General features: G+C 48.0%; 26 protein-coding genes and 1 tRNA gene. 14 read left to right on the forward strand and 13 right to left on the reverse strand.

Going from position 1 to position 43,934, the window contains the following annotated elements:
- Positions 1-787: 787 nt before the first annotated feature.
- From EOO49_RS18100 to bglX, 9 genes are all read left to right on the forward strand, one after another.
- Complete coding sequence (locus tag EOO49_RS18100) at positions 788-4,882, forward strand: T9SS type B sorting domain-containing protein (RefSeq protein WP_290848292.1); 4,095 nt, start codon at positions 788-790, stop codon at positions 4,880-4,882.
- Between the two features lie 296 nt (positions 4,883-5,178).
- Positions 5,179-6,762 (forward strand): T9SS type A sorting domain-containing protein, encoded by a 1,584-nt coding sequence (locus EOO49_RS18105; RefSeq protein ID WP_290848294.1) that lies wholly within the window; start codon positions 5,179-5,181, stop codon positions 6,760-6,762.
- Between the two features lie 208 nt (positions 6,763-6,970).
- The gene (locus EOO49_RS18110; protein ID WP_290848296.1) at positions 6,971-11,707 is read left to right on the forward strand and encodes a MopE-related protein; all 4,737 of its coding nucleotides are present in this window, start codon (positions 6,971-6,973) and stop codon (positions 11,705-11,707) included.
- A 72-nt stretch (positions 11,708-11,779) separates the two neighbouring features.
- Positions 11,780-13,849, forward strand: a complete 2,070-nt coding sequence (locus EOO49_RS18115) for a hypothetical protein (protein ID WP_290848298.1) — start codon at positions 11,780-11,782, stop codon at positions 13,847-13,849.
- A 225-nt stretch (positions 13,850-14,074) separates the two neighbouring features.
- Positions 14,075-16,882, forward strand: a complete 2,808-nt coding sequence (locus EOO49_RS18120; protein WP_290848300.1) for a triple tyrosine motif-containing protein — start codon at positions 14,075-14,077, stop codon at positions 16,880-16,882.
- 331 nt (positions 16,883-17,213) lie between these two features.
- Positions 17,214-20,339, forward strand: coding sequence for a glycosidase (locus tag EOO49_RS18125; RefSeq protein ID WP_290848302.1), 3,126 nt, complete (start codon positions 17,214-17,216; stop codon positions 20,337-20,339).
- A 15-nt stretch (positions 20,340-20,354) separates the two neighbouring features.
- Entirely contained in the window at positions 20,355-22,229 is a 1,875-nt protein-coding gene (locus EOO49_RS18130) for a glycosyl hydrolase family 16 (RefSeq protein WP_290848303.1), read from the forward strand.
- A 26-nt stretch (positions 22,230-22,255) separates the two neighbouring features.
- A complete protein-coding gene (locus EOO49_RS18135) occupies positions 22,256-23,086 on the forward strand; it encodes a glycoside hydrolase family 16 protein (RefSeq protein WP_290848305.1) in 831 nt (276 codons plus the stop codon).
- Positions 23,087-23,159: 73 nt separating this feature from the next.
- Complete coding sequence (gene bglX / locus EOO49_RS18140; RefSeq protein WP_290848307.1) at positions 23,160-25,385, forward strand: beta-glucosidase BglX; 2,226 nt, start codon at positions 23,160-23,162, stop codon at positions 25,383-25,385.
- A 67-nt stretch (positions 25,386-25,452) separates the two neighbouring features.
- Here the strand turns inward: bglX and EOO49_RS18145 are convergent, their stop codons facing one another.
- Positions 25,453-26,121, reverse strand: a complete 669-nt coding sequence (locus EOO49_RS18145; RefSeq protein WP_290848308.1) for a hypothetical protein — start codon at positions 26,119-26,121, stop codon at positions 25,453-25,455.
- A gap of 1 nt (position 26,122) precedes the next feature.
- On the reverse strand, positions 26,123-26,404 hold the full coding sequence (locus EOO49_RS18150; protein ID WP_290848310.1) for a hypothetical protein: 282 nt from the start codon (positions 26,402-26,404) through the stop codon (positions 26,123-26,125).
- Between the two features lie 171 nt (positions 26,405-26,575).
- Between EOO49_RS18150 and EOO49_RS18155 the strand changes: the two genes are divergently transcribed.
- A complete protein-coding gene (locus EOO49_RS18155) occupies positions 26,576-29,365 on the forward strand; it encodes a PAS domain-containing protein (RefSeq protein WP_290848312.1) in 2,790 nt (929 codons plus the stop codon).
- A 15-nt stretch (positions 29,366-29,380) separates the two neighbouring features.
- Here EOO49_RS18155 and EOO49_RS18160 read toward each other — a convergent pair whose 3' ends face one another.
- The 7 genes from EOO49_RS18160 to EOO49_RS18190 all read right to left on the reverse strand — a co-directional run bounded on the left by EOO49_RS18160 (position 29,381) and on the right by EOO49_RS18190 (position 36,318).
- Complete coding sequence (locus tag EOO49_RS18160) at positions 29,381-29,965, reverse strand: hypothetical protein (protein ID WP_290848314.1); 585 nt, start codon at positions 29,963-29,965, stop codon at positions 29,381-29,383.
- Positions 29,966-29,998: 33 nt separating this feature from the next.
- Positions 29,999-30,400: a response regulator gene (locus EOO49_RS18165; RefSeq protein WP_290848316.1), complete on the reverse strand. Its 402-nt coding sequence runs from the start codon at positions 30,398-30,400 to the stop codon at positions 29,999-30,001.
- A complete protein-coding gene (locus tag EOO49_RS18170; RefSeq protein ID WP_290848318.1) occupies positions 30,397-31,647 on the reverse strand; it encodes an ATP-binding protein in 1,251 nt (416 codons plus the stop codon). Before EOO49_RS18170 ends, EOO49_RS18165 begins: the two co-directional genes overlap by 4 nt.
- Positions 31,647-31,892: a circadian clock KaiB family protein gene (locus EOO49_RS18175; protein ID WP_290848320.1), complete on the reverse strand. Its 246-nt coding sequence runs from the start codon at positions 31,890-31,892 to the stop codon at positions 31,647-31,649. The genes EOO49_RS18170 and EOO49_RS18175 overlap by 1 nt, the downstream gene beginning before the upstream one ends.
- Positions 31,893-31,951: 59 nt before the next feature.
- Positions 31,952-32,242 (reverse strand): circadian clock KaiB family protein, encoded by a 291-nt coding sequence (locus tag EOO49_RS18180; RefSeq protein ID WP_290848322.1) that lies wholly within the window; start codon positions 32,240-32,242, stop codon positions 31,952-31,954.
- Positions 32,239-33,912 (reverse strand): circadian clock protein KaiC, encoded by a 1,674-nt coding sequence (gene kaiC / locus EOO49_RS18185; RefSeq protein ID WP_290848324.1) that lies wholly within the window; start codon positions 33,910-33,912, stop codon positions 32,239-32,241. The genes EOO49_RS18180 and kaiC overlap by 4 nt, the downstream gene beginning before the upstream one ends.
- Before the next feature lie 1,386 nt (positions 33,913-35,298).
- Entirely contained in the window at positions 35,299-36,318 is a 1,020-nt protein-coding gene (locus EOO49_RS18190; protein ID WP_290848326.1) for an LLM class flavin-dependent oxidoreductase, read from the reverse strand.
- Between the two features lie 182 nt (positions 36,319-36,500).
- Between EOO49_RS18190 and EOO49_RS18195 the strand changes: the two genes are divergently transcribed.
- On the forward strand, positions 36,501-37,349 hold the full coding sequence (locus EOO49_RS18195) for a hypothetical protein (RefSeq protein WP_290848328.1): 849 nt from the start codon (positions 36,501-36,503) through the stop codon (positions 37,347-37,349).
- Between the two features lie 365 nt (positions 37,350-37,714).
- Here the strand turns inward: EOO49_RS18195 and EOO49_RS18200 are convergent.
- The 4 genes from EOO49_RS18200 to EOO49_RS18215 all read right to left on the reverse strand — a co-directional run bounded on the left by EOO49_RS18200 (position 37,715) and on the right by EOO49_RS18215 (position 40,842).
- Positions 37,715-37,801: transfer RNA gene (locus EOO49_RS18200), tRNA-Ser, on the reverse strand.
- A 57-nt stretch (positions 37,802-37,858) separates the two neighbouring features.
- Positions 37,859-38,887 carry an asparaginase gene (locus EOO49_RS18205; protein WP_290848330.1) on the reverse strand — a complete coding sequence of 343 codons (1,029 nt, stop codon included), beginning with the start codon at positions 38,885-38,887 and terminating at the stop codon, positions 37,859-37,861.
- Positions 38,877-40,013, reverse strand: a complete 1,137-nt coding sequence (locus tag EOO49_RS18210) for a 1-acyl-sn-glycerol-3-phosphate acyltransferase (protein WP_290848332.1) — start codon at positions 40,011-40,013, stop codon at positions 38,877-38,879. The genes EOO49_RS18205 and EOO49_RS18210 overlap by 11 nt, the downstream gene beginning before the upstream one ends.
- A gap of 58 nt (positions 40,014-40,071) precedes the next feature.
- Positions 40,072-40,842 (reverse strand): TatD family hydrolase, encoded by a 771-nt coding sequence (locus EOO49_RS18215; RefSeq protein ID WP_290848334.1) that lies wholly within the window; start codon positions 40,840-40,842, stop codon positions 40,072-40,074.
- Between the two features lie 153 nt (positions 40,843-40,995).
- Between EOO49_RS18215 and EOO49_RS18220 the strand changes: the two genes are divergently transcribed.
- The 3 genes from EOO49_RS18220 (at position 40,996) to EOO49_RS18230 (ending at position 43,222) form a co-directional block, all read left to right on the forward strand.
- Positions 40,996-41,448: a retropepsin-like aspartic protease gene (locus EOO49_RS18220; protein WP_290848336.1), complete on the forward strand. Its 453-nt coding sequence runs from the start codon at positions 40,996-40,998 to the stop codon at positions 41,446-41,448.
- A gap of 156 nt (positions 41,449-41,604) precedes the next feature.
- Complete coding sequence (locus tag EOO49_RS18225) at positions 41,605-42,126, forward strand: STM3941 family protein (RefSeq protein ID WP_290848338.1); 522 nt, start codon at positions 41,605-41,607, stop codon at positions 42,124-42,126.
- A 253-nt stretch (positions 42,127-42,379) separates the two neighbouring features.
- Positions 42,380-43,222, forward strand: coding sequence for a DUF4476 domain-containing protein (locus EOO49_RS18230; protein WP_290848340.1), 843 nt, complete (start codon positions 42,380-42,382; stop codon positions 43,220-43,222).
- Positions 43,223-43,934 lie beyond the last annotated feature (712 nt).

Below are 43,934 nucleotides of genomic sequence, written 5' to 3' on the forward strand. Positions count from 1 at the left end.
TTCGGCAGCTGCGCTGCCGCAGGCTTTGATTTTGATTCGTCGCCTGCCAGCGGGGCTTACTTTTGCCTCGCCGCAAAAGTAACAAAAAGGCTCGCGGCACGACCGATTTTGGCGACCTGACAGCCTTGCAAATTCCGCAAATGAAAGAACTCGCCGGAACCTTTTCTCGAAACGACTTTCTTTTTGGGTGGCTCAAACAACTTCCATTTGCGGGAATTTCCAAGACGTCAGGTGCCCGCCAAAACGCTCAAATGCCGGACTAATCGGAAAGTGTTTATTGACATTTTTCCTCCGCTTCGCTTTGGAAAAATGTGTCTCCGAAACACCTTTTTTGTTTAGTCGCCAGAATCGTTTCCATAACGTCGTCACCGGAAACTTTTGGCTTCGAAAATTCTTGCTTCGTAACTTTTTATCTTATCGTCTGAAAAAGAAGCGATGATTGCTTTTGATCGCGATGTGACGCTTTTTACCAAATTGTTTGCCATTACAACGTTTTCGGAAACATTACAACACCACATCAAACAGCGTTTTCGCACTACTTTGACTTTGCGGAAACTCTCGTGATTGCTAGGGAGACGGCTGTAACACTACAATACTCGAAAATTGCGGATTGTATGGTTTTTATATCAGTAAATCTCGAAAACGGTATTGCTTTACGACTATTTTTATCAGGAATGGAATTGTTGTGAACGACGCCATTTCCCTGATTCCAAAAACGCCTTTATCGTTTGCGTACGCAATCTTCAGAATTTGCGTGTTTGGGTCGGACAAAATACCACTTGATTTAATGAACCTGACCAAATCGCTTTTCGCCCTTCTACTTTTTTCGCTTTCGACGAATGCATTTTCCCAACTGGGATTTTGTCCCGGAAGCAAAGGCGAACCTATTTTCTTCGAGAATTTCGGAAACGGAACGACTTACGGACCGGCCTTGCCTACCGGAACGACGACTTATCCGTTCGTGACAGGCGCGCCAAACGACGGGCAATACACGTTGTTTTACCATTCAAGCATGTACACGACATGGCATTATTCGCTTGATCACACGCCAGATGTGACGAACGGCCCGAACGGGAAAATGCTGTTAATGAACGCCAACGCCACGACGTCAGGTGATTTTTATAGAAAAGTCGTCACCGGATTGTGCATCAACACGACTTTTGAGTTCTCGGCCTGGCTGATGAACGTCTACAACCCGAATACCAACTACTGCGGAGCCGGACAAATTCCCATAAATGTGAGATTTGAGATTTGGAATGCAACCGAGACCGTGCTTTTGGGCTCGGGAAATACGGGAAACATTATGGGAACTCCCGCTCCAATCTGGCAACAATTCGCTTTGGTTTTCACTACGGCGAGCGAGACTTCGGTGGTTTTGAAAATGAAGAACAACGGTTTGGGCGGCTGCGGAAATGACCTTGCCATAGACGACATTTCGTTTAGCGCTTGCGGCGATCTGACCACGGTTTCGAGTCCATCGGTTGTGGGAAGTGCGTATTCCACTTGCAGCAATCCTGCATCTTTGCAACTCAATGCTTCGACGGCGAGCGCGATTCCGTATTTCTACCAATGGCAATCGAGTCTTGACAACACAATCTGGACAGATATTCCGGGAGCAACTAACGCGACTTACACCACGCCAAACCTGACTTCGCAGACTTTTTACCGCGTTCGGGCGGCTCAGGATGCAGCGAATTTGTCGAGTAGTTTCTGCGCCAGCGTCTCCAATGTTTTTACGATTTCGTTTTTGCCGACTCCGACTGCGGCGACGAGCGATGGCGATCAGACGATTTGTAGCGGAGACGCAATTCCCACTTTGTCGGTTACGGCAAATGCTGGCGCGAATGTGAATTGGTACAGCGCGGCTTCGGGTGGCACTTTGCTGCAATCGAACAGCGCGACTTATACGCCAACGGCCGCCGGAACTTTTTATGCCGAAACCTACGATTCGACCTCGAACTGCATCGCAAGTCCCAGAACGCCAGTTTCGCTTACGATAGTGACGTTGCCCGATGTGACGATTTCCGGAAACGCCTCGATCTGTAGCGGAAATTCGGCTACGATAAATTTCACAGGAACTCCGAACGCTGTGGTGACTTATACTGTAAACAGCGGACCGAACCAGACGATTACCTTGAATGCATCCGGAATTGCCAGCATTACTGCATCGGCTTTGACCGCAAATACGATCTACACATTAGTAAGCGTCGCAACGGCGAACTCAAGCACTTGCATCCGAACCAAAAACGACTTTGTCACAATTACCGTAAATCCCGTCGCGACAGCTTCGATTTCGAGCGTTTCGAGTGTTTGCGCGGGAGGCGCGGTTACCATAAATTTCTCGGGAACGGCCAATGCCACCGTGACTTACAACGTGAATTCGGGTGCGAACCAGACGATTGTGCTGACAAGTTCCGGAAATGCGGCAATCACGATTCCGAGTTTTACTGCCGATGCTACTTATAACCTTGTAAGCGTCAGTCTTGCAGGAAGTTGTCCGCAAACGCTTTCACAAGCTATCACGATTACAGCCGTTCCGATGCCGACTGCTTCGATAAGCGCGACTCCGGCGACAATCTGTTCCAACCAAACCAGCACAATTGCGTTTACCGGAACGCCGAATGCCGTGGTGACTTATACTTTGAATGCGGGCGCGAACCAGACGATTACGTTGAACGCTTCGGGTTCGGCCACGCTTACGACCGCCGCGAATTTGAACTCTAACCAGACTTACCAGCTTGTAAGCATTGTTTCTCCCGTTTTGAATTCTTGCGTTACGACTTTGTCCGCTTCGGCGACCGTGACCGTGAATCAGGTTGCGACCGCTTCAATTTCGTCGGTTTCTGCCGTTTGTTCGGGAAGTTCCGCAACCGTGAATTTTGTCGGAACGGCCAATGCTGTCGTGACTTATTCGGTGAATTCGGGCGCGAATCAGAATATTACCTTGAATGCATCGGGCAACGCCAGTATCTCGATTCCGAATATCACATCGGCCACGACCGTAAATCTTGTGCAAGCCACACTGAACGGCGTTTGTGCGCAAAGCCTTTCGCAATCCATTACGATCAATTCTGTTCCTATGCCGACTGCTTCGATCAACGCGAATCCTTTGACGATTTGTGCCAACCAGAACAGCACGATCAATTTTGTGGGAACGCCGAATGCCGTGATTACTTACAAAGTTGGCAGCGGCGCGAACCAAACCATTGCGCTGAATGCGTCCGGAACGGCTAGTTTTACGACTTCCGGCCTGACTTCGAATACAACTTACTCGCTTGTCAGCGTCGCCTCGCCGACTTTGACTACTTGCGTGACCAATTTGAATGGCGCCGTGACCGTTGCGGTAAATAGTTTGCCTACCGCTTCGGTTTCGGTCCTTTCTCCTGTTTGTTACGGCAGCGCGGCAACCGTGAATTTCACCGGAACTGCCAATGCAACAATCACTTACACTATAAACGCGGGTGCAAATCAAACGGTTGCGCTGAATGCTACGGGCAATGCTTCGGTTGTGGTCCCGAATGTTACGTCCGCGTTGATTTTTACGCTTACGAATGTTGTTTCGGCTGGCGCCAATCCTTGTAGCAATGCGCTTTCGCAGTCGGTTACTGTTTCGACTTATCCGATGTTGCAAGCTGCGATCAGTGCGAATCCTACGGCGATTTGTTCGGGACAAACCAGTACGGTTTCTTTTGTCGGGACACCAAATTCGGTTGTGACTTATACCGTAAATGGCGGAAGTAATCAGACTATCAACCTCAACGCATCCGGAAGTGCTTCGTTGGTTACGAGCGGTTTGTCGGCGAACGCCACTTACCAATTGGTTGACGTCGCTTTGGCCGGAACGAGCTGCAATCTCGCGGTTTCAGGTTCGGCATCGATAACCATTACTCCTACGCCGATCGCGACTTTCACCGGAAATTTGAGTTACTGCGATGGCGATTCGGTTGCGATCAATTTATCGTCTACTGTTGCGGGAACGATTTTTAGTTGGACGGCGAGCCAAAACGGGACTTCGGGCGCGAATTCGGGCACCGGAAATACGATTACAGATACGTTGACTTTGACCGGAACCTCAGTTGGGACTGCGACCTACACGGTGATTCCGGTTTACAACGGTTGTGCTGGAAGTCCCGTGAATATTGTCGTTACGGTGAATCCTTTGCCGATTCCCGCGATTGCCGATGGCGTGATTTGTACCACGAGTGCCGCTCCGCCGGCGAGCCAGTTTTATACTTTGGACACGAACTTGAGCGCCGCGACTCATACTTTCCAGTGGTTTTTTGGAAGCAATCCTATTCCGGGCGCTTTTGGAAGTACTTACAATGCGACGCAAATCGGTACCTATTCTGTAATTGCCACGAATAGCGCGGGTTGCGTTTCGAATTTGGTGAGTGCGAACGTGAGCGAAATGTCTCAGGGCGAGAGTTTGGTTTTGCAGCAATCGGCGGCTTTTAGCGACAATCCTTCGGTGACCGTTACGGTTGTTGGCGGAACGGGTCCGTTTTTGTATCAGCTTGACAACCAAAATTTCCAATCTTCAAATACATTCAATGACATTCCGGCGGGCACGCACACGATTACTGTCATCGATGAAACTTGTACGAATCTTACGACGACTTTCTCGATCATCGATTATCCGAAATATTTCACGCCGAATGGCGACGGCTACAACGACACCTGGAATATCAAAGGTTTGAGTTCGGATGTGTTCATTTATGACCGATACGGAAAACTTGTCAAACAGATCAGCACGAACGGAACAGGTTGGGACGGAACCTACAACGGAAGCCAATTGCCATCGACCGATTACTGGTTTACCATCGATTATTCGGAGCTTGGAAAAACCAAAACATTCAGAGCGCATTTCACGTTGAAACGCTGATTTGCGCCACCACATCATATTGCCGCTTTTTCGAGGTTCTCAGCGGCCTTGAAACACGTTCTGAAATCGTTATAGTTCGTAAATCAGATACAAAAACCTATACAACAACCATACAACATTGTTATCGCTTGATTCGGAAGCTTTCGTTAACCTCTTGTTTTTAGCCGTTTGTCGGTGAAATATGCGAATTCGGCATTTTTTGGCTGTATAGTTTTATTATCCTACAATTACAGATTGTTTAAATATGTTATTCTCTATTTTAGCATCCGACAAATTAATTCCTAAAAATGTGTGATATGAAGAAAATTACTTTTCTACTATTATTAACTGTGTTCGGTTTTGGGTTCGCTTATGCACAACCTACAACCGGCGCTCCTACCCCTACAAATGCAGCTGTTGATGTGATTTCGATTTATGGGGATACTTTCACGAGTGTGGCCACGAATTACGATCCGAATTGGGGACAAACAGGTTTTGGCCAAGTGAATCCGGCATTCGCTGTAACTGGCGGAACCGTACTTGCCTATCCAAACTTCAACTATCAAGGAACTTTATTGACGACGCAAAATGCATCCGGAATGGAGTATTTGCACATAGACGTTTGGACTTCCACTGCAACGAATCTTAGAGTTTCTCCAATCAACAACGGCACAGGCGCATCTGAAGTCTTGGTAGAAGTGCCCTTGGTACAAGGCGGCTGGAGCAGCGTCAACCTTCCGAAAAGCGCTTTCACGGGAATGACCTGGGATGCGGTTTTCCAAATCAAGTTCGACGGAGCCGCTGGTGTAACGCCATCTACGATCTACCTCGACAACGTCTATTTCTGGAAAACGGCGACTCCTACGGGTTCTGACGCTTCATTGGCCGATTTGAAAATCGACGGCACGACAATTCCGGGATTTGTTTCTTCGGTGAACACTTACACTTACGAACTTGTCGTCGGTACGACTGCAGTTCCGCAAATCACTTCGGCGACGACTACAGATGCTGGCGCGACAGTTACGACTACGACCCAAGCTTCCGGCATTCCGGGATCGGCTACGGTTTTGGCGACTTCTCAAAACGGAAGCGTGACGAAGACTTACACGGTGAATTTCGTAGCGACTTTCCCTAACCAATCGCCTACGAATGTAACGCCGAATACAGAAGTTCTGAACATTTACAGCGACACTCCGGGTTACACGAACAATTGGGTTCCTGAATATGACTTCGGATCTTTCTCTTCGAAACCAGACTTGGATCCGACAGCTGGCGTGAACGAAGCGATCAAGATGAATTTCGCCGTTGCCGGATATGGCCAAGGCAGACAGACCGTAACCGATATTTCTGCTTACCAGTGGGTGCACTTCGATTATTTCGCCGACCAGAATTCGAACGAGATCAGATTCATCCTTATCGGAAACAACAACGGTGCGGTAAACGAATATGTTTACGAATTGACAACGGCCGGAAGCAACGGAACGCTTGTGAAAGGTTCTTGGCAAAGTGTGAGCCTTCCGCTTTCCTTCTTTACCGGAATCGGGTTCAACAAGGCCAATTTCTTCCAGTATAAACTGGGAACGACTTCAAACCTCGTGTCTCAAATCGTTTATTTCGACAACATTTATTTCTCTGTGAATCAACCTGTTCTTAAGACTGGCGATTTTGCAAAGGCGACTTTCTTGGTTTATCCGAACCCGACCAACAACCAGTGGAACGTTACGTCAACGCAGACTATCACTGCTGTAAGTGTGTTCGACGTTACCGGAAAACAGATCAAAGCCGTAAAGGCGAATGACCTTAGTGTCGCTATCGATGCATCGGATTTGTCTAACGGAATTTACTTCGCGAACGTGTTGACCGAAAACGGCAGCAAAACCGTGAAACTCGTCAAGAACTAATATTTAATTTCTAAACCCGACTGTCCTTTTTTTTAGGCCGTCGGGTTTCTTTTTCCTTTTCCTCGAAAACGATTTAGTTTTTAGGAGAACACCACCTTCTTTGCCGCTTTTGCCCCTTGGCAGCATTGGAAATCAGTTACGAAAATACCAAATCACGACGGGAAACCTACGCCCGCAGATTTAACTGAACAAACCAATTTTAACCCTTATGAAAACAATCAAGAACCTAATGTTCCTGCTGCTACTCGTGGCCGCAAACATTACCGGATTTGCCCAGAACACGCAATGCGCGGGCACATCCACAGAGCTTGCCCAAGGCGGCGGACTGCCGGAATACCGGTATTTGTTCACGACTTCTGGCACAGACGTCATCGTGGAGTTCGAGGTCTTGAGTCCGCTTACCGGACTTGTGGCTTATGCTCACACGGAAAATCCGAATTTTGTAGAGACGCAAATGCAGCAAGTTGGCGGCTCTCAAGTATTCCGACGCACCTTCACCGGACAGGCGAACGGCGCGACTTTCAAAGTATCGGCTAAATTCGCATGGGCAGCCGGCGGATTCGCGATCACGAAACAATTCACATACACGGTAGGAAACGCGTGCAGCGGCGGACTTCCAGCACCGACTTTGGGTACTTTTACGGTTCCTGCAAAACAACTTGGAGATGCACCTTTCGCGTTGACCGCTCCAACTTCAAACAGCGCCGGCGCTTTCACTTACACGAGCAGCAATACTGCCGTGGCAACGATCAGCGGAAACATGGTAACTGTCGTAGGCGGCGGAACTTCGACTATCACGGCTACACAAGCCGCGACTTCAAGCTATTCTTCGGCAACTGCGAACGCTTCTTTGGTCGTGACTGTTGCCGCGACGACTCCAACGGCCGGACCTGCGACTCCGCCTGCGAGAAATCCTTGGGATGTTTTGTCACAATACGGATCGGCTTATACCAATCAGGCTGGCGTCGGATTCTTTGATTTCGGCGGAAGCACGATCGTGGGCGATGTGACTTTGGCAGACAATTCCATCGTAAAAAAATACACGAACCACAGTTATTCCGGAATTTCCACGAATGGCGCGCAAAACCTGAATGTTTCGGCAATGACGCATTTGCACATCGATGTTTGGTCGCCTGATTTCGCTTCTTTCAAGATCAAATTGGAAGCCGCAAACGGAAGCGCCGTAGAATTGGAAGTTCCGGGCAACAAAGCTCAGGGAACTTGGAACTCTTACAACATTCCGCTTAGCAACTACGCGGGCGTTGATTTGGCGAATCTGAAATATATTGTTCCGGTGACTTTCAATCCGAACAACACGACTTTGTATATTACGAACGTCTATTTCTACAGACCTGCAACTTCAAATCCTCCAACTTTGGGAACTTTTAGCGTTCCCGCGAAAAACCTTGGAGACGCCGCTTTTGCGTTGACGCCACCAACTTCCAACAGCACGGGAGCGTTCACTTACACAAGCAGCAACACGAACGTGGCGACGATTTCGGGAAATATGGTGACGATCACCGGAGCCGGAAATTCGACAATCACTGCGACACAAGCAGCTGCCGGAGGTTTTGGTTCGGGAACGGCCAGTGCGACTTTTGTCGTGAATGTTCCGCCGCCGCCTGCCGCTCCTACGCAACCTGCGAGAAACGCCAATGACGTGATCTCTATTTTTGCGGGCGCTTACGCAGATATCGCCGGAACCGATTTCAACCCGAATTGGGGACAAGCCGGAAATCATCCAGCCAACATGACCACGCCTTCTTACGGTGGCGACGCTGTGAAACAGTATCAGAATTCGGCTGCTTACCAAGGCACGAGAATCGGTCAGGACATCAATGTGAGTGTCATCAACAAACTTCACGTTGACATTTATTCTCCGTCTATGACCTCGATGCAATTGTTCCTGATCAAGACCACCGGCGGTACTTTCGAGACATCGGTTACGATTCCGCTTACGCCAGGACAATGGACAAGCGTGAACCTTGACGTGAATGGGACAACTTTCCCAGGGTTGGATCTTACGCAAATCAGGGAAATCAAATACGCAGAATTCAAGATCGGAAACGCGGTCGTGACCAACCAGATTTTCGCCATTGACAACTTCTACTTCTACAAAGACACAGCCACGCCTCCAACTTTGGGCACTTTCACGGTTGCCGCACACGTTTTGGGCGACGCGCCTTTCGCTTTGACAGCGCCAACGTCCAACAGCGCCGGAGCTTTCACTTACACAAGCAGCAATACTTCGGTGGCGACAATTTCGGGCAACACGGTTACGATCGTGGGCGCCGGAACTTCTACCATCACGGCGACTCAGGCAGCAAACGGAATTTATTCTTCCGCAAGCGCTACGGCAACTTTGACGGTGACTGTTCCGCCGTTGACTACGCCCGCTCCAACGCCTCCGGCCAGAAACGAATGGGACGTGATTTCTTTGTACAGCAACGCTTATGCGACTTCATCTGCTCCGGTTTGGCAAAATCAGGCATCGACCACAGACGAGCAATTGCAAGGAAACGACACTAAGAAAATGAGCAATTTCCTTATCGAGATCGTGACTTTCGCTCCGACGAATTTGACGAACATGACGATGTTGCACCTCGATGTTTATTCGGAAGATTGTACAGGAATGAACATTTGGTTGCTAAACAACGGCGACAGAAATGCCCAGTTCACGCTGCTTCCTAACCAATGGAACAGCATCAACATTCCGATGTCGACTTACCTCAACGCCGGATTGAACCTGAACGGCGTGAGCCTTTTGAAGTTGGAAAGCTTGAACGGTGGCGGGAAAACGGTTTTTGTGGACAACATCTATTTCTATCGTCCGGCGACTGCTTTGCCTCCAACTTTGGCTGATTTCACTATTCCGGCGAAGAATTTCGGTGATCCGGATTTCACTTTGACAGCTCCAACCTCAAACAGCAACGGCGCTTTCACTTACACAAGCAGCAACACGAACGTCGCGACGATTTCAGGAAACACGGTTCATATCGTAGCGCCTGGAACTTCAACGATCACGGCTACGCAAGCGGCTTCGGGAAGTTATGGAACGGCTAGCATCACGGCTACTTTAAACGTGGCTTATCCGGCTCCGACCGCATCTCCAATTCCTGCCGCAAGGACGGCTGACAGAGTCGTTTCTATGTACACGGGAACGCCTTCAGTATATGCGAACGCCATTACGGCCGTGCGTTCGGCTTGGACTGGCGCGACCACAATGACAGAAATCGCGAACGGAACCAACACAGCTTTGCGTTTGGACAACTTCGGATTCCTTGGTTTGGTCGATCAGAACGAAACATTTTTCAGTGTTGAAGGAATGAGTCATTTGAACGTGGACGTTTACCTCAATGCGCCACTTGGCGGAAGTTTGGCTTCGTCCCACATGTTCATCTATTTGTTGTCGAACGGCGATCATCAGTTTGACGCTACGAATCTGCATGCAGGTTGGAATACGATCCGCATTCCTTTGACGAATTTCCCTGGAGCGAATTTGGGCAGCATTTACGGCCTGAAGTTCGAGCAAAACGCGACTTCTCCTACGCAAATCTATCTTGACAACATCTATTTCAGCAACGATTGTTATACGTATTACGCTGACGCGGATGCTGACGGATTCGGTAATCCTGAAGTCTCAACGACGCTTTGCGAACCAACGCCGGGCTACGTTTTGGACAACACAGATTGTAACGATGCTTTGGCCGCCGTTCACCCTGGCGCTGCCGAAGTTCCATACAACGGAATCGACGACGATTGCGACGGAACAATCGACGAAGGAAGCCAGATCTACTCTCAGGTTTTGGCCAACCAATGCGGAACGACTCTGGCCTCGATCAACTCGCTTGTTGGCGCGGTGAGCTTCAGTGCTCCGGTCAACGGATATCGCTTTGAGGTTACGAATGTCGCCACAAACGCTGTTCAGACCATCGACAGAAACGTACCGAACTTTGCCCTTACGATGTTGCCGGTTTACGACTACGCCTCGACTTATTCGGTTCGCGTGATGCTTCGCCGCAACGGTTCCTGGTTGAATTACTACGGAACGGCTTGTCTGGTTTCGACTCCGGCCGTACTTGCCCAAGGCGGCGCGGTTGCGGTTTCTCCATCACAATGCGGAATCGTGCTTCCGGCAATCAGTACTTTGATCGCTACTACAAGTATGCCGAATGTGACGCAATATCGCTTCCGGGTAACGAACCTTACCGAAGGCGGAGATTACGTACAACAAGTTCTGGAGCGTCCGATCAACTGGTTCGCCCTTACGATGTTGACGCGTTTCAACTACGGAACACAATACCAGGTAGAAGTTGCCATCAAGACTTCAAACGGAGCTTGGTCAGGTTACGGAGCGCCTTGCAACGTGAGTTCGCCGGCAATTCCAATGCTGACAAACTGCGGCGGAACAGTCGCTACCAGCGGAACTTATGTTTCCACGACAAGTTTGAACCGCGCGACGGCTTACCGTTTCGAGATCACCAACATGTCGACTTTCGCGCAATCGAATCTGGATCGCACACAAAACTGGTTTACGTTCGCCCAGGTGCCGAATTTCACGCCTGGCGCAACTTACGCGGTTCGCGTTTCGGTACAAACTGCCGGATATTGGTCGCCATTCAGTGAAAACTGCATGATCACAGGTCCGGGCGCATCGAGAACGATCGAAAAAGGCGAAGAATCGACAAACCCTATCGCAGATTTCCGCGCCGTGGTTTATCCGAACCCTTACAATGAAAGTTTTGCATTCGATATGACGACTTCATCAGAAGAAAAAGTCCAGATCAAGGTTTATGACATGATTGGAAAATTGGTTGAAAACCGTGAGTTCGCAGTCGACGCAATCGAGAACGAGCAGTTCGGGGAACGCTATCCTTCGGGAGTTTACAACATCATTTTGGCACAAGGCACATCGGTGAAAACGATGCGTGTCATCAAGAGATAAATTTTGGGTTATCACTAAAAAACACCTCTCTTAATCGAGGGGTGTTTTTACTTTTCTCTAAAAATCAAGACAATGACGACCTCAAAAAAAATAATGACGACAATGGGTTTGCTTTTCTCGCTCGCGGGATTCGCCCAAGTTGGCGTCGGAACGACGGCACCGGCGGCAACGCTTGATGTCACTGCCACAAATTTGACGGGAACGACCGTCGACGGACTTCTGGTTCCGAGAGTTTCCAGATCGCGCGCCCAGACCATGACGGGAACGCCAACATCAACGGTTTTGTACGTGAACGACATTTCGACGGGAACGGCAACCGGAACAACAATAAACGTAACAGCTGTCGGATTCTACTTTTTCAACGGAACGGTTTGGGAAAGATTGGGAGCGGCAAGCACGACAGGTTGGGCAATCACGGGAAATTCGGGATTGTCAGGCACGACGAATTTTGTCGGGACGACCGATAACGTCGATTTGGCTTTTCGCCGAAACAACGCCGCCGCCGGAAAAATCGGGGCGACAAGCACAGGTTTCGGTGTAAACGCTCTAACCAACGGCGTCGCCACAAACAATGCAGCCTTTGGAACAAACGCTTTGGCCTTGAGTACGGGCACAGACAACGTGGCTTTCGGAAACCAGGTTTTGTCGGCCAACACGACCGGAATCCAAAATACCGCTGTCGGAAATTCTGCCTTGGCCGTGAATACGGGAAGCGCTTCGACTGCCGTCGGATTTCAGGCTTTGAACCTCAACACGAGCGGAAGCAACGGAACTGCCGTAGGTTTTCAGGCTTTGGCGAGAAATACGACCTCGAGCAACAACACTGCCGTCGGATTCCAATCGCTTACAAATTCAAACGGAACGGCGAATACGTCGGTCGGATTCCAATCTGGACAGACTTTGACTTCCGGAAGCCGCAACACATCTGTCGGAAACCAAGCTTTGCAACTCAACGGAACCGGAAACGAGAATGTCGCCATCGGTAATTATGCGTTGGGACGAAATACGGGTTCTGGAAATACCGCGATCGGCAACGAAGCGGAATTCGGAACTGGCGGAAGTTTCAGCAATACGACCGCGATTGGTTGGCACGCTTTATTCTTCAACTCAGGTTCGGGAAACACTGCTGTCGGCTTTAACGCGCTTCAGGGAAATCTTACGGCGACGGGAAATACCGCTGTCGGAGCTTCGGCTATGAACAATACGACTGGAGCCAACAACACCGCGTTCGGAAACAGCGCAGGATTTGAACTTGCAGGCGGAATCAACAACACGTATGTTGGTTTTGAAGCCGGACGTTTCAACGTTGGCGCTGCGAGCAACAACGTTTTCATGGGTTTTCAGGCCGGACTTTACTCACAAGGTTCGGGCAACGTCGTCATCGGATCGAATACTTTGAAAGGCAATTTCGCGACCTCGAACAACGTCATTATCGGAAACGGTGCGATGACAAACACGCAAGGCAGCGGAAACGTGGCCATAGGAAGTAACGCGGGCGCGGCCGAAACAGGCTCGAACAAACTCTATATCGACAACTCGAATGCGGGTGCGAGCGCGGCTTTGGTTTACGGCGAATTCGACAACGACATTTTGCGCGTGAACGGCACTTTACAAGTGAACAATCCGGCGAATGCGAACGGTTATGCGCTTCCAAACGTGAGAGGAACTGCCGGACAAATCTTGCAGACGAACGGCGCTGGCGCGACGAGTTGGGTCACGAATCCGGCGACTTCGCTTTCTTTGGTGCGCGCGAATTTATCGGCTAACCAAAACCTCACGAACACGGGTTGGCAAAAAGTCAATTTCAACACCGAGGCGTTCGATACGGCAAACGAATTCGATACGGCCACGGGAAGATTTACGGCGACAAAAGCTGGTTTTTACAGGATTGAAGCTACTTACCATACGTTTCCGCTTACAAACAACAACCTGTTTTCGATCGCTGTTAGCGTGAACGGAACGTATTACCAAATGAATTCGACCGACCACCAAGCTTACGGAAACGTGGAGCGTTCGGTAAGTTGCATCGTGCAATTGGCCGTGGGCGGATACGTGGAAATCTTTGCCGAAAACTACGTCACCGGAGCAGCACTCGACAGTTACACTGGAAAAACGAGGTTCGAGATTCAACAAATCCGATAAGGAAAACGATAAACACCAAGCCATTTTTACCTTCAAACCTTCTGTTTTTCAAAGACCGAAGGTTTGTTTTTATCGGCCAATTCACAACAATCGAAAAACCGACGGCGATTCCCGTGCGAATAATTGTACGAAATCGATTTCTTGGATATATTGCGCCTCCAAACAATCGGTCGCTTTTTGGCCGAACCCGTATCTCAAAAAACTGAACAACAACTTATTGGCAAAATGAAAATCAAATTCGCCCACATTTGGTTCTTGCTTTTTCCTGTTTTCCTTTTCGGACAGGAATTGGCGCCCATCGTGAAATACAATTCGGCCACTTACAACGCCGGAAACCAAAACTGGATGATCTCGCAAGATTCCCAGCGGTTTATGTTTTTTGCCAACAACGACGGGCTTCTCGAGTTCAACGGATCGGCTTGGACGCTTTATCCTTCGCCAAACGAAACCATCATAAGGTCGGTCAAAGTCGTGGGCGATCGAATTTACACAGGTTGTTATATGGAATTCGGATATTGGACGAGAGAACCGAACAACCATCTGAAATACACATCATTAAGCCAAAAAATCAAAAAGCGGATCGTTGACGACGAGCAATTCTGGAACATTTTCGCTTATGAGCAATGGATCATTTTCCAGTCGCTCGACCAGATTCACATTTACGATACGAAATCTGGGAAATTTTCGGTAATCAGTCCGAAGAACAGCATTCTTAAATCTTTTCAGGCCAACAATTCGATATATTACCAAGTCGCCAACGAAGGCTTGTATGAGATCGAGAACGGAAAAGGCAAACTCGTCTCTAACAATTCGGTGGCCATGAACAACAAAATCGTGGCGATTTTTTCGGCCGATGACGGTTTGTTGCTGCAAACGGCCAACAACGGGATTTTTACTTTGATCAACGGGAATTTCGCGCCTTTCCTTTCGGATATCGACAGCGAGATGACAATGAGCAGCGTTTACAGTTGCCAGCAATTGTCAGACAAAGGATTCGCGATCGGAACGATTTCCAACGGCGTTTTTATTTTGTCGGCGAACGGAAAACTGCGCTATCACATCACTCAGGACAAAGGTTTGAGCAACAACACGATCTTGTCGGTTTTTGAGGATGTGGACGAAAATCTGTGGATCGGACTCGACAACGGCATCAACTGCATCAACCTGCAATCGCCCATTCGCAGTTATTCTGACAAGACCGGATTTCTCGGGACGGTTTACGCTTCGTTGTTGCAAAACGGAAAACTTTACATCGGAACAAACCAAGGACTTTTCTACAAAACCTACAATTCGAACGAGCCGTTCCAGTTCGTAAAAAACACCAAAGGCCAGGTTTGGTCGCTTTTCGAATACCAAGGCACGATTTTTTGCGGACACGATTCCGGGACCTTTATCGTTTCTGACGGATACGCTTCCCCCATTTTCTCGGCTTCCGGAACTTGGGGATTCGTCAAAATTCCGGGCCAACCGAATTTGCTTTTACAGGGAAATTACTACGGGATCTCGGTTCTCGAAAATTTCAACGGACAATGGAAATTCCGAAACAAGATCTCCAAGTTCGATTATTCGGCCAAACACTTTGAGATTTCAAGCGCAAGGGACGTTTACATCAGCCACGAATACAAAGGCGTTTTCAGATTTCACCTCGATGCCGATTACACGACTTGCTCGAATTTGACGACGTTGACCATTCCGAAGAAAGGCAAAAACGCAAGTCTTATCAAATTCGACAAAACGATTTATTACGCTAGCAAAGAAGGGATTTTCGTTTTGGACGACGCCAGTAAAACCTTCAGGCACGACAAGCTTTTGAGTTCGGTTTTCGAAAAGGACGAATACACTTCGGGTAAACTGATCGCCGACAGTTCAAACAAATTGTGGTTGTTTTCGAAGAATTACATCCATTATTTCACGCTGAGCAAGATTGGGAACGAACTCAAGAAGAACACGATCCCGATTCCGCTTTCGCTTACAGGTTCGATGCTTGGTTATGAGAACGTGACGCGTTTGTCGAACTCGATTTTCCTTATCGGAACAACCGACGGTTACTACACGATCAACCTTAACGACTTGAGATTCAAGAGCAATGTCGTTTCGATCACAAATGTCACGATCAACAAACTCGACGAGAAACTCATCAGTTGCCCGGTCAAGGATGGAGGCGAATTTTCTTACGACGAAAACAACATCATCCTGAATTACACGGTTCCCGAATACAACAAATACATCTACACCGAATACCAGTATTTGCTTGAAGGACAAACCGAGGAATGGAGCAACTGGAGCGCGAAAACCTCGGCGACTTTCAAGAATTTGCCGCCAGGCGATTACGTTTTCAAAGTTCGGGCGAAGATCGCCAATTCGAATCCGAAGAACATGGCGAGCTATAGTTTTACGATCTGCAAGCCTTGGTACGCAACTGGAATCGCTTTGATGATTTATCTGGTTCTGGCGATTCTGGCCGCGGTTTACATCCACAAAGCGTACAAGGAATACTACCGAAAACAAGAACAAAAACTCATCGAGGAAAACAATTTACTGCTAGAAATCAAGGAACTCGAGAACGAACAGCAACTCATGAAACTCAAGAACGAGCAGTTGTCGATAGACGTCGACAGCAAAAATCGCGAGCTCGCGGCCTCGACGATGAGCCTGATGAAAAAGAACGAACTGCTTGCCTTGATCAAGGACGACTTGAAACGCACGAATTCCGATCAGGAAGACAAGAGCATAAAATCTGTAATTAACACAATCAACAAAAGTATTTCTGACGACGATTCGTGGACGATCTTCAAAGAAGCTTTCAACAGCGCCGACAACGATTTCCTCAAGAAGATCAAACTGCTTCATCCGTCGCTCACACCAAACGATTTGCGACTTTGCGCTTACTTGAGATTGAACCTTTCCTCGAAGGAAATCGCACCGCTTTTGAACATTTCGGTGCGAAGTGTCGAGGTCAAGAGATATCGTTTGCGTAAAAAAATGGATTTGCCTCACGAAAAGGGCGTTGTCGAATATATTCTGTCGATTTGACGCGCTATAAGCGATTTGCATTCGCCTATACATCAACCATACAAAACCACTTTTAGAACGCCTAAAATCAAGTGTTGACCGCCACAACAGACGTTGTTAAAACGTTGTTAAATGACACGTCCTGAGCAAATCTGTGTTAAAACTGATTCTGTATGGTTTCTTTAATCGGCCGATTCGATTTGGGTGTTGCAAAAAATGTAGTTTTAGCCAATCAGAAATTTTTTATAGCGTTTTTTATCAATCTCAAAAAAATCAAGCCAAATAATCGCTAATGAGCAGTAATTCTCGTCGGCAAAAAATCACAAGCCTAACCAACCAAAGAACATTTAAAATGAGAAAACTAATTTTATTAGTGTTGATCGCGATGATTTCGCCTTCGGTTTTCGCCCAGAGCAACAGCGTTGTTGTGGCAAACGGAAGCCAGGGAACGAAATTGGTCGTCGACGGAAAAGATTTTATCATCAATGGAATGAACTGGGATTATTATCCAATTGGCACGAACTATTCGTACAGCCTTTGGATCCAACCCGATGATTTCATCAAACAAGCGCTCGACAGCGAAATGGCGTTGCTAAAAAATATGGGCGTGAACACGATTCGCGTCTATGCCGGAATGCCGAAAAAATGGATCGAGTACGTTTACACGAACTACGGAATCTACACAATGTTGAACCATTCGTTTGGGCGTTACGGCGTCGATTTGAACGGCGCTTATATTCCGAATACCGAATATTCAGATCCGCAAGTGCGAAAATTCCTTTTGGGCGAAGTCAACAAACTCGCTACAGAATACAAGGACACCAAAGGATTGCTTTTGTTTTTGCTTGGAAACGAGAACAACTACGGCCTTTTTTGGGACGGAGCCGAAACACAGAACATTCCGGTAGAGCAGAGAACGTCTACGAAAAGAGCCGTTGCGATGTACAAATTGTTCAACGAGGCCGCGGTTTCGATGAAACAGATCGACAATTCTCATCCAATCGCATTCTGTAACGGCGACTTGATGTTCATGGACATCATCAACAAAGAATGTCAGTCTTTCGACATTTTCGCGACTAACGTTTACCGCGGAATGTCTTTTGGAGATTTGTTCGAAAAAGTGAAAAGAGAATACGGAAAACCGGTTTTGTTCGCAGAATTCGGGGCCGATGCGTTCAATGCGATCACGAATCAGGAAGACCAGACTTCGCAAGCTTATTATCTGCTGAACAACTGGAAAGAGATTTACCAGAACGCGGCCGGACAAGGAAAAGCCCAAAACGCTCTTGGCGGATTCACGTTCCAGTTCAGCGACGGTTGGTGGAAATACGGACAAACTGCAGATCTTGACTCTCACGACACGAATGCGTCATGGGCAAACGGCGGCTACGTTCGCGATTACGAGCAAGGCCAGAACAACATGAACGAGGAATGGTTCGGGATTTGTGCGAAAGGCCCGACGAACGAGAAAGGTTTGTACGAACTGTTTCCGCGTGCGGCTTATTATGTGTTGAAAGATGCGCATAAATTCAACCCTTACACGTCATCTGAAAGTGCCGAAAATTACTTTGCAAACATTCAGGTCATGGATGCGACGCTGCGTGCAAGAGGCGACAAAGCGGCTTTGGAAAGCAAATCTGGCGGATTGATCAGATTGAGCAAACTCAGAGCCGAATTCACGACGTTCAACACCGGCGGATCGCTTATCACGACTCCGGACGAACCGAATCCGAACATTACCGAATATCCGAACCAACTCGGTTTCGACCACATGCAGTCTTTTTACGTAGGTGTAGAAGGAAATCCATCGGCCAACATGAAAGCCAACGTCGAATTCAACATTTTGGGCAATGTCGCGTTGAATCCTATCGACCAGATTTTCTATGAAAACCGCGGACGTCCCGTGACTGTCGAGCGCAACAATCAGGAAACGCGCCTTGACTCGAACAACAGAGTGCAGGTTTACAGCGCCAGCTATCAGTGGAACCACAATTATTTCAACCTCAACGGATTTTACAGAACCGGACATTACCACTGGGGTTATGAAGGTGATTTCTTCGGACTTTATCCGGAAGCCAATTACGGCCCGCAAATCGACATTTACAACGGTATTGCGCCACTTGGTTTCGAGGTCGAAGGAAAAAAACAGCTCAGCGGACTCAAAATGGCCTTCGGACCGCAACTTTGGTGGGGCGCGAACCCAGCGATCTTGCTGAAATACTCCAAAATGTTCAAGAAATTCACGTTTACCGGCGTTTTTCATGAAGATTTGGAACAACACACGAATACCGAAAGTTCGTTCGCGATTCCACAGCCAAAAACACGACGTTTCACAATGGCCGTCAGCAGAAAATTCGGAAAGTTCGGAATGGACTTGGGCGGAATCTGGGCAGGTTCGCCGCTTATCGGAAGAAACTACCAAGTCGTTAGAGGTTCGGGCGTGAACGAACAAGTTTTTGACGCAGAAATCTCGGCAAAAGACACTTGGGGCGGAAAAGCCAAAATCACGTACACAGGCGGAAAATTCAACTGGTACGGACAAGGCGCAGCAATGGGATTGGTCGCAAACGGCGGAACAGACTACACCCAAACCTTCACGGGATGGCGTTTGAAAGACAGCGGAAGCGGCAACCAATACAACTTCCTGACTGGAGCAACTTACAACATCGGAAAATTCCAGATCGCACCTAACTTCTTGTACCAAAAACCACTCGAAGGCCCAATCGACGCCAATGTCGCGGCTCCGGGACGACCTAGAAACATCCTCGACGATCCATTTGTCGTAAGAGCCAACAGAGAACAAGTCGCGGGAGAACTTTTGCTGACCTTCGACCCAACTCCGGGAACCTGGATGTACAACTGGGAAAACGACCGCACGGAAGACGCCAAATTCGCGGTCAGCGCAGGAGTTGTTTTCAGACACTTGCCAACGACACAGGACGCCGCCATCGGGATCTTGCCTGACGGAAGAACGACATTCGCCTTCGACGGAGCGGCTCCGGCTAAAGACCTATACGAAGTCAACACGAGAATCGTCTCGAAATGGGGCAAGGATTTCGGCTTCATCGCCAACCTTTACGCAGGTGATGCGCAGGCAAACGGAAGCGACGCAAGAATGATCCACCGTTACGGAATGGACTTGCGCGTGATCTACAAACAGATCAAATTGGCATCTTTCGTGAAAATCAACGATTGGGGTCCATACGATTACCACCGCGATTATAACCTTACTTTCCCGCTTCAATTGATGGCCGATCTTTCTACCGAAATCGGAAAACCAGATTGGTTCATCCTGCCTGGCACGAGAATCGGCGTACGCGGCACCTGGAGAGCGCTTGACCAATATTCGCCTCGTTACAACCCGACACAAGTGCTCGACGCTTCGGGACAATGGGTTCCAGACCCGACAGCCATCGGATTCAAGAACGGAAACGAGTGGGAAATCAGGACTTACATTCACATCAACATCGGCAATTAAAAAAATTGAACTACTATGAAATCAAATTTTAAATCACAACTCGCCTACCAATTGTCCTTTTGGATGATTGTGCTTGCGGTCTTCGGCTGTGAGAACGATCCGGACGACTTGAAAGAAGCTTCTTTCTCGAGAAATCCAGAGGTTTTTATTGACACTTTCAGCGCAGGATTGAACTTTTCGTCTTACGGCGGCGCTGTCGTGGACGCGTTCCAGGTCGACAACGACGTGGCCTACAACAACTCGGCGGCTTCGATGCGTTTCGACGTTCCCAACGTGAACGATCCGGCGGGCGCTTATGTGGGCGGTTCTTTCTACACAAGCGTCGGACGCAATCTCTCGGGTTATGACGCGTTGACTTTTTGGGCGAAAAGCTCGATTTCGGCTACTATCGATGTGGTCGGATTCGGAAACGACTTCGGGGAAAACAAATACCAGGCTTCGATTTCCGGACTCCAGATTTCGACCGTCTGGAAAAAATACATCATCCCAATTCCTGACGCGGCAAAACTGACAGCCGAGAAAGGCATGTTCTTTATTTCGGAAGGTCCGGAAAATGGCGCAGGTTACAGCTTCTGGATCGATGAAGTAAGATTCGAGAAACTCGGAACGATCAATCCGCAGCAACCCAAGATCTTCAACGGCGAAAATCTCGTCCAGACTTCTTACGCGGGCGTCACCACGACAATCGACGGACTTGTTTGTGCGTTCAACATGCCAAACGGAATCAACCAAGGCGTGAACGTTACGCCGGCTTATTTCACTTTCGCGTCTTCGAACGAAGCTGTTGCAACGGTGAACGAGCAAGGAATCGTAACGACTGTTGGCGCTGGAACCGCTGTAATTACGGCCAAAGTTGGAGGCGTCGACGCTTTGGGATCGCTTACGATCAATTCTTCGGGAGCTTTCGTGCACGCGCCAACTCCTACGGCGAATCCGGCAAACGTCATTTCGATTTTTTCGGATACTTACCAAAATGTTCCCGTGAATTATTACAACGGCTATTGGGCGCCTTACCAAACGACGCAATCGGCGGACTTTACTGTCGAAAACGACAACGTTTTGAATTATACGAACTTCAATTTCGTCGGGATCGAGTTTTCGAGCCCAACTGTCGATGCGTCGGGAATGTCGCATTTGCGTATGGATGTCTATATTCCGAATGCGCTTCCGGCAGGCGCGAACTTCAAGGTCGGATTGCTTGACCTTGGTGCCGATGCCGCTTTTGGAGGCGGAAACGACACGAACTTCACGCTCACTTTCACGGCTCCGACTTTGGTTGCACAAGGTTGGGTCAGCCTGAACATTCCGCTTGCGAACTTTACCGGATTGGCCAGTCGCGCCCACCTTGCACAAATCATCCTCGAAGGTGCGAACATCACCAACTTCTACGCCGACAACATTTATTTCGTGAACGACGGAAGCGTGATTTCTCCGGTTCCGACATCGGCCGCGCCAACACCGAATTATCCGGCGGCAAACGTGACTTCGGTTTTTAGCGACGCTTACACGAACATTGCGGGTTCTGATCTGAATCCGAATTGGGGACAAAACACACAGACAACGCAAGTGGCAATCGCAGGAAACAACACCTTGAGATACGGCGGACTGAACTACCAAGGTTTGCAATTGGGAACTCCAACAGATGTTTCCGGACGTACTTTCCTTCACCTCGACTACTATTCGGCGAACTCGACCGCATTGAACATTTACCTGATCAGTCCTGGTCCGGTCGAGAAATTGGTTCCGCTTACCGTTCCGACTACTGCCGGATGGAACAGCATCGATATTCCGTTAACTTCGTTCGCTCCGGTGAATCTCGCCAACGTGATCCAGATCAAATTTGACGGGAACGGCGACATCTATCTCGACAATATCTTGTTCCGAAACTAATCGGCTAAAAACTAAAAACACGTAAAATGAACTATTTTTCAAAAGTATATATCGGAAACAAACGCTTGGCCTTGAGCTTTGCGGCAATCGTTTCCCTTTCGCTTTCGGGTTGCAACCAAGACGACAAACAAGACGTCGGCGGACGCAAATGGAACCTGGTTTGGAGCGACGAATTCGAAGGAAATTCGGGCACGTTACCCGACGCTTCAAAATGGACGTATGACCTTGGCAACAACAACGGCTGGGGCAATCAGGAACTCGAAACGTATACCAACAATCCTGAAAACGTCTCTTTGGACGGAAACGGGAATCTGGTAATCACGGCAATCAAGAACGGTAATTCAATCACGTCCGGACGTCTGAAAACACAAAACTTGTTCACCCAGACTTACGGCCGCTTCGAAGCGCGCCTCAAAACGCCTTATGGACCCGGAATCTGGCCTGCATTTTGGATGCTCGGAGCCAACGTAGGCGAAGTCGGATGGCCGCAATGTGGCGAAATCGACATCATGGAAATGCGCGGCCAACAACCGAATGTGATCCACGGAACGATCCACGGTCCGGGTTACAACGCCGGAAACGCGATCACTTCGTCTTATGGTCTGCAAAACAGCCGATTCGACCTCGATTACCACGTTTTTGCAGTCGAATGGTCCGAATCGAAAATCGATTTCTATTGTGACGATTATCTGTACAAAAGAATCACCAAAGCAGACGTTCCCGGAGAATGGGTTTACGACCATGATTTTTACTTGTTGCTGAACGTCGCCGTGGGCGGAACTTTCGCAGGTTTCCCGACAGACCAGACGCCTTTCCCGCAAAAGATGATCGTAGACTACGTGAAAGTCTACCAATAAGAATCTGTAAATCAGAAAAGTGCCCGAACGCAATTGCGCTTGTGTTCGGGCATTGAATTAATTGAACCGCACAATGAAACATCCCATTTCGCTGCTCCTTCTTATGGTTGCCTTTTCTGGCATCTCGCAGCAAAAAACCATTGACCAGAAAGTAAACGAGCTTTTGGGCAAAATGACGCTTGAGGAAAAAATCGGGCAGTTGAACCAATATACGGGCGATCATGCCGTGACCGGTCCGCTGACGATGAATCCGAACAAGAAAGAGGAAATCAAAGCCGGAAAGATCGGGTCGATGCTCAATGTGTTGGGTTCGGAATACACTCGCGGTTATCAGGAATTGGCCATGCAATCGCGCCTCAAGATTCCATTGCTTTTTGGTTTGGACGTTGTACACGGCTACAAAACCACTTTCCCGATTCCGTTGGCAGAAGCTGCTTCGTGGGATTTGGCAGCCATCGAACTTTCGGCCCGCGTTTCCGCACGTGAAGCTGCGGCAAGCGGAATTCACTGGACATTCGCGCCAATGGTCGACATAGGACGCGATCCTCGTTGGGGACGCGTGATGGAAGGCGCCGGAGAAGACACTTACCTGGGATCGAAAATCGCATACGCCAGAGTCAAAGGTTTCCAAGGCAATAAGTTGGGCGACGTTACTTCTGTAATGGCTTGCGCGAAACACTTTTTGGGTTACGGAGCGGCTATCGGCGGACGCGATTACAACTCGGTCGACATGAGCCAAAGAGCGATGTGGGAAACTTATCTGCCACCATTCAAAGCGGCGCTCGACGCGGGCGCGGCCACGTTCATGAACTCGTTCAACGACTTGAATGGCGTTCCCGCAACAGGCAACAAATTCCTGCAACGCGACATTCTAAAAGGAAAATGGAACTTTCAGGGTTTTGTAGTTTCCGATTGGGGATCGATTGGCGAAATGGTCAACCACGGTTTCAGCAAAGAAAAGAAAGAAGCGGCTTTGCAAGCGATCACGGCTGGAAGCGATATGGATATGGAAAGCAATTCCTATAGATACAACCTGGCTGAATTGGTCAAGGAAGGAAAAGTGTCCGAAAGCCTGATCGACGACGCCGTAAAACGCATCCTTCGCAAGAAATACGAACTCGGGCTTTTCGACGATCCTTACCGTTACAGCGACAAAAAGCGTCAGCAAAAAGAACTCAACAATCCCGAAAATACAAAAGCGGCCCGCGAAGTCGCTGCAAAAAGTATCGTCCTTCTCAAGAACGACAAGAACATTTTGCCGTTGTCCAAAGAAACCAAAACCATCGCTTTTATCGGGCCGATGGTCAAGCCGAAACGCATCAACCACGGTTTTTGGTCGGTTGATCTCAAAGACGTCGACTCGACTTATATCGTTTCCCAATGGGAAGGTTTGCAAAACAAAGTTGGAAAAAAAACCAAGTTGCTTTATGCAAAAGGTTGTGGCGTAACAAGCCCGGACAAATCAGGTTTCAAAGAAGCGGTTGACGTCGCCAATCAAGCCGATGTGGTGATTTTAAGCGTTGGAGAAAGACACGACATGAGCGGTGAAGCCAAAAGCCGAAGCACGATCAATTTGCCAGGCGTTCAGGAAGATCTCATCAAGGAATTGCAAAAAACGGGCAAGCCGATCGTGGTTTTGATCAACGCCGGCCGTCCGTTGGTTTTCAATTGGACTGCCGACAACATGCCGACGATCGTCTACACTTGGTGGCTTGGCTCGGAAGCCGGAAACGCAATTGCCGACGTTTTGTTCGGAGATTACAATCCGTCAGGAAAATTGCCGATGACGTTCCCAAGAACCGAAGGCCAGATCCCGATTTATTACAATCACATGAGCACAGGCCGTCCGGCGAAGAACGAAGACGACAAAATGTACGTTTCGGCTTACATCGATCTTCAGAATTCACCAAAATTTGCCTTCGGACACGGTTTGAGTTACACGACTTTCAAGTATTCCGACCTGAAATTGTCCAAAGCAAAAATTGCAAAGTCAGACAAATTAGAAGTTTCGGTCACGATCCAAAATACAGGAAAAGTTGCCGGCGAAGAAGTCGTGCAATTGTATCTGAAAGACAGGGTTGCCTCGATCGTGCGTCCTGTGAAAGAGCTCAAGGATTTCCAGAAAATCAAGCTGAACGCCGGAGAAAGCAAGACAATTACGTTCACGATCGACGATGAAAAACTGTCGTTTTATCACGACGATTTGAGTTTTGGATCAGAAGCCGGCGAGTTCGATTTGATTATTGGTTCGTCGTCTGAAGACATTCGTTTGAAAGGCGAATTCGAATTGCAGCCATAATTCCAATTTCATATTTCCCCAAAAAGTGCAGGCTTCGGTTTGCACTTTTTTTATGCCCAAACCCGAATTATTGCGCGGAATATTTCCCCAATCCCGATTGTAAACTTTGTGAAAGCCGAAGCTCGCCGTTCTCGACTTTAAGGATTTGCGTGTCGATCGCGTTGCAAGTACCGTTGTGGAATAATCTCGCGAATTTGAACTCGTACACGCCGTCGCCTTCGAGATCGATTTTTTGGATTTCGGGCGTTTTGATTCCGAATTGGGTTTTCAGATTCGAAGGCTGCAATTTCCCGTTTTTAAGATCGTCGTACAACGCATAAATCTTAAAGTCGATCGGATTGCCCAAAAACTGCTCCGAGTCATTGTCGTAGACCAGGATTTTGCAGATCAGTTCGCTTACGGGAAATCCTTTGAGCATTAAAACGTAGAGCGTCTGTTTTTTGTCAGACAACCGAATTGTCGCGAGATGGGATTTTTCTATCGGAAACATTTCGTGCATTTCGGAATCGCCTTCGGAATTGTAGAAATCGCGAACCGTTTTCGAAATTTCGGCGTTTATTCCGTCGGAAACTGCCACTGTTTTTTTCGGATTCCCAAAGTCGATCGCGTCGAGAAACAACGGGAAATCGGCGTCGATGATTTTGGGTTCCGATTTATTTTCGATAGAATTCACTTTCTCGTTCGGACTTCCGCATCCGATAAAAAACAATCCCAAAACCGCCGACCAAATTCTCATTTCAACTCAATTTATCGGTTTGAAATCGTCTTCGAAGCAAACCGACAATCAGCAAAACGATCGCGTAAACCAGAAAGAACGCAAATATAGGCACGCCAAATATCCGAATCAATGAAAAAGTCAAGGTCGCGAAAATCAGAAAAACCGCCACATCGAACAGGATTTGCCGTCTCGTAATTTTAACGAACTGCCGAATCGCGAACACCGAGACCAACGGCACGAACACGACCGACAATAACGCGCAAGCGATCAAAGTCCCGATTCCGAAATCTATTCCCGTCATGGCTTATGTGTGAAGTTTTTACGAAGCTACTCAAATGCGCACAATGTTTCGGCAGCCATTTCGCCAATTTGGAATTCCCGCCGCGACAGTTTTTTGGCTTTCGCCGACACATTGCCTACTTTAGGTATTATTTTCGATAAATTTACAGCCTTAGCCTCCAAGACAAACGCATTGAACAACGCTACCCATACATCGGAAATTTCGGCTCACGAACAACTGTTGAATTCGTTCGAGAACGCGCCTGTGGGAATCGCCTGGATTTCCGGACCCGAATTCACGTTTTCGAAAGTCAATGCGTTCTATGCAACGTTGACCGGAAGATCTGCCGATGCTCTTGTGGGAAAACCGTTGCTGCAAGCCATTCCCGAACTCGAAGGACAAGGTTTTGAGTCGATTCTGTCAGATGTTTTGACTACCGGAAAACCATTTATCGGTCACGAATTGCCAGTCAATATTTTTCGGGACGGCAAACTCGATTCGCTTTACGTCGACCACACTTATCAGCCGCAACTTGACGCTCAAGGCAATGTTTACGGGATTTTGGCCATTGTCACCGATGTGACGCACCGCAAAAATGCCGGACTCAAAGTAGAAGACAGCGAGCAGAAATTGCGCGGCATCATCGCCTCGGCTCCGGCCGGAATCGGGCTTTTCGTGGGGCGCGACCTCATCATCGAAAGTCCGAACCAGACTTTTATCGACATCGTGGGAAAAGGCCCGAACATCGTCGGACTTCCGCTAAGGGAAGCGATGCCCGAATTGGTCACCGAAGGCCAAGCCTATCTCAAGATTCTCGACGACGTTTTCACCACCGGCGTGCCGTTCATTTCTCCGGCTTCACTGGTCAAGATCACGCAAAACGGCGTTCTGAACGACAACTATTACAATATTTCGTATACGCCGCTTTACGATTCAAACGGCGAGATTTATGCGATTCTCGACATTGCGATAGATGTGACGGCTCAAGTCGCTGCCCAAAAAGCACTTGCCGACAGCGAGGCACATCTGCAAATTTTGCGCGATACGGTTCCGGCGATGATCTTCTATCTCGATGCCGAAAGACGCTACCTGACTTACAATGTCGTTTTCAGGGAATGGTTCGGGATTGGGGAAACCGAAGCTTTGGGTCGAAAGGTCGAGGATTTCATAGGTGATGCGGCTTATGCGAAAGTCCGTCCACATCTCGATATCGCTTATGCCGGAAGTTCCGAACAATACGAAATGTATTCGCCGACACGAATGGGTGTACCGCGTTGGCTCAGCATCGTTTACACGCCACACAAAGCCGACGATGGTTCGGTAAAAGGCGTAATCGTTCACGCCACCGATATCACGCAAAGCAAGTTGGCCGAATTTGCATTGATCGAAAGCCAGAGCCGTTTCCAGAATTTGCTTCGCGATGCGACTGTAGGCATGGTTGTGCTTTTGGGCGAGGAAATGCGCGTTGCCATCGTGAACGAAGCTTATTGCAAGATCATCGGACACAGCGTCGCGGACACTTTGCACAAACCGTTGTTCGAAGTCATTCCCGGAGCCGAAGAATATTTCCTTCCAATATTGCTCAAAGTGTTGTCGACAGGAGAAGATTTCGCGCTGAACGAAAGTCCTTACAAGATCGTGAGCGAATCGGGACAACCGCTCGAAGGTTTCGTGAATTTCACTTACAAGCCGTATCGCGAATCTGACGGGAAAATATCGGGCGTAATGGCGGTTGTGACAGATGTTACCGAACAAGTCGTGGCGCGCCAACTCGTCGAACAAAAGGAGAACGAACTTCGGAACGCCATCGAAATCGCCGAATTGGGCACGTGGACAATCGACATCGCAAGCGGAAAAACCTCGTTGTCACAAAGACACGCGGATATGTTCGGACTCGACAAAACCTTGCTCAGCACGGCCGAAGCTTTCAACGTCATCGCAGACGAAGACCGGATTCGCGTGGAAAGAGCTTTCGTGAAAGCGCAACAACAAGGCGGTTATTACGAAGCCGAATATCGCATCGTAAACCAAATCACGGGCAAGACGCAAATCATACACGCGATCGGGCAAACCCAATTCGACATTCACGGCAATCCCGTGAGAATTTCCGGCACCGCGCGAGACATCACGATACAAAAAGAGTTGCAGACCGCGCTTGAGAACGAGGTCGAAAAACGCACGATTGCGCTCGGGAACGCTTTGGACGAGCTCAAATCGGTGAACGGCGAACTCGGGAAATCGAACGAATTGCTCACGCGCTCGAACGAAGAATTGGCGCGATACGCTTATGTCGCAAGCCACGATCTTCAGGAACCGCTGCGAAAAATCAGGATGTTCACCAGCCGATTGCAAAACTCCGACGCCGGCCTCAAAGACTTGCAACCTACGATCGATCGCATCAGCAGCTCGGCCGAGCGCATGAGCCAATTGATAAACGATTTGCTTGCGTTCTCGCGTCTGTTGGAATCGGAAATAGCCGTGAACATTGTAAATCTCGACGAAATAATCAACAACGTCTGGGTTGATTTCGAACTCGCCGTCGAGGAAAAATCGGCGGTTTTGGAACTGGGAAAATTGCCGCAAGTCCAAGCCGTAAAATTGCAGATGAACCAGCTTTTCTACAACCTCATCAGCAACTCGCTTAAGTTTACGGCCGTCGGTGTGGCACCTCGCATCAGCATCATTTCTGAATTGGCTTCAGCCGAACAGGTGCGCCAATATGTAGATTTTCCGTTGGATGCGATCTCGTACCATCACATTGTTTTCCGAGACAACGGAATCGGCTTCGAAACCGAATATTCAGACCAGATTTTCGAAATATTCAAACGTCTTCACGGAAAGGAAATTTATCCTGGATCTGGAATCGGGTTGGCGCTTTGCAAGAAAATCGTGTCCAATCACCACGGGCGTCTTTTTGCGGAATCGGAAATCGGGAAAGGTTCAACATTCCATATTTTCCTGCCGGAAAGCCAAAATCCGTAGTGTTTTAGCGACAATTCAGAGTGTCGGAAAAGGCTCGTCAAGAATTTCCATCACGACATTTTCCGCGTTTATGTCATATCCAATTTTGGCCAAATCTTCCAAAGTGATCCCGCGTTTTACCGCGACCGCGATTTTTCGCAATTCGGCTTTGGTTAAGGCTTTCCCATTTGTTTTTTCGAGCATTTTCGCCCTGTAGACTTTCTCGAAACAGTCGGAATAAGATGAGTTGCGCTCGTCAAAATGCGCGTAAATGAATTTTGGTCCGTTGCCTAAAATCTCGAATTGCTGCGTTCCGACTTCGCGCGCATTCAAAGTGATTTTGAGTTCGTATTTCGCATCGGCCGATTCAAAAACCAAATGTCTGCCGAAGCGACTTTCGTTGCGAAGCACGACAGACGAATCGTTTCGCCAAAGTTCAATCTGCAAGAGTTGCTCGCGCAAATCGTTCCCCAAATGGATCTCGCTTTCGCGGATAACTTTTTTAGCCGTGAAAAACGAAGCGTTCACAACCGAAACGATCAAAATAAAAAGCACGGCGATCGCGACCCAAAAAAAGGTTTTCGGACGCTTTCTGATTGGTTTTATGCTGTCGGATTTCACGGTTTGAAAGTTGTTTTGGAAGCTATCGGTCGTTTAGGATTCGCTGATCTTGCTGAAAATCTGGATTGGGATCAGGTCGAAATCCTCGATTTTCATCGGTTTGACCAAATAGCCTTTCGTGCCCAAATTCTCGCACTTGATCTGATAAGCCGGATTGATCGCGGTCGAATAAAAAAACGTTGGAATGGCTTGCAAGCGCTCGTCCTCGCACATTTTTTCGATAGCCGAAATCCCGTCGAGAACCGGCATGTTGATATCGGTCAGGATCACATCTGGAAGTTCGTCGGATTCTTGCAAAAAATCGAGCATTTCCTGTCCGTTTCTCACAAGATTGACTTTGGAAAAATTCGGATTATTCAAAAAACTTCGCTCGATGATGAACATATCGTCCTCGTCGTCTTCGGCGATAAGTATGCTCAGGTTTTGTGAAATCATTCTACGATAAGGTGCTTCGGAAAATAAAGGCTGAACGAACTTCCCAATCCCAATTCGCTGCTCGCTTCGATCCTGCCGCTGTGGTTGTCCATGATTTTTTTGCAGATCGCCAACCCGATTCCGTTTCCGGAATATTCGTTCTTGTGGTGCAATCGCTTGAAAACCGTGAATATCTGCGAGATGTTTTCGCTTCTCATGCCAATCCCGTTATCTATTATCGTTATCGAAAAGTACGGTTTTGCGAGGTCGGAATCGTCGAGTTCGATCGCAACTTTGGGCGTTTCCTGCTTTCGGTATTTCATCGCGTTCGAGAAAATGTTGGCAAACAGTTGCCGCATTTGTACGTATGAACTTTTTATGGTCGGCAATTGCGGAAAATTGACGGTAAAACTATTTTCGGCTACCGAAACCTCGAGATCTTCCAAAACTTCCTGAACGACGAGATTCAAATCGACCGAATCAGGAGTTGTATGCTCGTTCACGAAAGCGAATTTCACGACGTCGTCCAAAAGCGAATTCAGGCGAAAAGCCGATGCATTTACGATGTTGAGCCAATTGGTTTCCTTTTCGGACAAGCCGCCGTTTCCGTGGTTGTTGAGTTGGGAAATATACGTGAGGATTTTGCGCAGCGGTTCTTTGAGATCGTGCGAAATCACGTGGATGACTTGCTCGAGATTCGAGTTCGTCGTGTAAAGTTCGGCGATATTGTCCTTGAGTTGTTGCTGGTAATTCAACAGTTCGCGTTCCTGGAATTTTTCCTGGGTCAAGTCTGTGATCACGACGCCGATTGCAGGAACCGTAGGATGCAGATCCGTCAAACCGACGTTTACCGAAATAGTTCGCTCCTCGGTTTGCAGCAACGATTCGCGCTTGGCTTGTCCGTCTTTGGATTCGGTGAGCAAATTGTCCAAATCGGATGCATCCTTGAAATAATCGTGCAGGTTCGTTCCCGGAATCTCGGTTTGGTTTTTTCCGACAAGTGCCGCAAAATAACTGTTGGCGTACAGAATCAGTCCGTTTTTGGCGATGCTGAGTGCGCCTTCGGTAAATTTTTCGATCAGGATTCTATAAGTGTAATCGGCACTTTCTATGGCGAAAACCTGTGGTCTTCCTTCTGGATCGGTCACAACCAAAGCATCGACCGCGCCGCTTCTGATGGAATCGACGATAGCTGTACTTTCGGACAGTTTCTCGCGAAGTTCCTCGTTTTCCCGCTCTAACTTCCTTATGATTTCGTCCTTCTCCATCAGCTTTCGATCCCTAGATAATTCAGTACTTTTTGAACGTCAGACAAATCACCTACGATCGTTTTGGATGGCATGGGATGCGTCCGGATCAACGTCGGAATCGCCACGATCTGAAATTCTATGGCTTTTTCGCGCTCGACTCCTACGTCCACGATCTTCAACTCGTAATTTCCCTTGAGGTATTTTTCGCCTATCGCGTGGAAATTCTCTATCGCAGCCACAGATTTCACCGACATTCCCGACACGAAAAGCGCAAACTCTTGCTTGGAAAAATCGTTTTCGTGGTCGATATTGGAATCAGAAACTAAGATAACGGCTTGATGTTTAGTCCTACTAAGACGCGTTCTTCGTTAGACAAATCGCCGATGATCTTGCGGATCGGCTCCGGAAATTTGCGTACCAAAGTTGGCACAGCGACGATCTGGTCACCTTCGGCAAGTTGTGGCGTAATCAGCAAATCGATGATCTCGATGCTGTAAATGCCCGCCAAATGTTCTTCGGCGTATTTTTTTATGTTGCTCAAAGCCTTGATCGACTTCGGCGTTTGTCCGGCGATGTATAACAGCAACTGCCATTCCTTTACCTGCTTTTTCATTTCTTCGATTTGGATTTTTGTTGCTTCTCAGGTTGCGCCGGCGCGGATAAGTTGTCTTCTATAGAGGCGAATTCGCTTCTCAAAGTCGTGATTGCGGCCTCGAGAATCTGTCGTTTGCGTTCGAGTTCGCGCACGTTCTTCTCCTGGGATTTTCTTTGTTCGTCGCTCATAGCTTCTCGCTGCGCACGGTGATTTTGACGCGCCGCTCCGAGCAGCAAGCCTTCCGGCCCGATTTCGACATCGAGCAATTCGATGCCGTTACCGTTGATGACAAACTCGCGGACTTGGTTGGAATGACCCATTCCGCGCGACTTTATGATGTAGATGCCGCGGTTTCTCTCTCCTATTCCTTCCATGTCGCGAACTGTGATCCAAGTATCGACAAGCGATGAAACCGATTCCTCGGCAAGATCAGGTCGCATGTGTTCGGTCGGTTTGCTCAACGAGGTGAAAAGAACCGTGATGTTGCGCAATTTGAGCATGTCGATGAGACGCACGAGCATCGAACGAACTTCGTGTTCGCTTCCGACGCTTATCAAATTACTTATCGGATCGATCACAACGGTCGTCGGTTCAAATTCCTTGATCAACTTTTGGAGCGTCAGCAAATGTAGTTCCAAACCATTTAGCGTCGGTCGTGACGAATGGATTTCAAGCAAGCCTTTCCTGACGTATTTTTCGAGGTCGATTCCGATGGAACTCATATTTCGGATCAACTGTTGTGGCGATTCCTCGAACGCAAAAAACAAAACGCGTTCGCCTTTCGAGCATTGTGCCGCGGCGAAATAAGATGCGATCGTGGTTTTCGCGGTCCCGGCCGTTCCCGATACCAAGGTGTTGCTTCCTTTGTAGAATCCGCCAAGTTCAAACATTTCGTCGAGTCCCGGAACGCCCGTGGAAACGACTTCAGATGAAACGCTGTTGCTGAGTTGCAACGACGTGATCGGCAACACCGAAATCCCGTCTTCGTCTATCAGGAACGGGTATTCGTTCGTGCCGTGAGTCGATCCGCGGTATTTGACGATCCTTAATCGGCGCGTCGAAACCTGTTCGATAACGCGATGGTCGAGAATGATGACGCAATCGGATACGTACTCTTCGAGGCCTTGGCGCGTCAACGTCGCTTCTCCTCTTTCTCCCGTGATGATTGCCGTGACGCCTTTGTTTTTTAGCCAATGGAACAATCTTCTCAATTCGGCGCGCAAGATTGCTTGGTTGCTGAAACCTGAAAACAGCGATTCGAGCGTGTCGAGCACAACTCTTTTCGCCCCGACCGTATCGATCGCGTGACCTAACCTGATGAAAAGTCCGTCAAGGTCGTAATCGCCGGCTTCCTCAATTTCCGAGCGCTCCACGCGAACGTGATCTACGACAAGTTTCTTTTGTTTCTTGAGATCCTCGAGGTCGAAACCCATTGAGCGGACGTTGAGCGACAAGTCGTTGCTTGGTTCTTCAAACGACATGAACACGCCATTTTCGCCGTGTTCCGTAATTCCTTTGATGATAAATTGCATCCCAAATAACGTTTTTCCGCATCCGGCGCCGCCACATACCAATGTAGGACGGCCTTTTGGCAAACCGCCGTTCGTTATCTCATCGAGTCCGTCGATCCCGCTTAACGCCTTTGGAAGCGTCTGGTTTTCTTCTTGCTTTTTGCTTTTTTGAGCCACGTTTTTCTGTAAATGTTCGTCGTAGCAAGGTAATTCTTTTTTTTGCCTTTCAGGCTGAGGATGTTTATCACATTCACATGTAATTTTATATGGGCTTTTTGTTTTTTTTTGAGCTTTTTCCGGCTAACCTGGCACTAGCTTTCTTTAAAAAACCGGTTTTTCTAGAGGTTGCAACGAGCTTCCTGCGGTCGCTGTTTCGAGCCAAGAAAAGTTCGGTTGTTTCTGCGAAAGGCTAGTTGCGTTATCCGGGCTATGGATTGTCGTAAGACGATCCTTTTTTTTAATTTTCCTTTTTTGTGTTTATGGAAATTACCTCGCTCTCGAAGCGTAAAATAAAAAAGCTGCGCTTTTTTTGGCCTTTGCGGCAGCTGCGCTGCCGTATGTTGTAGTTCGTCGCCTTCCGCGGGACTACTTTTGCCTGGCCGCAAAAGTAGCAAAAAGGCCTTGCGGCTCGAACCAAAAACGCGACCTGACAGCCTTGAAATTTGGAAAAGAGGCGGCTTTGATGGATAATCTTTGGTCTTTACGTTGGCGTGAAACAATCATTAGGATCAAAAACCTTAACATTTTCTACAGGAAATCTGTAATCGACTCCCGATTTTTTCCACGAACTTCGGCCAGACCTAACAAATCTTCGAGATTTGTTAGGTCTTAGAAAACTGCGGCTTCCCATGGATTTCGACATTTCGAAGCACGGGTTTTAAAGATAAAACTTCCGGTTGTCTCTGTCGCGAAAAACAGCTATGTCTTTGATGAAAATAATCGGTTGGCTTTGATTGACAATCTTGGTTTTTACGTTTTGTCCTAAGCAACCATTCGGATCAAAAACCTTAACATTTTCTACAGAAAATCTGTAATCGAATCCCGGTTTTTCCCCCGAACTTCGGCCAGACCTAACAAATCTTCGAGATTTGTTAGGTCTTAGAAAAATAAGGCTTCCCACAGATTTTTGACATATTTTTGGACGTTTCGGAGCACGAGTTTTCAACGCCATAAGTTTCCGGCGGCGACGTTATGGAAACGATTTTGGCGATTGAGGAATTTTGGTGTTCGGAGACACATTTTTCCAGAGCGATAGCGGAGGGAAAATGTCAATAAACACTTTCCATTAGTCGCGGCATTAGCGTTTTGGCGGGCACCTGACGTCTTGAAAATTCGCAGAAATGAAAAACTGTGTGAGCGACCCAAAGAGGTTTTCGCACCCAAAAAGGCTCCGCGAGTTTTTTACAATCCATAGCCCGGATGCGGGCAACTAGCCTTTTGCAGAAAAAACCGAATTTTTCTAAGTTTAAAACAGCGACCGCAGGAAGCTCGTTTTAAACCCTAGAAAAACCGGTTTTTACAAAAAAGCTAGTGCCAGTCAGCCGGAAAAAGCTCCAAAAAAAATTAACGCCAGTTCAGTCCCGGAGCAACATGCTCTAAAATAGAAGAAAGCACATGCACATTATACTCCACACCCAAAGTATTCGGAATCGTCAAAAGCAACGTATCAGCTTCCCGAATCGCCTCGTCCTGCGCCAATTGCTTGATAAGTTCATCAGGTTCCGCGGCGTAGCTCTTGCCGAAAATGGCGTTTTTGCCCGGCTCGATCATCCCGATGGAATGGCTGCTCTTGGATTGTCCGAAGTATAGGCGATCCTGGTCGTTCATGATCGCGAAAATCGATCGGCTTACCGAAACCCTTGGCTCGCGAGTGTGTCCGGCTTTTTTCCAGGTTTCCTTATAAAGCCTGATCTGCTCGGCTTGCTGTATGTGGAACGGCTTTCCGTTTTCGTCGTATTTGAGCGTTGAACTCTGTAAATGCATTCCGTTCTCGGCGGCCCAAATTGCCGTGGCGTTCGAGGCCGCGCCCCACCAGATGCGTTCGCGCAGTCCTTGGGAATGCGGTTCCAGACGCAGCAATCCCGGCGGATTCGGGAACATCGGATAAGGATTGGGTTCGGCAAAGCCCACACCATTTAGTTTGTCGAGAAATTCGAGTGCTTTACGGCGTCCCATTTCGGCATCGTCCTCGCCTTGTTTTGGCTCGTGTCCGAAATAGCGCCATCCGTCGATTACTTGTTCGGGCGAACCCCGGCTTATTCCGAGTTGTAATCTTCCTCCTGAAATCAGATCGGCAGCTCCGGCGTCTTCTACCATGTACATCGGGTTTTCGTACCGCATGTCGATCACGCCCGTGCCGATTTCGATTTTCGATGTCTTGGCGCCGATGGCCGACAAAAGTGGAAAGGGCGAGGCGAGTTGTGCCGCGAAATGGTGTACTCTGAAATAGGCGCCGTCCAGGCCGAGTTCTTCGGCTGCTACGGCCAGATCTATCGATTGGAGTAGCGTGTCTGATGCGGTCCGGGCTTTGTAGGCGGGATGATTTGCCCAATGTCCGAACGATAAAAATCCTATGCTTTTCATAGTCTAAAATTACGGCTTTTTTTGGGTGTTTCGGGTAGTGGCTTTCTTTGGGGATAGCTTGGTTTGGTTTTTCGGATATCTTACGAATAAATGTGGATCTGAAGTGACCGACATCGACAAAAACCGATGCCAAAATCTGTTTTATTCGTTACATTCGCCAACCTAAAAACCCAAATTCGCACTTGAAACTATCTTACTTTTTGCTTTTGTTGTTCGTCTCCTGCAGTTCGTCTTCCCAAAAGATGTGCGTGCAGATCAAGGCGCAGTTTGAGAACGATAAGGCTTCTACAGCCGAAAAAGAACTTACGGTGGAACGGTTGCGGCTGCGACTTGAGGGTGCGCACGTCAAAAATGAAGTGACGCTTTCCCAAGATGTGATTACCGTTAAGTTGGCGTGCGATCCGTCCCAATCTTTTCGCAAGGCTTTTCGTTCTGAGGTTTTTGCGATGTATGAGACTTATGATGCGGAAGACGCTTGGCGGTATTTGGATGCGCTCAAGGAGCAAGCTGTTTTGGGTGTGATCGATCGGCAGACAAACGTTTTGGCCTGCATCGGAACTTGTGCTGCAGCGAATAGCAATGGCGTTCTGAACTATCTGAATTCCGAAGAAACAAAGAAAAAACTGCCGAAGGACTTGGCTTTTTATTGTGGAAAACCTGATCCTGACAATTTCTCCGTTTCCATTTATGCCTTGCGGAAAGCCGAAAAACCGCCTGTCGACATAACGATGATCAGGAAGGCCGGCGCTGCCGAATCAATTTATGGAAGCTCCTACAACACCACGCTGGAATTCACCAAAGCGCATGCGAAAACGTTCGCCGATCTCACCGAAAAAAATTCCGGCCGCGCCATTTCGATGCTGCTTGGGGACGAAGTGATCTATTGCCCGATGGTTTCCGGACGCATCGAAGGCGGAAAAGTCGATATCAGCGCGCGGTTTTCAAAAGTCGAGGCTGAAACGCTTGCCATGCGCATCAATTTGAGTCCGCCGCTTCGGATTTTGATTTTTGAGGAGAAGCTGATTGAGTGATAGTTTCAGTGATCTAGGCTTTTTTTGAGGAAATTTCCGCTATCGCCTTGACTTGACGTACACTTAGTGTCTCTACGCTGTGCTGGGATGCGCAAGTTGTTTGCGGAGAGGATGGGATTACCTGCGGTGATCCCTTATGTGGGTGTCCGTCGAGGAAATGCGTTTCTTTTCACGATGCGTATTTTCCTAGCAGAGAGGATGGGATTACCTCCGGTGATCCCTAAGAGGGAATCCGCCAAACAACTTGCGCCGCTGAAAAAGCGGCGTCAATTTTTTATTTCAGAAAAATTGAGAAAAGCGAAAAGCTTTTCCAATTTCTCCAAAACAAAAAATGCGCTTCCCAAAAGGGAAGCGCAAGTTGTTTGCAGAGAGGATGGGATTCGAACCCACGATGCAGTTACCCACATACAAACTTTCCAGGCTTGCTCCTTCAACCACTCGGACACCTCTCTAAATTTGCGGTTGCAAAGAAACACATTTTTTTCGGTTGCGGGAAATTAAAAACTGGATTAGGACATTTCTCCTCGCAAAGAAGTCTCGAAAACGGTTCGGAAAACGCTTGGCGCGACTTTTTCGCCGAGCAGGTACATCAATTTCGTGATTGCCGCTTCGGTTGTGAGGTCTTTTCCCGAGATCACTCCTATTTTCTTGAGTTGCGTGCTGGTTTCATATTGTCCCATGCTCACGCTTCCGCCCGAACATTGAGTCACGTTTACGATGTGAAGTCCTTTCTTTATGGCTTTTTCGAGTGCCGAGACGAACCATTTTTCGGTTGGCGCATTCCCCGATCCGTATGTTTCAAGTACCAGGCCTTTGAGGTTTTGGATGCTAAGGATGGCCGAAAGCACATCGGAACTGATTCCCGGAAACATCTTGAGAACAACCACATCGTCGTTCATTTCGCGGTGAATGACTAGCTTTTTGTTTCCGTTTTTGAGGAAGGCCGATTCGGTATTGATTTTCAGATGCACGCCCGATTCTGCCAGCGGCGGGTAATTCGGGGAAGCAAACGCATTGAAGTGTTCGGCATTGATCTTGGTCGTGCGGTTGCCGCGGTAAAGTTTGTATTCGAAGTACAGGCAGACTTCGGAGATTATCGGCTTGTTCTTGTCCCGCAAAGACGCGATCTGGATGGCCGTGATCAGGTTTTCCTTGGCGTCGGTTCTCAAGTCGCCGATTGGTAGTTGCGATCCTGTGAAAACGACTGGCTTGTCGAGGTGTTCAAGCATAAAACTCAAAGCCGATGCCGAGTAACTCATCGTGTCAGATCCGTGCAGGATCACGAAGCCGTCGCAAGATTCGTAGTGTTTTTCGACGATGTCGACCAATTGGATCCACTTGTCGGGATTCATGTTCGAGGAATCGATCGGTTTTGCGAACGAAATCGTTTCTATCTCGCAGTCGAGCTGTTTTAGCTCTGGGATTTTCTGTAAAAGTTTCGAGAAGTTGAACGCCTTGAGCGCGCCAGTCCTGAAATCCTTGACCATTCCGATCGTTCCGCCGGTGTAAATCAACAGGATTTTGGGTCTAGACGACATCGGCATATTTCAATTTGTTGACCACGGGATTGGCGTACATCGCCAAAAACCCTTCGAAAAGCACCGGATTGTCCTCGTCGATCTTGATCTCAAGACGTCTCTCGAACAATTCCTTTTCCTTTTCGGTATATCTGTCGGAGTAAGTGTCGGTTTTATGCAACAAATCGTAGGCGATAAAATTCGTCGGCCAAAGTTTATAGCCCGAAATGATCGCCTCGTCAAGCGCTTGCGTGAGCGCCTGAACTTGTTTTTGGGAGTTTTCGAATTCGGATTTTATCTGATCGATTTCCCCAGACAAAACATCGCCAACGTGCATGTGGATGCGTTTCTTCTGACCCATGATTCCGGACAAAAGCGTCAGGAAATCCTCGTTTTTCTCCTTGATATATTTTTCATTGTTAGCCTCGGCAAGCAATCGCGGCATTTTCAGGGCGTCGGTCGGATCGTATTCGTAAGAGATCGAGACCGGAACGATCTTGACCTTCTTGAAATAATCCATCAGATTTTCCTCGTTCGAACCCATCGCAAGCATTTTCAGGACGCCTTGTTGCGTCTGGTCGTTTCCGTCTTTGGTTCGGCCTTCACGTTGGGCAATCCACACCGAACGATTTTCGCGGCGAAGCAATCTGGCGATGTATTCGGACATGTTTTTCGAAGCCTGCAAAAGTTCCCTGGGCGGAAGGTTTCGCTGCACCAGAAAGTTTCGGTTCAAACGCGAAAGCACGTGCAGGAATTGCTTTTGCACGAGGTTGTCACCGATGGCCGAAGCCGTCATGACGAGTCCGTGCTCGAATAACGCGCAATTCAATAAAGACGTGTCGAGAATGATGTCGCGGTGGTTCGAAATGAACAGATAAGCCGTGTTTTGCTCGAGTTTTTCGAAGCCCGAAGTCGTGATGCCTTCAGAACTTCTGGTCAAAACCTGCTGGATCGAATGATAGACGAAATTGCATTGAAAATCGCGTATCGAGTGCGTGTGTTCGAATTGGGAAAGCCAGGTTTCGTCGGGTTGATCGGGAAATGTAAAATTCATCAACGCCTTCATCATCGGATGGTTTGCGACCGATTTCAGCGCGGCGTTCACTTCGGCATCGTAAAATGGCCGGATAGCATCGAATTTTGACATTGGCAGTTGTTTAGCTGCAAAAAAACGAAAATTAATCGAGAGTTTTGTTAGCTTTTACTTAAATGCCGTACACCTTTTTTGAATTTTCGGTTGTGATTTTGGCGATTTCAGAAAGCGGTAAATCATAGATTTCAGACAGCTTTTGGGCAATATTCACGATGTAGGCGCTTTCGTTTCGCTTGCCGCGGAATGGCATCGGAGCCAGATAAGGCGAATCGGTTTCAAGCACGATATGCTCAAGCGGAATCTCCGACAGGAATTGGTCTATCTTGCCGTTCTTAAAAGTCGAAACACCGCCGATCCCGAGTTTCATCCCGAGCGAAATCGCGATTTGTGCTTGCTCTTGCGATCCGGTGAAACAGTGGAAAATCCCAAATAGATCATCGGCTGTTTCATCGGATAAAATCTCGAAAATCTCGTCGAAGGATTCGCGTCCATGAATGTTGATTGCAATCTTGTATTTTTTCGCCAGATGGATTTGCCTGCGGAAAGCTTGCTGTTGGATCGCCAAAGTCGTCTTGTCCCAATAAAGGTCGATTCCAATTTCTCCCACGGCGCAGAACTTGCGTTTCGACAATTCGGTCTCGACGAAATCGAGTTCTTTTTCCCAAGTGTCGGGCTTGACGTAAACCGGATGCAATCCAATCATCAAAAACACGTTTCCGGGATACTGTTTCTCCATTTCGTACATCTTTTTGGTGTAAGTCGAATCGATCGAAGGCACGAAGATTCGGGTCACGCCGGCGTTGAAGGCGCGTTGCATCATTTCGTTTCTGTCCTGGGAAAATTCTTCGGAGTAAATGTGGGAATGGGTGTCGGTCAAAATCATTTGGCGAAGGTAAGGCGCGGTGGCAGTTTTTCCAATTCGCGTTTTTGCGAACGACAGCTACAACCAAAATTTAACGAATCCGAAAATTCATTAAGACGATTTTGGCGAATCAATACTCGGGAAACCGCTATTTTTGGTTTTCACTCGACCGCCATGGAAAACCTCGACGCCATTCTTATCAATAGCGATTACCAAAAGATCAAATTCAAGATTTCAAAGACGAACCATTTGCTGATGTCGGCCTCGATAAATGGCGTAAAGGGCGATTTTATCCTCGACACGGGCGCGTCGAACAGTTGCGTAGGTTTTGAGGAAGCCGACCTGTTCAAACTCACCACCGAATTCTCGAAAACAAAAGCCGCCGGTGCGGGCGCGATCGACATGTTCACGAAATCGGCTCACCGCAATCTGCTCAAGATAGGACGTTGGAGCTATGACGATTTCAACCTCGTGGTTTTCGATTTGTCGCACGTGAATATGGCGCTCGAACAGCACAAGGCCAAGCGCGTCCAAGGCATCATCGGTGCCGACGTCTTGATTCACGGAAAGGCGATCATTGACTACGATACGCGGTATTTGTACCTGAAAAAGGCTGCTATCATTTGATTGGCAAATTTTCGGACATTTTTCCTTCAGATAAAGGTTTCCTGACTGTCGGAACACTTCAGATTTGACGTTTTGGAATTCAGAATTTCCACTTTACTTTCGCGACATCCGGTTCTTCCGAAGATCTGATGATCCGAAAATCAATACCTCCATAAAATGCAAAATCTTTCAATTAAAAAATCGATCTGGAAAGCCTTGAGCTTGGTGCTGACTTCTTCGGCACTTGTCGCGATGGGCGTTTTCATCCTTCTCGAAAACAGTTCGAGATCTTTTGTCGGATGGATCAATGTGATTTTCTTCAGCCTGAGTTGGCTCGTCGGAATGTACCAATTGTTCGACAGACGTCCGCAATTGATCGCCGACGAAAACGGATTTTTCGACCGAATGGTGCTAACAGAACCCATTTCGTGGTCGGCTGTGGAAAGCATCCGAATGAAACAGACCGGATTCATCATCGGAAAACAAATTTTCGCAGAAGTCGTACTCAAGCCATTCTCGGGAGAAAACATCGGACGCAAAATCAAAAAACGCCTGTTCACGAAAGCTCCACAAACTTCGAAACCTTATGTCGTAAACGTAACACTGTCGCCGCTCGAGGGGAAACCGAGGCAAACGCTCGAAGCACTTCGGACGCTAAAAAACCTATCGGATATCGGTACTTCAAACGATATGGACTGAGATTTCCATCCGAATAATTTCGCTGATTTTGTCTTAATCTAACAATCAAACAGCTGAAAATCAAACCAAATCCCGAATAATTCAATTTCGGGATTTTTTTTGTGACAGAATCTGAAGGAAATTCAGTAATCTTGGCATCCATTTTGCAAAAAACGCCAAACATAACCAATACCACTATTTTATGAAAGTGAGAATTACCTCTGCTTTTTTACTGCTTTTTGTTCTCGTTGCCAGCGCACAAAATCGCGGTCATTTGACAATTTTTTCTGAAGACGGCGACAAGTTTACGCTAATCCTTAACGGGGAACGCATCAACGAAGTCCCGCAAACCAACCTTCGCGTCGAAGATTTGCCACAACCTTATTACAGCTGCAAAATCCTTTTCGAGGACAAGACCAAAAAGGAAATTTCTACGAACAACCTTGGCCTGACCGATGTCGACGATCATTTTATGGACGTGACGTACAAGATTCGCCGCGACAAGAAAAATCCGGAGAAAATGAAGATGAATTTTTTCAGCATGGCCGAAATCGAACCTGATTTCACGCCTCCGCCAAGCCTTTATGTAATGCACTACGGACAACCACAACCACGCGTTTCACAAACCGTCACCCAAACCACGACGGTAACGAACGGACAACCGGCTGGCGGCATCTCGATGAACGCAAACATGCCGGGAATGAACGTGAACATTTCGATCCAAGATCCCGAAATGAGCATGAGCCAAAGCACAAGCACGACGACTACGACAACCGTTTCGGGCAGCGACGACAGACGTCCACGACCAAGCCGCGGCTGTTTCGAAGGTTATCCGATGTCACCGCGTCAACTAAGCGATATGATCGCAAGTCTTCGCAAACAAAAATTCGAGGACACGCGTATCAAGACCGCCAAACAGATGATTGCCAACAATTGCATGAGTTCGGCTCAGGTTGCGCAAATGTGCCAGGAATTCACCTTCGAAGCGAACCGTCTTGATTTGGCCAAATTCGCCTTCGGATTCTGCGTCGATCCAAACAACTACTATAAAGTGAACGATGTTTTTACTTACAGTTCAAGTACTGATGAGTTGACGGAGTTTGTTTCCAGACGTTGATGTTTTTCCTTTACGATTCAAATCCTGCTTTTTAAGTGGGATTTTTTTTTTAGCTTTTTCCGGCTAATCTCTTTTAGCCGCAAAATCTTTCTATCATACAAATTCCTTTGTAACGGAAGCTTTTTACTCTCAAGCCGCATAGAACGAGCTTCGCTCGTTTGGGGTTTTCGCCGGCTGCGCCGTCGCTTGCTTTGAATTTCTTTCGTCGCCTTCCGCGGGACTACTTTTGCCTGGCCGCAAAAGTAGCAAAAAGGCCTTGCGGCTGAACCAAAAACGCGACCTGACAGCCTTGAAATTTGGAAAAGAGGCGAACAATGCACTGTACCGTTGACGCCTCTTTTTTCCCAAATTTCAAGACGTCAGGTGCCCGCGGTTTGTGCTTAGGCCGCGTACTAATTGGAAGTGTCTATTTGCTTTTTAGCTTGCTTCGCTGCGCTAAAAACGGCTCCGTGGCGAAAAACAGGTGTGTCTTTGACGGAAACAATCGGTTGGCATTGATCGAGAATCTCAGGTTTTTACGTTTTGCCCTAAACAACCATTCTGTTCAAAAACCTTAACATTTTCTACAGAAAATCTGTTAATTGAATCCCGGATTTTTCCCCGAACTTCGGCCAGACCTAACAAATCTCCGAGATTTGTTAGGTCTTAGGAAAATACGGCTTCCCAAGGGTTTCGAGTGGCTTTTTAGACGTTTAAGAGCACGGGTTTTAGA

It is taken from the genome of Flavobacterium sp. (assembly GCF_004295795.1).
In the GTDB taxonomy this organism is placed as follows: Bacteria; Bacteroidota; Bacteroidia; order Flavobacteriales; family Flavobacteriaceae; genus Flavobacterium.

Bases quoted from the DNA above. Each gene is read 5' to 3' on its own strand.
- EOO49_RS18105 (WP_290848294.1), top strand. From the start codon at position 5,179: ATGAAGAAAATTACTTTTCTACTATTATTAACTGTGTTCGGTTTTGGG.
- EOO49_RS18110 (WP_290848296.1), top strand. From the start codon at position 6,971: ATGAAAACAATCAAGAACCTAATGTTCCTGCTGCTACTCGTGGCCGCA.
- EOO49_RS18125 (WP_290848302.1), top strand. From the start codon at position 17,214: ATGAGAAAACTAATTTTATTAGTGTTGATCGCGATGATTTCGCCTTCG.
- EOO49_RS18150 (WP_290848310.1), bottom strand. From the start codon at position 26,404: ATGACGGGAATAGATTTCGGAATCGGGACTTTGATCGCTTGCGCGTTA.
- EOO49_RS18225 (WP_290848338.1), top strand. From the start codon at position 41,605: ATGCAAAATCTTTCAATTAAAAAATCGATCTGGAAAGCCTTGAGCTTG.
- EOO49_RS18210 (WP_290848332.1), bottom strand. From the start codon at position 40,013: ATGTCAAAATTCGATGCTATCCGGCCATTTTACGATGCCGAAGTGAAC.
- EOO49_RS18100 (WP_290848292.1), top strand. From the start codon at position 788: ATGAACCTGACCAAATCGCTTTTCGCCCTTCTACTTTTTTCGCTTTCG.
- EOO49_RS18115 (WP_290848298.1), top strand. From the start codon at position 11,780: ATGACGACCTCAAAAAAAATAATGACGACAATGGGTTTGCTTTTCTCG.
- EOO49_RS18135 (WP_290848305.1), top strand. From the start codon at position 22,256: ATGAACTATTTTTCAAAAGTATATATCGGAAACAAACGCTTGGCCTTG.
- EOO49_RS18145 (WP_290848308.1), bottom strand. From the start codon at position 26,121: ATGAGAATTTGGTCGGCGGTTTTGGGATTGTTTTTTATCGGATGCGGA.
- EOO49_RS18205 (WP_290848330.1), bottom strand. From the start codon at position 38,887: ATGTCGTCTAGACCCAAAATCCTGTTGATTTACACCGGCGGAACGATC.
- EOO49_RS18220 (WP_290848336.1), top strand. From the start codon at position 40,996: ATGGAAAACCTCGACGCCATTCTTATCAATAGCGATTACCAAAAGATC.
- EOO49_RS18130 (WP_290848303.1), top strand. From the start codon at position 20,355: ATGAAATCAAATTTTAAATCACAACTCGCCTACCAATTGTCCTTTTGG.
- bglX (WP_290848307.1), top strand. From the start codon at position 23,160: ATGAAACATCCCATTTCGCTGCTCCTTCTTATGGTTGCCTTTTCTGGC.
- EOO49_RS18190 (WP_290848326.1), bottom strand. From the start codon at position 36,318: ATGAAAAGCATAGGATTTTTATCGTTCGGACATTGGGCAAATCATCCC.
- EOO49_RS18170 (WP_290848318.1), bottom strand. From the start codon at position 31,647: ATGGAGAAGGACGAAATCATAAGGAAGTTAGAGCGGGAAAACGAGGAA.
- EOO49_RS18215 (WP_290848334.1), bottom strand. From the start codon at position 40,842: ATGATTTTGACCGACACCCATTCCCACATTTACTCCGAAGAATTTTCC.
- EOO49_RS18120 (WP_290848300.1), top strand. From the start codon at position 14,075: ATGAAAATCAAATTCGCCCACATTTGGTTCTTGCTTTTTCCTGTTTTC.
- EOO49_RS18165 (WP_290848316.1), bottom strand. From the start codon at position 30,400: ATGATTTCACAAAACCTGAGCATACTTATCGCCGAAGACGACGAGGAC.
- EOO49_RS18180 (WP_290848322.1), bottom strand. From the start codon at position 32,242: ATGAAAAAGCAGGTAAAGGAATGGCAGTTGCTGTTATACATCGCCGGA.